Raw genomic sequence first — 57,671 nt, 5'->3', positions numbered from 1 at the left:
TGGCTGCGCTGCGCGGCGGCTTGGCCCAGGGCGTGCTGGTCCCCAGCTTCCACCACATCAGCATGGACACAGTCCTCTACGCGAATGCGCTCAAAGAGATCGCCGAGCTCCGGTGCTTCACGTCACTCCTCGTTCCGGAGCCCTCGACTTGAGGGAGCCCGGTTCGCTGGCTCGACGATCACGGCGTGGGATGGCGGCAGCTCGCCAGCCAAGCCCTCCTCGTGATCTCCGTGGCCGCCTTCTTCGCATGGTTCCACCTCGACGACTTCCGGACTCCGTGAGGACACCCAAGACGTTCGAACAGCGCGACCGCGGCCAGGCCCTGGCCGCAGTCGTCCCCGCCCCCCAGCCGCCGGCCGAGGTGAACCTCTTCGGCGTGCCGCTCGGGGACACCTTCACACACCGCTTCGGCCCCGCCCGCCTTTACCCGCATCAACTCCAGTACCTCCCCCGCCAGCGACGACCAGGAGGCCACGTCGTGACCGCTCCCGCCCTCGCACACCGGACCGCCGCCTTCTGGGACGACATGTACGCCACCCCCCGAGCCACCATTCAACCGATCCTGCTGGATGAGCTCCGCCTCCTCCAGGATCGTGCCGGCGCCAAGCTTGGACAGCGCGCCATGGACATCGGCACCGGACTCGGCGAGTGGGCCTGCCAGATGGCGCAGGTGGGGCTCCTGGTCACAGGCTACGACCACTCCCCCGTCGCGATCGAGCGCGCCCGCGAGCTCCACGGAGCCCACGGCGGCACGCTCCGCTTCGAGCTGCACAACTTCGACAACGACCCGATCCCCCACGCCCTCGGCACCGGCAGCATCGATCTGATCTCCTGCCGTCACAGCCTCCACTTCCTGGACCAACAGCGCCTCATCGTCGACGCCAGACGGTGGCTGCACCCGGACGGCGTCCTGCACGTCACCACAGCGGTTACCGAGAAGATCGGACGGGAGATCGGCATGCCCGAAGAGCGCGTCCGCGCCCTCGCGCAGGGATGGCGCGGGTACGACCGCTACGACCTCGCCCCCGACGGCTCGATCACGGCCGTGGTCCTCCGAGGCCCCTGGGGCTGACCCGAAACTCACGCAGGCCCTGGAACTCAACGCCTCCCGCGAGGGAGCCAGAACCGGACGCGGTAGCACCCCCTGGCACGGACTACTACGTCCGCTGCGGCTTTTCCTTGGGTATGCCCGGCGCACACGGGGTGCCGAAGTTCGTGCCGGGGCCCGTCGACCCCATGAAGGGAACCATGAAGCCCTCGACCGCCATCCTCGTCGCCGCCGCCGTGGTGGCATCCGTCACCACCCTGAGCGCAGAGCGCCGACACCGGGAGACGATCCGGCTGGCCAAGCAGCAGCACCGGCAGCGCCTCGAACTCGGCATCTCCGAGCTTCACCAGCAGCTGCTCGCCGACGCCGCGGCCGATTCCGAGCAGTGGGAGATCTGGGGCAAGGGCGAGCGGCCCCCCGAGGACACCCGCCGGACCATCAAGGTCAACCGGCAGATCTGCCTCACCCAGCTCACCCACACGCTGAACCTGGTGAGCCTCGACGAGCTGCGGGTGCGGGCCCGAGCCCTCATGGAACGACCGGCCGTCCGGAAGTACTGGACGGAGACCCGGGACTTCCGGTCCCAGGAGACCCAGACCACGATGAGCGACGTGTTCACGTCGATCCTCGTCCGCGAGCTCGTCACCGCGACCCGCAGGACGGACACGGCGGACGAGGCGGCCACCGGGGTCGCTGCCTGAGCAGAGGCTCCGGCCCCGCCGCGCACCTCCTGTGCCTTCCGCAGACGTTCTGCGAAGCCGAACCCCTCCTGCGTCGGCCCTACCGTCCCCCGTGGCCGGCGCAGGAGGCCCAGCCTGCCGAGGAAGACCATGTGCCAGCACCAGCCTGCCTGTCCCACCGCCGACTCCGCCGACCGGGAGGCGGCCCGACTGATGGCGCACCACCCGGAGCAGGGGTGGAGCCTGCTGTGCAACGGCGTCCTGCTCTTCGAAGACACCGGTGAACTGCTGCCGGACGGGCAGATCATCGCCCCGCACCGCCCCACGGAGAGGGCCGCCGCATGAAGACCACGGAGAAGCCCTCGACCATCCCGGCCGAGGACAGCGACGGCCCCGACCAGTTCGAGTGGCCCCTCCCCAGGAAGAAGCGGCTGCACCCGGGGCCTTTGCGCAACCACGCCGCAGCCGACCTGCGCAGACGCTACGACGCCGACGCCTCCATCCGAGACCTCATGAACCTGACCGGCAGGTCGTGCGGCTTCGTGCACCGCCTCCTGATCGAGGCCGGGACGCCCCTCCGGCCCAGGGGCGGCAACCGGTGGTCGAAGCGGTAGCACGCTCAACCCCAGACCACCGCCCCGCCCCGTGCCGCAACACCGGGGAAGGGGCGGGCCCAGACCCCGCCCGGCGCGGAAGCACTCCGACTCCACGCGCTTCGGCACCGGGCGGTCCGTCCCCACCAGCGTCCTCCGCATCAGCCCACGGGGCAGCGCACACGCCACAGAGCACCAAGCCGTGTCCGTACCGGCCGCACCACGGCCGCACCTAGACCTGGAGACCCATGATCACCCCACCCACCTACCAGTCGGTCGAAGGCGCCTACCTCGACCTCTTGAGGCTGGCCTCGCAGTCCCCCGAGCACCGCATCGACGCCCGCGGGAACTCGGCCCGCGAAGTCCTCGGGGTCTCCTTCCGGCTCCCGGACCCCCGCCAGCGACTCCCCTACCTCGCCGAGCGCAAGGCCAACCCGATCTTCCAGTTCGCCGAAGCCCTCTGGTACCTCGCCGGCCGCCGCGACGTGGAGATGATCGGCTACTACGCCCCCTCCATGCGGTCCAGCTCCGCCGACGGCGTCAACCTCGGCGGCTCCGCGTACGGCCACACCCTCTTCACCCCGGCCGCTGGAGACACCCTGTCCCCCTTCGACCGGGTCCTCGACCTGCTGCGCACCGAGAACGACAGCAAGCGCGGGTACCTCCCCGTGTTCTCGCCCGACGAGCACGCCATCCCCGACAACGTCGACATGGCGTGCCTGGCCGGCCTGCACCTCCTCGTCCGTGACGGCCGCTTGCACATGGTCTGCCACATGCGGGCCAACGACCTCGACTGCGGCCTGCTCTCCGACGTCTTCTCCTTCACGATGATCCAGGAGTACGCGGCCATCCAGCTCAGCCTGGAGCTGGGCAGCTACACCCACACCATCGGCTCCGCACACGTCAACGAGGCGAACATGGAGCGGGTCAAGCGGGTCCTGAACGAGGCGCAGCAGCGTCCCGCCGCGCCCCACTTCACCTTCCCGGTCATGCCGCACAGCACGGGCCCAGGCACCATCGACGAGCTACTGGTGCACGAAGAGCTCCTGCGCACCAACAAGCGGGACTACAACGCCAGCGAGATCGCCCACCTCGGCCTTCCCATCTACTGGCAGCAGTTCCTTCTCCTCTTCGAGGCATACCGGCAGATCCAGCACGGCGAGTCGGAGACCGTCACCAGCGACGTGCTCGAAGCTCTGCACCCGGGGCTGCGCTGGCTCCTCGCCCGCCGCTGGGCCGCCTGTCGGAAGGCGGTGACCGCGCTGTGAGCTCGAAGCCCCGAAGCGGTGCCGTGGTCAGCGAGGACATCGACTTCTCGCAGCTGGCCGTCATCCTGTGCAAGCCCGACGCGGTCGAGCGTGACCTCGTCGACGCTGTCCTGGAACGCGTCGAGGCCGCAGGGATCTCCGTAAGCGCCCGGACCAACGTGATTGCCCGGCCCTGGCAGGTCCACGTGGCCTACCGGGACATGCTCGCCGACCCCGGGCGCTCCCCGGCGAACCGTCCCTCGTACATCGAGGCGGCGTTCGTCGGTCGGCCGGTCGTGGTCGCGCTCGCCCACGGCGCCCCGGGCATCCACGCGAAGCTGCGACGCCTCATCGGTCACACCGACCCGACTCAGGCGATCGAGGGCACCGTCCGCGGCGACCTCGGCGAGGACAGCTTCGAGGCCGCGGCTGCGGAGAGACGCCTGGTGCGCAACTTGGTGCATGCCTCCGACGACTCGGAAGCCGCCCGGCGCGATCTCGCCACCTGGATCGGCGTCGGAAGGCCGGCGCCCGTCTCCAACTTCGAGACCATCTCCGTCGTCCTGTGCAAGCCCGACGCGGTCGAGCGCGGTCTCGTAGACGACGTCCTGGAGCGCATCGCGGCCACGGGCGCGGAGGTCACCAACCAGCAACTGGTCACAGTTCAACGGTGGCAGATCAACGTGCACTACTGGGATCTGCTCGTAGACGCGGACTGGTTCCCGGACCGGGACATCCCCTCGTGCCTGGAGGCGGAGTACGCCGACCGCGAGGTCGTCGTCGCCCTCGCTCACGGCGGCCTCGGCATTCACTCCCGGCTTCGCGATCTCCTCGGCTACTTCGACCCGTCGCACGCGGCCCCGGGCACCATCCGCGGCGATCTCGGCACCGACAGTCTCACAGCCGCCTCCGCCGAGAAGCGGCTCGTGCGCAACCTCGTGCACACCTCCGACGACCCGGAAGCCGCGCGCCGCGACTTCGGCACCTGGTACGGCGCCCGCCGCAGCGGACTCCTCGCCCCCCTCCTGCCCGCCCAGTTAGCGCCCGCTGACGCCTGAACCCTGGAGACGCTGATGAGCACATCCGCCCTCGCCCGCCGCGCGCTGCCGATCCTGCCCGCCGAGGCGATCAGCACCATGAAGCCCGAGCTCGCGGACATCATCGAGTACCGCAAGTCCGGCCTGTCGCTGAACTGGATCGTCGGCTGCCCGCTGGAGTGCGGGTACTGCGTCCGGCACCTCTTCGACAACTTCGACATGAAGGCGCCGCGCCGCCTGATGAGCGACGAGGACGCGGTCACCCGCCTGGTGAGCCACCCCTATTTCCGCGAGCACCGGACCCCGATCCAACTCCTCAACCGGGCCACCGACCCGATGCTGCCCGTCGTGAAGCCGCACCTGTTCAACGTGCTGCGGCAGCTCGACGAGCGCGGCCTGACCAACCACGTCCTGATCATCACCCGCTGGCGCGTCACGCCCGAGGACTGCGCCGTCCTCAACAACTTCACCAACCTGCGGCTGACCGTCCTGGTGACGCACTCGAACATCTCCAACCCGAAGATCGAGCCGGTCGATTCCGCCATCGCCGCGCAGAGCCTGCGGACCCTCTTCGAGCACGCCGTGCGGTACCGCACCGTCCTGTACTGGCGGCCCATCGTGCCCGGCCTGAACGACTCCGACGCCGACATCGCTCGGGCCCGGGAGCTGTCCCGGCACGCGCATGCGACCGTCTTCACCGGTCTGTTCTTTCGCGACGAGATCGCCGCCTACTACGAGGCACACGGCCTGCCGATGCCCTACGACGAGACGGCCCGGCGCAAGATCATGCCGGAGGAGGCAGAGCAGCGGCTCCTCACTGCCTTCGAGGGCGACGGCTCGTGGGACGCCCTGTTCCGCAAGACATCCTGCGGCGTCGCCTACGCCCACGGGGAGGCCGACTACAACGGCCACTACGGGATCCGGGAGCTGTGCGACATCTGCCCGCCCGAGCAGATCGCCCGCTGCGCCGGTGCCTGGGTCAAGCCGGACCTGACGGCGGTGACGCAGGAGGCCCGCGGGCTCGGCGCGGTCGGTGAGATCGAGGTCAACGAGCGTGCCATCGTCGTGGAGGGACTGGACGAGCCGCCGCGCTACTACCTCCAGCACGGCTTCGGCTACCAGTGCCACGACCGCACGAAGCCCCACCACCACCGCCAGCACGGCCGGGCCCCCATCGGCTGGAAGGCGGAGAACGGAACGACACCGGCATGAACTTCTCCTCCTGGCCCGCGATCCTCGTCGTCGACGTCGAGGGCAACGGCACCAACCCGCCCGACCTGGTCGAGGTCGCCGCCCTGCCTGTACGCGGCGGCAGCCCGGACAAGACCACCGCCGGCGCGTGGCTCAGCAAGCCGCGCCGCCCGGTGACGCCGTTCGCGGCCCGGGTGCACGGCCTGACGAACCAGGTCCTCGAAGGGAAGCCGGGCTGGGAGGAGATCGCCGACGAGATCCACGTGTTCCTCGGCACCGCGTGGATCGCCGCCCACAACGCGCACGTCGACTACCGCGCGCTCGCCGCGCACCTGCCGACGTGGCAGCCGGCCGGAGTCATCGACACGCTCCGGCTGGCCAGGGCCACCTACCCGGGCCTGCGCAAGTACTCGCTCGACGCCTTGATCGAGCACGCCAAGCCCGACCTGAGCGAGGCCCCCGCGCAGCGCCACCGGGCCACGTTCGACGCCTTCGCCACGGCGCAGCTCCTCCTCGCCATGGCGACCCGCTACGACACCTGGGACCAGCTGGTCGCCGCGGCCGTACCGCCCGGCCTTCCTGGCGCCCCCGAACCCGAACAGGAGCCCACCCTGTGGTGACCACCAAGCCCTTCCGTATCGGCGTCCTCGGCACGCACTCCACCGGCAAGACCACCCTCGTCCAGCGCATCGAGATGGAGCTGCGGGGCCAGGGCGTCACCGTCGGGCGCACTCGGAGCTTCGGCCGACGGGCCGCCGAGGTCGGGCTGCCGAAGCTGCAGCGGCACACCGAGATGTCCACCGAGTGGATCATCGCCACGGCCATCGCAAACGAGATCGAGCTCGGCGTCGGCGTTGAGGTCGTCCTGGCCGACCGCGCGGTCAACGACGCCCTCGCGTACTACATGGCCGCCCTGGAGTACCGCGGCGAGCCGATCGACTCCGAAGCCGTCGAACGGCTCCGGATCCTCGTCTCCACCCAGTACCCGAAGTACGACCTGTGCATCGCCACCCGCCTCGACCCCGAGGTGCCCGTCGACACCGAGCACTCCTACGACCCCCGCTACCGGGCGCTCGTGGACGAGCACGTCCACCGCCTGCTGGCGGAGGACCACGTGGACCACCTGGTGGTAGGCAGCGGCGCCGACGAGCAGCACCTCGTCGTCCAGACCGCCGTCGAGACGGCCCTCAAGGCGATCGGAGCATGACCATGACCCCGCCCGCGGGCTCCATCGACATCGCCGGCAAGACCGTCTCCCGACTCGGCTTCGGCACCATGCGCCTCACCGGCCCCGGCACCTGGGGCGACCCGGCCGACCGCGACCGCGCCCTCTGCGTGCTCCGCGAGGCCGTGCACACCCACGGCATCAGCCACATCGACACCGCGGACGCCTACGGCCCCCACACCGTCGAGCACCTGATCAAGGACGCCCTCCACCCCTACCCCGACCACCTGCTCGTGGCGACCAAGGTCGGCATGGTCCGGCCGGCCCCCAACGAGTGGGTGCCGCTCGGACACCCGGCCTACCTGCGCGCCGGCGTCGAAGCAAGCCTGCGCAGGTTGAACGTCGAGCAGCTGGACCTGTGCTACCTGCACCGCATCGACCGTCACGTCCCCCTCGCCGACCAGATCGGCACGCTCGCCGTGCTCCAGAGCGAGGGAAAGATCGGGCACATCGGCCTGTCCAAGGTCACCGTTGACGACTTCCAGCTAGCCAAGAAGTGCGCTCCGATCGCCGCTGTGCAGAACGTGCTCAACTCCACCGAGCCGGACGACCCGATGGTCGACGTGTGCCGGGACGAGGACATCCCCTACGTCCCCTACCGGCCGCTCAACGCCGGGAAGCGCACGGCGGGGGTAGGCGTGAGGGCCGCTCTGGCCTGGCTCCTCGCGCTCGGTCCGCATGTCGCCCCCATCCCGGGCACCAGCAACCCGAAGCACCTGGCCGAGCTCGTAGCCCTCACCAAGAGCCGGTGACCGCCATGCCACTCGCGCACGCCCCGGCCCCCATCCGCCCACAGGACCCCTACGAGAACTGGAGGCCGCCCATCGTCGGCGTCGGGGTCCTGGCCCCCGTCGGTACGGATCATCTCGTCCTCGTACGGACCTGCGGCATCTGGTCCATCCCTACCGGTGCGGTCGAGAGCGCCCAGGACGTCGAGGACGCGGCCCGTTCAGTCCTCACCGGCTTATCCGAGGGTCTTCCGATCCATCGTCACGTCGCTGTGCAGAACGTCCAGATGCGCCGCCGACAAGTCATCACGCACACGGTGGTCACCCGCCCTCTCCTGCCTGAGGAGGTGACCCACCTCGTCTACCGCGACCCGCGGGCCGAGATCCGCACCCTGTCGACTGCCGCCGCAGCCGCAGCACTGACCGACCAGGGACGCGCCCGCCTCGGCCTCGGTCTGCTGGCCCTAGCGATCGGCGCCACGGCCTACATCCATGACGACCGGATCCAGTTCGACTGCATCTCTCCGGCGAAGGCACTGCCGCGTCCCGCAGACGAAAGGACGGCAGGAGCGTGACCCCTCGCCAAGGAAAACGGTGGTACAGCCTCGGCATGCTGATCGGCGGCCATACACAGGTCAGTGACGACACCCACTACTACCGGCCGGCCAGATGGGTCGCACCCGAGCGGGAGGAAGAGGCGACGGAGGTGATGGACCACGCCGGCCGCTCCCCGACCTCGCGCCATCCGGGGACCTGAGATGCCCCCTGGGGCAGCGAGTGCGATGCGTGCAGGTGCCCTCTGGCTTTGTCGAGCGGTTTGGGAGGCACCGGGGTTCTTGCCAGGGCAGCATCGAGATGCTCATGGTGAAAGATGGTGGTCATGCCGCAGATGCCGAAGGTCGAGCTGTCCGCGGCAATCCGCGTGACCACCGTGGCCGCATGTCGATGCGGGAGCTTGAACACAAGCACGGCGTGACGTGGCGGACGGCGCGGAAGGCGTTGGACTAGCCCTGGCCAGAGCCGGTGATCGACGAGATCCTGCGGACGAACTGGGTACAGCCTCACGCGTCACCCATCGCGCTGACCAGCACGCTGATGAGCTACACGAAGGCAAGGATGACGAGTGGGGCGCACTCACAGCCGCCCACGGCGGCGGGTGCCGACGGCATGGCCACCTCCTACGTTTCGGCGACGCACTGTGAGACCGCTCGGCAAGGGAGAGCCGCACGCTCGACGGCGCGGTCCGGGAGACCGCGCCGGATGGGCCGCCAGCTCGACGGTCTCCTCGACGATGCCGCCAACCAGCAGGTCACCTTCCGGGTTGTCGACTTCGAAGCCTCGGCCACACTGGCTTACGTCTTCCACCAGTTCGAGTTCGGCGAGAAGAGTGAGGACGCCATCGCGGCATTCGACGCCGTGACGGGGATGACGTTCAAGAAGAGCCTCAAGGAGGTGCGCGAGGTCCGCGACTTCATCGAATCGCTCCGAGCCATCGCACTGACGCCTGAGGACTCATTGGAATTGATCGAGAAGATCAGGAAAGAGATCTCCCATGACAACTGAGAGTGCCCGCACCGACAAGATGAACACCCTGGCCGCCATCGCGGCGTACGACATGTCGGGCGTCCAGTGGACCAAGTCGCTGTTCTCCCATGGCAGCGGCTCGGGTGACTGCCTTGAGGTCGCCGAGATCCCCGGCCTCGGATACGCCCTGCGCCACTCGATCCTGACCGACCGCATCATTCCCCTCACCCAGGCCGAATACGTCGCCTACGTGAACGGCGTCCAGGCCGGTCAGCCCGGTCTCGTCCCCGGCGCCTGACCTCGCCCGCCGGCACAGAGGCCCCCGCGCCGATTGTTGGGAGCGCAGGCCTTCGCCGGGTGCCAGGCACCGAGGACGGCGAGGCATGCCGAGATTGCAGCGAAATCCCGTGGACCAACGATGCTCCGTCGATCGGGTTATCGGACGGGCCTCCACTCCTTCCGATGAATTTCCAGCAGGACACGGGCGGTTCGCCCGTCCCGGAACTCCCCTGCCGCATCCGCGCCCGCCCACACCAACCGGACCTCGACGCGCCCCGAATGCTCGCCCTCCTGGCGTGCGACGGCAGCCTGTACGCGTACGTCGCGGTAGGGCGCGCGAAGGCTGGTGCCTGCGAAGTAGGAGGGCCAGGTGGCACGACCGACTCCGGTGACCTCGGCGATCCACACCTGCTCGGCGAGGCGGGTGAGGCGCCGGGCTGTGGCGGTCGGCAAGTCGGAGGGGTTGGCATGGTCGAGGATTCGTTGGACCGCGTAGTCGCCGTCCGGTCCGTCTCCGGAGACGGGCTGGTCGTGTGGGGCGGCTGCGGTGTTGGTGTCCGGTCGGTCGGCAGCGGCCTCGGCGGTGAGGGTCGGTTCGGGTGAGTTGTCTTCGGGTTTCGGTGCGGGCGGAGGGCCTGTCGGACGGACCGGTCGAGGCGCCGTGCGGGCCGAAGCGGTGGCTGCCGGACGGGCGGCAGCGGGTGTGTGGGTGACCGCGGGTTGTGCGGCGGTTCGCTCGGGGTGAGATGCGGGGTCGGGGGCGCGGAGTAGGACGGCGGCGCCTGCGAGGAGGAGCGCCAGGCCTAGGAGGAGGGGCCGGGTGGAGGATGTGGGGTGGACGGTCACAGCAGGCGTGCTCCTCCGGCGTAGCCGTCGTCCCAGACGGCTTCGGTGCGGACGTTGGAGCCGGGGCGGGGGGCGTTGATCATCTGTCCGTTACCGAGGTAGATGCCGACGTGGTGGATGGTGGCGTCGATGGTGGGGCTGTAGGCGAAGAAGACGAGGTCTCCGGGGCGCAGGGCTTTGAGGCCTGCGGAGGCGGGGATGCGCTGGCCTTTGCCGGCCTGGGCCGCGGCGGTGCGGGGGAGGTTGATGCCGGCTTGGGCGTAGGCGTAGAGGGTGAGACCGGAGCAGTCGAAGCCCTTGATATGGACGCCGCTCTTGCCGCTGGGTGAGCAGCAGATGCCGGTGCTGGGGCCGTGGGCGTTGCCGCCGCCCCAGGAGTATGGGGTGCCGGTGTAGGCGACGGCGGCGTCGATGACGGTGCGGGCTGAGCCGGTGGGGCGCTCGCCGATGGGGATGGCTCCGGTGCCGAGCTGGCTGTATCGGTCGATCCAGCCCAGGACGTCGCTCACGTAGGCCTGGGAGTGGTTGTACTGCAAGATCGCGGCCTTGAGCTGGTCCCGGTTGTCGAGGTTGCGGCCGTTGCCGCAGAGATAGACGGCCGCGCCGAGTGCTGCGTCGTCGGCGTTGTGGGGGTCGGCGGCCTGGTCGTCGTTGGCGTCGCGGCCGGATCCGGTCCAGGTGGAGGGCAGGAACTGGAAGGGGCCGACGGCCCGCTCGTAGACGCGGTCTCCGTCGTACCGGCCGTTGTCGGTGTCGGGAAATGAGCTCAGGTTGCCTCCGGCGCCTGAGCCGTCGAGGCGGGGGCCGAGGATCTGCGGGGTGATGTCACCGGCCGGGCTGATGGTGCGCCCGGCAGCGTGGTGGGACTCGATGCGGGCGATTCCCGCGAGGATCGCCCAGCGCATGCCTCGGCACTTGGGGACTTCCTTCGGGAGGCGGATGGCGGCGTTCTGGTAAGCGGCGAGCATCCGCGGAGAGATCTCCGATGCCCGGCCGACCGCTTCGATCGACTGAGGTGCGGGAGCTGCCTTGGACTGGGCGACGATGACGAGAAGGAGGATGACGAGGGGGCCGGCGAGGATCGCGAGGAGGAGTGACGCGCACCCCAGGCGGCCTCTCACGGGCGTCCCTCGGCGGACGTGGGCGGCGCGGGCGGTGCCGGGGGTGCGGGCGGCGCGGGCGGTGTGCGGGGTGGCTTGGGATCACTCGGCGAGGAGCCGGTGGCAGGTCGGCTCGGGCTCGGGAGGCCGTCGAGGTCCGAGTCGTCGGTGTTGGTGGCCGGGTAGTCGCGTCCGCTGCGGTCGGGCGTGGCGGTCGGGGTTTCCCGTGGGGTGCGGCCGAGTCCGAGACCTGCGCGGCTGTCGGCCATCCAGCGCTGGTGCACGCCGCGGTAGTGGTCCGCCTGCTGGCCGAGCTCGGTGCCGAGGGCTGCGGCCCGGGTGCTGGTCGCGCGAGCGGTCCGGTTCCAGGTGGCCGGCAGACCGAGGGTGGCGTGATAGGCGATCTTCGTCGTGGTGACGAGAGCGCGGCCTCCGCGCGTGGTGCGTAGGGCGGCCTCTAGTCGGGCTCCGGCGGGCACCACACCGGCGGGTGCGTCGTCGGGAACGGGTGCGGGATTGTCCGTCGGTTCGGGAGCGGCCGGGCTGTCAGTGGGCTGGGAACCGGCGGGCGTGGTCTTGGGATGTGGCGTTGCGGGCTTCGGCTTCGGCTTGGGCTTGGTGGGCGGAAGGGGCTTTCCGTCGGGGCCGACGGCGGCGGGTTTGGTGGCGGGGCGTTTCGGGCCGATCAGGGCCGTACGTGCGGCGCTGAGTCCGAGCTGGACGGGCATGAGGGCGAGGCGGGCGACGCCGGCCGCTTCGGCGGCGATGCCGCTTCGGCCGAGCAGATGCGCATGGGCGGAGGATCCGGTGCCGACGCCGATCCCCAGGCCGGAGAAGGCGGCGGCGGTTTCGGCGGCGGAGCCGCCCATGAGGTGCCCGCCGCCGATCCTCGCGTAGCTCATCCGCTGCGCGAACCGGGTGCCGAGAACGCGGCTACCGCGGGCGATCCGCTTGTACATCACGATCGCAGTCAGCGCGAGGCCGTCGAGGATGACGAGGCGTTCGAGGAGAGAGCCGTGCGCGTCGCCGATGACGGTCTTCGCGGCGATGCCGAAGAGCGGGATGAAGACGGCGGTGGCGATGAGGACGAGCATGCAGCCGGCGAAGTACCCCAGCCACTTCCACAGCGCGCCCCGACCGGGGCCGGGCAGGATCGCAAGGGGGAAGACGGCGACGGCACCGATGGCGGCGATGACACATCCGAACTGAGCGGCGATCAGCGCCAGCGCCATCAGGACGACGATCACGGCGACGATGATCGCGGCGATCATGACGAGTAGGGCGCCGAGTACCTTCTCCCAGTCAGCCGTCTCCATCCGTTTGACGATCGCTTTGCCCTCGGGGCCGGCTTCCTTCATCGCGCCCATGCCGGGGTTGATCTGCATGCTCTGGCACAGCTTCTTCCCCGTGCCTGTCAGCAGATTGCATCCCTCTCCGGGCTTGTCGACCGGCGGGTCGATCAGCTTCATGTGTGCCTGGTAGAGGGGGTCGTCTTTCTCCAGGACGCGTCCGTACTGGAGAAGCATGTAGGGCTGGACAACGAGCGTGTCGGTCAGGGTGCGGGTGATCGGTCCAGACACCGCGGAGGGGTCGACCGCGGTGTCTCCGCTCAGGCACGCCTGGCGTGCGGGCCCGATCAGCGCCTTGCACCGCCCGACCTCGCTCTTCTTCGCTGCCGCCGCCGCTGCCGCGCGCTCTTGCTCCTGCTCCTGGCGCAGGCAGAGCTCCAGGGCGGCGCCGTGCATGACGGCGCACGGGCCCGTCACGACCCTGGGGCCCGTGTGCCCGGCCTCGGTGGTGATGGTGGCGGCTTCCAGGGCGGCGCGCTGGGTCTGCTGGACGGGGCCGTCGTATCCGAGGAGGGTGGCGGGCTGAACGATGGTCGTGGCGGTGATCGCCGAGATGAGCAGGGACAGCAGCAGTTCGCCGGCGCCTCGGGCCGCTCTGCCACGCATGATCATGGCGAGGCCGAAGACGAAGGCCCAGGCGAGGGTGATCCCGGCGAATCCCAGCGGGCCGATGATGCCGTGTTCGTAGGCGTCGGAGATGCGCTGTGCCGGCCCGGTGAGCTTCTCGATGATCGGGAAGTGGTAGACCCGGTCGATCAGCCAGCACGCGAACCCCGTGGCCATACGCGCGAAAGCGAACAGGCCGGAGGCGAGGAAGTTGCGGACCACGACGCCGATGTCATCGACGCTCGTGATCACCGTTGTTCCGGGAAGCGGTTCCCCGGTGGCCCTCTCGGCCTGCTCTGTCATGTCGATCTCGTAGCGGTCCAGAGGGACCCCCTCGGACGACTCCACGTTCAGCGGACCGAGCACGCCGTTCTCGCTGCCAGGGTCGGCGGCCGCGGCGATCCCCGCTCTCAGCGCGCACAGCAGCACGGTGGTAGCGGCAACGACGGCGCTTCGACGGTAGGTCATCGCAGGTCTCCGGTGGCTGCGGGCTCGTAGCGGGAGATGTCGGGGGCGCTGTGGGCCGTGGGGCTGGCGGGGGTCGTGTAGATGCCGTCGGTGATGCGTGGGAGGACGGGGATGAGGACCTTGAAGCGGCCGATCTTCATGCGGGGGTCGCGGGCCAGGAACTCTCCGGCGCGGTCGGGCTTGCCGTACGGGGAGAGATCGGTGGTGACCATGCGCAGAAGGTCTTCGTCGGTGGCGGGAAGGCCGAGCCAGGTCAGGCCGCGGGCGGCGAGGACAGGGTCGGCGGTACGGCCCAGAAAGCGGTAGGCGAGCAGCCCTTGGGTAGTGGAGGTGCCGAGTTCGAGGACGTCGTGGCAGCCCAGTCCGACGCCTGCGCCGTGCTTGCGGCCGTCCTTGACGATCTCGTCGATCAGCGCCTGCCCCTCGGCGGAGGAGGTCAGCCAGTACGTCTCGTCCAGAGGCAGGAGAGTGAAGCGGGGGTCGGTGAACGCGGTCTCGCGGGCGATGGCGGTGATCAGGTAGAGCACGGCGCGGCCGATGAGCGCTTCCAGTGGCTGGGAGCGCAGGAGTTCGGGGTTGGTCGCGGCCTCGCGTGGCGGGAGTGTCAGGCCGGTGGTGGTGATGACGACGAAGTCGGAGGTGAGGTCGCCGGACAGGTCCAGTGGCGGCAGGTCGGGGTCGAAGACGGCCGCGGCGAGGGGTTCGTCGGCCGCGACCCGCAGCCACTCGACGAGCGACGCGGCGCGCAGGCCTCGTGCGCTGTCCTCCGTGGCCGTCTCCTCCAGGGCGTCGAGGACGCGTGCCATCGACGGGTCGGGGGCGGCAGCGGCCTGCTTGACGGCGGTCTTCAGCAGCGCTCCGTGCTCGGTCATCGCGCCGACGCCGAGTTGCACGGTCAGGTAGGACAGTGCGTAGCGGGCTCCTACGGCGGGGTCGGTGAAGACGCGCAGGGGGTCGATGGACATGTCGGCGGTGGCGGCGTCGACGATCTGACAGCGGCCCGGGGCGGCGGCGCGGGCGAAGCGGGCCCATTCTCTGGACTTCGTGCGGTCGATGGCGATGGCGCGGCCTCCGCGGTCGACGACCGAGGAGGTGATTAGTTTCAGGAGTGTCGACTTTCCGCCGCCGAGGTCGCCGGCGAGCGCGAAGCTCGCGCTGGCGTTGCGGACGGGGGCGTCGGCGATGTTCAGCAGTACGGGGGAGATCGTGCCGAGGTCCTGCGAGTAGCCGACCATCGCCCCCGTCGGGTCGCCGAACGACTGCCCGTACAGGGCGCCGTGCATCGCCCAGTCCTCCCCCAGCTCGTGCTGGACGTACTGCCGTACAGGCGCCGGGGTCGGCGCCCCGGGCAGGCCGAGGGTGAAGAGTTCTTCCTGCCCGCCGACCGGTCGCACCAGGCGGTAGTGCGCGCCCTTCAGCCGGGCCTGCACCGTGGCGGCGCGCTGGTCGCATTCGGCGGGGGTGGGACCTGCGACGGTCAGGACGGTCACCGACTGGACTTCGACCTCGACACCCGAGCGGGAAGCGCGGGCACCGAGGTCGCCGAGGTCATCGGCGGCGTCATGCAGCGCGTCGGGCAGGCCGGTCGCGCGACGCGCGGCGTACTGGTCGGCCTGGTCGGCCAGCTCCCGCTTCTTCTTCGTGACCGCGGCGACGACCTTCTCCGAGGAGACCACGGTCAGGTCGATGACCCAGTCGACGGAAAACGGCATCCGCTCCAGCTCGCCGAGGAACTCGGCCCCGGCCGCGGTGAACCGGCGGGGAATCTCCGCGAGCGCGAGGTGGGCCTGGTAGGAGATCCCAACCTCGGAGTCGACCTGGAGCCAGCGCCGGCCCGCCACGCTCCTACGTGTTGTGCCGCCACTCCCCCGCCTCTGGCGCTGCCGGGCGCTGCCCCGGCCGGGTTCCTGGTCGTCGGGGAGGCCTCCCTCCAGGAGGCGTACGTGGCCGAGGTCGACGTGGGACGGCGATCGCAGGACTCCCCCGGTCAGGAGGCTGCCCCGCAGCGGCGACTCTTCTGCCTCGCCCAGGAGTTCCGCATCGCCCAGGCCCCGGCTGACGGCGTGCTGGTGCATCCAGACGATCTCCGCCGGTGTCGCCCGTCGCAGCGTGATCCCCCCGGTGAGCTCCGCCTCGACCTTCGCGGCCTGCTCCTGGTACTCGGCGACTTCCCGAGCGCCGACCGGTGCCGGCGGCAGCCCCAGCAAGCCGCCGAGCTCCGCCCAGGCGGCCCCCGTCAGCGCCTGTCGCTGCCCGCGCGCGCCGCTCGCGGGCAGCGGAACGGCCAGCCACAGAGTGCGCCGGTACATGTCCACCGGGTCGTCGAGGTGGTCTCCCGCCAGGAGCCGCAGCTGCGCCTCGGCGACCTGCGCCCACGCCTCGTGCCGGCGGTAGTCGACGCCGTCCAGGGTCCTGGCGACGACCTCACCCGCGTCGGTACGGGCACACAGGCCGAACAGCCGGGCCCGGCCAGGCAGAGACCGTACGAGGGCGGTGACTTGCGCGGTGATCTGCTCGCGGTCACGGTCCGGCATGTAGCGGGAGCCTGCCGGGGTGAGCGACCACACCGCCCACACCGTGCCGCTGGTCGACCAGATGAGATGGTCGACGATGTGCCGCAGGGGAAGCTTCATCTCGGCGTCGCCTTCGCTGTCGATCGGTCACTGAGCATCTGTTGCAGGGGAGTCGGAGCGGGGCCCGCGCCCGCCCGGGCTGGCACCGGGACGGAAACCCGCTCCGGTGCCGGGGCGCGGGTGGGGCTGCCGTGCGTGGCGGAGCTGTGCTCGATCAGGACCGTCCCGGCCAGGCGCCGCGTTCGGGGGGCGCGGGCGGTTCTGCCGCCAATTCGCCCCGTCTTCGGCTGGGACACCCGCCGGGCCAGGCCGTACAGCACCCACAGGGGCGCGCGCCCGCCGATCCGCTGGGCCCGGGCCGCCCACACCAGGACTCCCAGGGCGAGGACGGGAAGGGGGCCGAGTCCCGACCACCAGGAGAACGTCTTGATCAGCACCAGGACGCCGACGGCCGCGATGATCAGCTGGCCGGCGTTGTAGGGGCCGAACCAGAGGACGAAGTCGCCCAGCTTGCCCAGGACCCACGGCAGAGTGCGAGCCTGGGTGTAGTTGCGGCCTACCCGGGGGGTGGGACCGGCGGGAGTCGCGCTCATGTCGGCTGGACCGCCGTCACTTACTCGAGGACGGGTCCGGCGTCTGCGAGGAGTTGCTGACGCTCACGATCTCGTCCTTGAACGCTTTCGACAGCTCGGCACGGGACTCGTAGAGGCCGTAGCAGATGACCAGCCCGATCAGGGCGCCGATCCCGGCCTTGACGCTCATCTTGCTCGCCACGGCCATGACGACGGCGAGAAGGATGACCAGCAGCAGCGCCTTCTCGCCCCAGTCGGTGAACATGGTGAACAGGTGGTCGCCGATCTCCTTGATCGGGGCGGCGAGGACGACAGAGGTAGTGGTGGTGTCCATGTCGGACTCCTTCGCAAGCAGAAGGGACGGGGGTGGGGTGCGGGTCAGGGTCATGGACGTCGGGCAGTCGCTGCTACCTGGCCGGTGTCGAGGGCTGCAATCTCCCAGCGGCCGTCTCGCGCGGTGAGCGTGAGTTCGTAGGCCATCGGCCACGAACGGCCCGCTGCGTCGGTCGCGGTCACCTCGGCGCGGACCCGCGCGGCCACGCCCTTCCGCCCAGAGTCGGCGGTGCGCCCCTGGGACAGGACCTGGAGGGGCTCGACCACGGCGAACCTGGTGTCGGGGCGGGCCAGGACGGTGCCCGGCGCGAGGTAGCGCTCGACCGTGCCGCCGGATCCGAGGAACGCGCCGAGGAACCCCTCGACGGTGTCGGTGAGCGCGGGATCCTCGACACGGGCCGTGAACGGCGAGTCGGGGGCCTGCCCTGGCCGCGGTCCCGCGGCTTCTCCCGGTGCCCCGGCTACGTAGGCCCTGTGGCGGCCATCACCTGTCGCGGTGACGGGGACGGTGAAGTAACGCAGGCCTCGCACGGATTCCTCCGCCGTTACGCCGACGGTGCCGTCCACAAGGCGGACGGCCACCGTCACCACCCACGCGCCACTGCCTTGGCTCACGATACGGACGGCCGCCATCTGCCTGGCCACGACCGGCCTGCGGCCCCACCGCGGGGCCCGAACCCCGGGAGCCAGCACACGCAGCTGAGCCGCTTCCGGGGACGTCTCGGCGGCCGCGCCCGCCTCCAGCCACAGCCCCACAACCGTCTCGGCGAAGCCGGACGGCCCACCGTCCCCAGCAGCGTCGGAGACCGTCGGAACGACTGCAGGTCGGACAGTGGCGGGCTGCTCCACGAGAACGGGACGGTCGACGGCGACGGCGGCCATGAGGGCGAGGGGCCCGGCGGCGAGCGCCGCCCAGACACCTGCCCTGACGACGAACTCGCGCCCTCCCGGCAGGCGAGAAACACGAGAACGGCTCGTTCCCTGACGGGAATCACGGCGCCACAGAAGGAAAGGCGGAGACATCGAAGGGCTCCTCGAAGAGGTCGGCGGAACTGATGCCTCACTCTTCGACGCAGCCCTCACCGTCCCGCTGACCATCAGAGCCCCGCGCCATCACAACGCCGTAACTCCGCATGGTGAGTGCGGTGGTAAGTGGGCTGTGACCAGCCTGGTAAGTGCGGTGGTTAGCCACGGAGGCGTTCACCACGGTCGGGCCGAACCCTTACCAAGGAATCCGTCCAACGAAAGAGCAGGACCCGTGCGCCCAGCTATCAGGAACACCGCAGCCTCGTGCGCGAGGGCCCGTACAGGCCGCGGGAAGTCGAGACCGAGCTCGGCGTGCGGGTCCTCGTGGCTCCGCCGTAACGGCCCGAGAAGGCAGCCCTGCTGTCGGACGTGAGCGCCCGAAGAGCACGGACAATCCTTCCTCCAGATAGGCAGCTGCTACGGCCCACTCCGTGTTCGCGGAGAGCACACCCTCGCCCACGAACGCCTCGTGCGCTCCATCGACCCACCTCCGCCTGCGCGGAGAGCACGTGGGTGTTACGCGGGACTGGGGCTGGCGCCTCGGACCACCTCCGCCTGCGCGGAGAGCACCGCGGTACCGTCGCCCGCATGGCCCAGGACCCCGGACCACCTCCGCCTGCGCGGAGAGCACAATCGGGCTCGCCCCGGGGAGGTGGGTCAAATCGGACCACCTCCGCCTGCGCGGAGAGCACTCCATGAGGTCGGCGGCGCGGTACGCCGGGACCGGACCACCTCCGCCTGCGCGGAGAGCACGCGGTGGCTCCAGTCCGCGAGAGGCCGGCCTACGGACCACCTCCGCCTGCGCGGAGAGCACAGCGTGCGGGCGTTCGGCCCGACGCTGCCGGCCGGACCACCTCCGCCTGCGCGGAGAGCACGTTCGCCTCGGAGACGGATCGGCCCTGTAGGGCGGACCACCTCCGCCTGCGCGGAGAGCACACGACCCGGGGCGCCCTGAGCGACGGCCGCGGCGGACCACCTCCGCCTGCGCGGAGAGCACCACTGGAACGGCGCCGTCGCGGACGTGACCCGCGGACCACCTCCGCCTGCGCGGAGAGCACGCGTAATCGTGGCAGAAAGCACAGGCCCGATTCGGACCACCTCCGCCTGCGCGGAGAGCACGCGCAGGTAGGCGGGGCGCCCGGATGCGAGGGCGGACCACCTCCGCCTTCGCGGAGAGCACAATGTCCTTCGCTAGGCCCGTCCCTCGGCGCACGGACCACCTCCGCCTGCGCGGAGAGCACCTCAGGCCCCCGTCCGGTCCCTCCGGTGGGGGCGGACCACCTCCGCCTGTGCGGAGAGCACACGGGGTCTCGGCGGCCGTAGCCCTGGTTGTGCGGACCACCTCCGCCTGCGCGGAGAGCACGCGTAGTCGGTCCGGGTGATGGAGGACATCGTCGGACCACCTCCGCCTGCGCGGAGAGCACTCCTGCACGCCGGGTCCGCGGCGGGTCTGTTCCGGACCACCTCCGCCTGCGCGGACAGCACCCCGACCCCGGGATCGAAGTCCTGATCGACGCCGGACCACCTCCGCCTGCGCGGAGAGCACGTCGCCCGGGAGGCCTGAAATTGTGGCGGCTGCGGACCACCTCCGCCTGCGCGGAGAGCACGCCGCGCATGGCGTGAGCCCGCAGGGCCGGGGTGGACCACCTCCGCCTGCGCGGAGAGCACGTATGGCAGTGTGACTGCCCCCCTGTGCATTTCGGACCACCTCCGCCTGCGCGGAGAGCACCGCGCGAACGCAACGCCTACGGCCTCCCACAGCGGACCACCTCCGCCTGCGCGGAGAGCACCCCCGCCCCAGGTACAGCGACCCGAGGCGGGGCGGACCACCTCCGCCTGCGCGGAGAGCACTTGGTCTTCGTGTCGGTGAGCGCCTGGCACTGCGGACCACCTCCGCCTGCGCGGAGAGCACTCGGCCTCGGTCTTCTCCGCGTCCGCGTACACCGGACCACCTCCGCCTGCGCGGAGAGCACTACGCATTCCAGTGCGGGCAGAGCCGAAGCGGCGGACCACCTCCGCCTGCGCGGAGAGCACGATACACCGTCGTCACCGTCCTCGCGGCCGTCCGGACCACCTCCGCCTGCGCGGAGAGCACGGCGACCTCGACGTCTACGTCCCCACCAAGACCGGACCACCTCCGCCTGCGCGGAGAGCACGTGCTCGCCGACCAGGACGAGCGGCGCCGCGCCGGACCACCTCCGCCTGCGCGGAGAGCACCCCGCTCGGTACTCGCGCACGGCCCGCCGGATCGGACCACCTCCGCCTGCGCGGAGAGCACACGGGAGTTCCGCGGCCCCTTCGAGTGGTGAGCGGACCACCTCCGCCTGCGCGGAGAGCACGGCGTAACACGCCGAGTAGCCGGGCGGCCCTTAGGACCACCTCCGCCTGCGCGGAGAGCACGCTCGCGTTCTCGTACGTGACTGGCTACCTGGCGGACCACCTCCGCCTGCGCGGAGAGCACGCCCCTCCGCGCCAACCCCCTCGGACACCTCGGGGACCACCTCCGCCTGCGCGGAGAGCACGACGAAGGAGCGATCGGCGCGGCCTACAGAGGGCGGACCACCTCCGCCTGCGCGGAGAGCACCCTTCCTGAGCAGGCACTCTAGAAGGGCTTTACCGTTCCTTGACGGTACCGGTGTCCAAAGGGGACCTGCCTCACGTTCACCTTCACGCGCTTGCTCACAGCGACGAAGCTTACGGGACACCTGCCGTAACCGTGCGTTTCCATGCAGTGCTCCACGTGCCACGCCGATTCCCACGAACCTCGCCGAACGGCGCGATGATGATCCTCTTGATCGTCAAGCCGTCTCGGTCGGATGAGCGCCTATGGTGGCCGGGTGCGGTATTTGACACAGTCGTTCATTCTCGGGGCCGTACGGCGGGGGCGTTCGGTCGAGCAGTTCCTTGGGCCGTGCGGCTCGGCAGGACGCCCGGGCGTGCGCTATGTCGAGGTTCGTGCGGCGATGACGTCCTTCGACGTCTATCTCCACACGGTTGAGGACGTCGGCAGTGAGGACTTCTTCGACTTGGGCGAGTTCCCGCCGCTCGATCTCGATGACGAGGCCGCGGAGTTCGGGCGGCTCGTGGGCATGGCTGACGACCCGTTGGCCGCACTGATCGTTGCCGAGCAGCGTACTGGAGCCGCTCCGGGCCGGTGGGTCAACGAGGGGGGTCGTCCAAGATGAGTACGGCGACTTCGTGCGTGTTGACCGGCCGTTGGATGCTTCGCCCAGCGGCTGGCTGTGGCCCAAGGTCCCGGGGCATGGCAGGCCTTGCGCGTGACCAAGCGACGGTGAGCCAGTCCGCGTAGGCGTGGGGGAGATCGTCGGCTTGGCGGATACCTCACTCGCGGGCGGAGACTCTGGGGGCGCCGGCCAGAGGTCGAAGTTGCATGCGGCAGCAGTCCGGGGGCGTTCCTTGACTGCCGTAGCGGTAGCAGGTCGGCGATGCCGGGAACCGTGACCGTGGTGGTTAGACAAGGGAACACCTCCCGGGCAGTGGCCCGCTTCGGGAGCCGGATAACCCCTTCTTCGTGCGCCCTGCGCCGGTCTGACGTGCCACGCACACGCAGGTGCGGGGCCCGAGCCACGACCACCGAAACCTGAGTGTCAGCATCAATGTCAGTGCCGCCTGATATCTGTGACGGCATGACAGAACACGATGTCGTCCTTGCCTGCGCCGCCAACCCCGACTGCCGCCTGTGGGGCAAGGAACGTGGCCTGAGACGCCCATACCCGGTCATCTGTCATCTAGTGGATACGGCTGCTGTGTTCGGGGTGCTGTGGGATGTCGTGTTGAGTCCCCGGATCAGGGCGCGCATCGCGGATGCTTTACAACTGGCCGAGTCGGAGACACGTAAAGTTCTCTCGTTCTGGGCAGGACTGCACGACCTCGGGAAGATCACACCGCCGTTCCAGGCTCAGGTGCCCGCGGCTTTCGCAGCCATGCGGAGGGATCCGGCGTACGTCTTCGTTCCAGGTGCTGAGCGCGAGAGTGCCTTCCGCCATGAGGTGGCGACGCACTGGGCGGTGACTCTGCTTCTGGACGAGATCGGCTATCCGGGGGATCTCGGCCGGATGCGGCGCGCGGTGAGTCATCAGGTGGCCCAGATGCTCGGTGGTCATCACGGCATTTTCGGCCAGCCGCTGCTCAAGCGGAAGGTGAGTGCAGGGAGCCTCCATGCCCCGGGGCTTGGTGAACAGGGCTGGGCCGAGCAGCGCCGGCTGCACTTCGTTGAGTTGCGACGGGTCGTGGGCGCGACGGCGGTGCCGAGCGGTGAGTTGCCGGCTGAGCTCGCGGTTGTCGTTGCGGGTCTGGTCGTGGTGGCGGACTGGCTGGCGAGTCAGTCCGACTGGATCAATCCGCTTCTGCCCGCGGCTGGGTGGGAGGCGACGCCTCGGGCGCTGGACGCGCATTGGGTGAGGGCGTCTCACGCGGCGCCCGGCGTGGTCCGGGACGCTCAGCTGGGTCGGGCGGATTTCGCCCTCCAGCAGTTCGAGGGGATGTTTCCGTTCTCGCCCAATCCTCTGCAGCGGGACTTGGTGGAGCGTTTTCCCCGGCTGGCGGCGGAGCGCGGTTCCGGTCTGCTGTTGGTCACGGCTCCTACTGGGGATGGGAAGACTGAGGCCGCCTTGTACGCGGCTGCGGTGCTCGGGCGGGTTTCGGGGGCGCGCGGGCTGTATTTCGCGCTGCCGACGATGGCGACGGCGGACGGCATGTTTCCCCGGGTGGCCGCGTTTGCCGATCAGGCGTTGTACGGGGAGCGCGCGCTGACGCTTCTGCACTCGATGGCCTGGCTCAGCCCTGTGTACAACAGCCCTTCCGGTCCGGCTGCCGCTGCGGTCGGTGAGGGTGTGGTGGTCGCCGAGCGGTCGACGGCGACCGCAGCCGGGACCTGGTTGCGCGGCCCGAAGCGCGGTCTGCTCGCGCCGCTCGGGGCGGGGACGATTGATCAGGTGTTGGCCGGTGTGCTGCCGCTGCGGTACAACGTGCTCCGTCTGCTGGGCGTGTCGGACAAGGTGCTGGTGATCGACGAGGCACACGCTTACGGGCCTTGGATGCACAGTCTGATGACCCGATTGCTCGAGTGGCTCGGCGCGTTCGGCGCTCCGGTGGTGCTGCTTTCGGCGACCCTGACGGGTTCCACGGCGGGTTCGCTGGTGAACGCCTACCGGCGGGGTGCCGGTTTCCTGGACGCGGCGGAGGTGACGCCGTGCTACCCGGGCTGGCTGTTCACGGACGCGGCGACTGGCCAGGTGTCCACGCCTCGCGCGACAAGGACCGAGCGGGCGCGGACCGTGGACGTCGAGATCCACGGTGTGAGCTGGGACAGCCTGGACGCTCCGCAGTCGGCTGTCCGCAGGGGCGGGAGGCGTGAACGGCTTCGGTCGCGGTTGCAGCCGGTGGTGGACGGGGGCGGAGCCGCCCTCGTGTGCTGTACGACTGTCGCTGAGGCTCAGGCGACGTACAGGGACCTGTGTGAGGCGTTTCCCGTCCTTGCCCGGAGGGAGGGTGGGCTGCGGCTGCTGCACTCTCGCTACCAGGCTCGGGAGCGTCAGCGCATCAGCACGGAGTGCGAGCGGGCGTACGGCAAGCCCGGCGCGAGCGAGGAAAGCCGGGTCCGTCCGGGCTCCATCTTGGTGGCAACACAAGTAGTTGAACAGTCGCTCGATTTCGACTTCGACCTCGTCGTCAGTGATCTCGCCCCGCTTGCCCAGCTGTTGCAGCGGGTGGGGCGCTGCCGGCGGCACCGGCGAGGGCCGGAGGGGCGGCCTACGTGGGCGCAGTCGGAAGAGTGTCCCAAGCTGGTGGTTCTGGAGCCGGTGGACAGCGACGGCCGCACGAGGGTTCCGCCGACCTGGGGTGCGGTCTACGACCACGGGCTGCTCGTCCGCACCGCGGCGTTGCTGCGTCGGGAGCAGGTGGGTGGGATCGAGGTTCCCGGGGATGTGCAGCGGCTTGTCGACGCGGTGTACGCGGCGGACTTCGTCGAAGGCCTGGATGCGGCGGTGAAGCAGGAACTGGTGCGGATGGACCTGGACCGTACCGCCAACGAGGTGGCCGAGTCGCATCTGGCCCGGATGACGACGATCTGCGCGCCGCAGGACGTCCAGGGCGATCTCGGCAGACTCAGTGCACTTCAAGAGGGCGTTACGGAGGAGTTGTTGACGACCCGTTTGGGGGCGGATACCGGTCGCGTACTGCTGCTGTACGCCCAGCCCGGTGGCGAGCTGACGCTCGACGAGGACGGCGCGCTGAGTCTGTCCGCGCTGACGCGCAGAGCGACACCCACGCGCGAGGAGTTGGGTTTGATCATGTCTTGGGTCGCTCCCGTTCCCGGATCGTGGCTGCGTGGCGACGAAGGCGTGCCCCGTCCCGTCGGCTGGGAGAAGCAGCCGCTCCTTCGCGAGCTCGTGCTGGTGACCGTGCACCGTGAGCCGGACGGTTCGAGCTGGAGGGGCCGCCACGGCAACCGATCAATTTCCGTCTCAGCCGTAGGACTTGAGGTCAATTAAAGCCAGTTTCGCCAACGCTCTATCCCTGTAGCAGCACGCTTGGTGAGATGTCTTCAGCCCGGCCACCACGCACCGGGCCCGACTGGCGGGATCCGGTTCCCGCCAGCCGGTACGCCCGCTCGCGCGGGCACAGGGGTATGGACGCGGTCGTCCCGGTAGCGGCACGCGAGTCACCTCCGCCTGCGCGAAGACCCCATCACATTGTGACTCCTGAGAGGCTTTGATGCCCGCACGTTCGCACAGCACAGCGGAAGCGCCCCTCTTCCCGGTCATCTGGGCGCCCCACGCACGCGGAGGCGACTCCGCGCCCCTGCCGGGGAAGATCGGTTTTCGCGAGCTGCTGCTGCGCAGCCACGAGATCACGGGCCTCGCCGTCGCCGAGCCCCCCGCGCACTCCGCCCTGCTGCGGATGCTGTACGCGCTGACCGCGCGGGTCACCCGTCTCGACGAGAGCGGCCCGGGTGACTGGGGCGAGCGCCGCATGGACGTGGTCGAGGCGGGAGAGCTCCCCTCCGACGCGATCGAGGAGTACTTCGCTGCGTGGGGGCATCGCTTCTTCGTCTTCGACGGTGAAGGGGGGCGTCCATGGATGCAAGACCCGCGGTTGGCGGAGCAGTGCGACGCCGGCAACACCGCGGGGGTGAACAAGCTGATCGTGACCCGGCCGGCAGGCAATAACCACTCCTGGTTCACGCACGTCAGTCCTCAGTCCCCCGTCCTCCCCACAGTGTCCGAAGCCGTTCTCAATCTGCTGGTCTGGCACTTCTACGGGCCGTCCGGCAGGTGCTCGTCGCGCGAGGTGGGGGGCGTGAAGAGCGCCAGTGCCACGGCCGGCCCGCTGCGTACCGCGCTGTCCTACCATCCCGAGGGCGACACCCTGTTCCAGACCCTCCTGGCGGGGCTCACCCCGCCGGAGGCGACGGTCCGTCGTGATGTCGACTTGTGTCCGTGGGAGTGGGAGAAGCTGCCCGACCCCGAGCTGCCGCCCACTGATAGGACCGGGCCGATGGCGCTGCTCACCGCGTGTTCCTCGCACGCCCTGCTGCTCGTGGCGAACGAGGAACAGCAGGACACGGTGGCGGACGCGTTCATCACGTGGGCGTACCGCGGCGAGCGCATGCCCCGTGACGACGCCTATCTGATCTGGCAGATCAGTCAGCAGGGCAATCGCTACCCGCGGCCTGCCGACTCCCGGAGGGCGCTGTGGCGTGATGTGGACGCCCTGCTGCTGTACGAGGCGGGCGGGCCGGCGCGGCCACGACGACCGAGGGTGTTCGATACGGCATTCGAGGTCGCGGAGACGCTGCGGGTCAGGGCGCTGGGATTCGAGCAGGAAGGACAGGCCAAGGACCGGCAGTTCGTCGAGGGGTCGACGCCTCCGCTCCTGGGTGTCGTGGAGGAAGAAGCGCCGCGCACCGAAGCCGCCGTGGGCCGGCTGCGCCGGCTCGGCGAGATGTACGGCCACAGGCTGGACCGCGCCGTGCGCAGGGCCTGGTGCCTCTACGTCGGCGACCCCAAGGCGGAGCACTCCACCTGGTCCGCCGAGGCCGGCGCCCGCTACTGGCCGCAGGCCGAGACGGAGTTCTGGTCGCGCTATCGCCGACTCGACCGCTCTTTGGCGTCGGCATCACTCGACGCGGGCCTGGATCGCACGGAGGCGCGCAAGGCCTTCCTCGCCCTGGCGGAGCAGAGCTTCGCCACGGTCACCGCGCCCATCAGCTCCCGGCTGCGCGGTGCCAAGGCCGTCGCGGAAGCCCGCGCCGAGCTTTACGGGAAGCGGCCCACCGCCAAGGGCACCGGAAGCGGCAACGCAGATGGTTTCGGGCTCGAAGCCACCGGATCGGATCAGGGAGTTTCCGTATGACCACCGAGTCGTCAAAGTCGGCTGCAGACCTTCGTCGCGAGCACCTGAGCGCGTATGTCGCCTGGATCAGGAAGGAGTGCGGCGACCCCGGTACCCGCGCCGCGCTGCGCGCCGGTGTGGGACGGGATCTGAACCACGTACGCCCCATGCACCGGATCGTGGCTCCCTGGCTCCCCCGCCATCGCCATGTTCCCGAGGCGGAGGAACGCGCCTTCTACCTGGTCGCGTCGATGATCGCCGACCGCCCGCGGCATACGTTCGCAGCCGAGGACGAATCCGACAACACCGTCGACGAGGAAACCACTCCCGCAGGCATGGTGGAGGCAGACGGCCCGGCCTCGGCCCCGGCGAACGAGGGCGAGGACGCTCGGGCCGAGCGTTGGGGACGCAGCCTGGGCCATTGCCTCGCGCAGGCCGTCGTCGACAGCCCAGGGCGTGAGCGTGACATGCGGGCCTCCGCCGCCGAAGCACGACTGGATCTGCTGACGCGGCAGAGCACCGCCGGACTGCACCGGCACCTGCCGGCCACCGTGCGCCACCTGAGCCAGACCGGTGTCGACGTCGACTGGGTCCGGTTGATGCAGGACCTGATCGCCTGGCCGACCCTCTCAGGGCGCATCAGCCGCAGGTGGCTCCAGGACTACTACCGCGAGACCACCCGGAACCGTAACGAGAAGAGCGATCAGGAGGACCAGGCCGAACTCCTACTCCCCAGCGCCGACGACACCCCGTGATCGTCCCTCGCCGACCCGGGTCACCACCGGCTCTCCGCCGCACTCCACAAAGCATGACCACCACCACAGATTGCGACCAGCCATGACATCGCGCACCGCCGCCCGCTTCATCGACGTCCACATCCTTCACCCCGTCCCGTTCGCCAACCTGAACAGGGACGATGCGAACGCCGTCAAGACCGTGCAGTACGGAGGCACGCTGCGCACGCGGGTCAGCAGCCAGTGCTGGAAGCGCGCGGCACGCGAGGAATTTCAGGAACTCATCGGACAGGCCGCCCTTCGTACCCGGCGCATCGGCGAGCGAGTCGCCCGTGAGCTGGAGGAGCGGGGGTGGCCGGCCGACCTGGCGCTGCGGGCAGGCGGCCACCTCGCGGCGGGCAGCAGCATCAAGTTCGAACTGGCCAAGGACAAGGACAAGCAGGCCATCGCCAACAAGGTCCTGACCAACGCCATGGTGTACGTCCCCGAGACCGCTGTGGGCGAACTCGCAGATCTGGCCGAGGAGTTCCGTGCACAACTGGAGGCAGCCAAGGACATCAAGAAGCCGGCGGACAAGAGCGTGCTGCCCAAGGAACGCGTCGAGGCCGTCCTGCGCTCCCGCAACGGGGTGATCAACCTGTTCGGCCGGATGCTCGCCGAGGTCGACGAGGCCGGTGTCGACGGCGCCGTCCAGGTCGCCCACGCCATGACAACGCACCCCACGGACGTCGAGGTGGACTACTTCAGCGCGGTCGACGACATCACCGCGGTCTGGAAGGACAGCACCGGCAGCGGTCACATGGGCAACGCCGAGTTCAGTGCCGGTACCTTCTACCGGTACGCCACCGTAGACCTCCGTGACCTGGCGGCGAACATCGGCGACGAGCCGGACGCGCTGCGCGAACTCACGGCAGCCTTCCTGTCCGCGTTCATCGAATCCGTACCCCGGGCCAAGAAGAACTCCACCGCGCCGCACACTCTGCCGAGTCTGATCCACCTCTCCGTGCGGGCCGACCGTCCCCTCTCCTACGCCGGCGCCTTCGAGAAGCCGGTCCGCGCCACCGAGAGCAGCGGCTTCGCCGAGCCCTCCGCCGACCAGCTCAGCGCCTACGCCCAGGCAGCCAACGCCATGCTCGGCAACGGCCGGATCCTCACCTCCGGCTTCCTCAACCTCGCCTCCAAGGACCTGCCCGGTCTCGGTATCCGCTACGGCTCGCTCGACGAGCTCCTGGAGACCACTCTGGCCACCGCGCTCACCACCGCAGCGGACGGAACCCCCAGCGCATGAGCGGCCGCGACCTTCCCCCGCCCGAGTCTGGCCTTCTGCTGCGGCTGACGGCCCCTTTGCAGTCCTGGGGCGAACACAGCCACTTCACCGACCGTGACACCGCTGCCTTCCCCACCCGCTCCGGAGTCATCGGCCTGCTGGCCGCCGCCCTCGGCCGTCGCCGCGGCGAATCCATCGCCGACCTGACCCGCCTGTCGCTGACCGTACGGGTCGACCGACCCGGCGTCCGTCTGCGCGACCTGCACACCGTCGGCGGCGGTCTGCCCGCCAAGGCCACCGTCACCACCGCAGAGGGCAAGAAGCGCAGCGGCGAGACCACCACACTCCTCAGCCACCGCCACTACCTCGCCGACGCAGCCTTCACGATCGCCCTCACCACACCCCACACCCCGGACAGTACGGAAGCGGAGCGCGCCGAAGCCCACGACCTGCTCGCCTGCTGCGAGAGTGCCCTGCGCTTTCCGCAGTGGCCGCTCTACCTCGGCCGCCGCTCCTGCCCACCGGAGGGTCCGCTCCTTCTGACGCGTGCCGACGACGCCCTGCACCACCTGGTCCGCCTCCCCCTGGCCGCGATGTCGCCGACGCCCGCGGGCGTCGAGTTCATCTCCGACCGACCACTACACACCCTGCCCGTCCCCGAGGCCCTGCTCACTGCCGACGCCAGCGACGGCGCCCATGCCTCGGGGCAGGCCACGGACGAACCGCTCACCTTCCACACCACACGCCGCGACTACCGGGCCCGCCCCCTCTACCGGCGCTCCCTGCACCTGCCCGCCGAGCAGTACGCGGGCCTCGGCACACAGCAACTCGACGCCCTGACCACCTATCTGACCCGCCACCTGCCCAAGCCCCTGGAAGGGAGACGTCCGTGACCGTCTGGCTCACCCGCATCGCCCCCGACCCGCGCTCGGCCCAGGCCCGCAGCGACACCACCGGCACACGCCTGGGCCTCGCGCTCCACCAGCGCCTCATGGCCCTCTTCCCTCCGAATGCCGGACCCGACCCGCGGGCCCGGTTCAACGTGCTCTTCCGCACCGAGGACACCCCCCACGGACTGCACCTGCTGATGCAGAGCACCCACGAGCCCGACCTCTCGCGACTCCCCGAGAACTACGGAGCCAGCCTCACCCGCCCCCTCGACGCGCTCCTCGACGCGCTGCGCCCCGGCCTCACCGTCCGCTATCGCTGCGTCGCCAACGCCGTCCGCCGTCCCGGACACACCACCCGTGCCCACTACAACCTCCCCGCCGTCGTTCCCCTCCATGGCGCGGCGGCGGACACCTGGTGGGAAGGCCAGGCCCAAGCCGCCGGCCTCACCCCCCACACCATCGAATCCGCTTCCCTCGATGCCGCCGGCGGACGCCACGGGCAACGCGGCACAACCACCACCGGCGCCCTCGTCCGCCACGCCCGCACCCGCTTCGAGGGGACCGCGACCATCCAGGACCCCGAACTGCTCCGTACGAAGATCACCGAGGGAATCGGCCGCGGCAAGGCCTACGGATGCGGCCTCCTCACCATCGCCCCCGCCAGGAACCCTGGATGACCGCCTCCACCCCGGAGTCGAACGCCGCCCGTTCCCACGGGCGGCGTCGTCTCGCCGCGCCCACCGTCGCCATGCTGCCCCGCGTCGCGGACTCCCTGTCCTTCCTCTACCTGGACATCGTCCGAATACACCAGGACGACACCGGCGTCTGCGCCGAAGTCACCAGCGAACGGCGCGGCACGGAAACCGTCTACCTCCCCACCGCCGCGCTCTCCTGCGTCCTCCTCGGCCCCGGAACCTCCATCACCGCCCGCGCGCTCGCCACCTTCGCCCGCCACGGAACCACCGTCCTGATCACCGGCGCCGGCGGCGTCCGCTGCTACTCCGCCACCGTGCCCGACTCCCTCACCACCACCTGGCTGGAACACCAGACACGAGCCTGGGCCGACGACACCCGACGGCTCGCCGTCGCCACCACCATGTACGAGAAACGCTTCGGTGTCGGCACCGTGCCCGCCGGCAGCAGCCTCAACCAACTACGCGGCTCGAAGGTCAGCGCGTCAAAGCCCTGTACCAACTCCTCGCCCGCCAGTACAAGATCGGCCGCTTCCGCCGCGCCTACGACCCGGCCTCCTGGGACACCCAGGACCCCGTCAACCTCGCCCTCTCCTCCGCCAACACCTGCCTGTACGGGATCGTCCACGCCGCAATCCTCGCCCTCGGCTGCTCCCCCGCCCTCGGCTTCGTCCACAGCGGCAACCAGCAGGCCTTCGTCTACGACGTCGCCGACCTCTACAAAGCAGACCTCACCATCCCGCTCGCCTTCTCCCTCCACAACGCACCCGACCCGGAAGCCGCGGCCCGCCGCTCCTTCCGCGACGGCCTACGACTGTTCAAACTCCTCCCCCGCATCGTCACCGACATCCAAACCCTCCTCGCCCCCGACCAGACCCACGACCTCCCCGACCCCGAGGAACAACTCGTGGACCTCTGGGACCCGATCACAGGCACCGTCCCCGGCGGCACCAACCACACCCCCGCCCCCTGACCGCGTCCCCCGGAGAACCCCACCCCCATGCCCTCGATGATCGTCATCGCCGCCACAGCCGTACCCGACCACCTCCGCGGCGCCCTCACCCGCTGGCTCCTCGAAGTCACCCCCGAGCTGTACATCGGCACCGTCTCAGCCCGCGTCCGCGACGAACTCTGGACCTCCGTCACCGCGTCCACCGCCGACGGGACTGCCGTCCTCGCCTACCCCGCCGCCAACGAACAAGGCTTCAGTCTCCGAACCGTCGGCAACCATCGCCGCGTACCCCTCGACTTCGACGGCCTCACCCTGATGGCTTTCAGGAGACAGAACCAAGAAATGGCAAAGACCCTTTAGGATTGCAGGTCAGGAAGGGTGCTCTCCGCGCGAGCGGAGGTGGGTCGCTTCCGCAGGAGCTTGGACAGGTAGCCGCCCGGTGCTCTCCGCGCGAGCGGAGGTGGGTCAGACCGTGTCGCGCGCGCTCGCCGTGCTGAAGGGGTGCTCTCCGCGCGAGCGGAGGTGGGTCGGCGGCCGAGGGGGCCGGGCGGCTGCCGTCCGGGTGCTCTCCGCGCGAGCGGAGGTGGGTCGATGGAGCTGCAGCCGGAGAGCGACAGCCAGCCGTGCTCTCCGCGCGAGCGGAGGTGGGTCGGTCATGCGCGACATCTGGGACTACGCCCAGTCGTGCTCTCCGCGCGAGCGGAGGTGGGTCGCAGGGCGGCGTTTCCCTGAATCGGAGGGTCTGGTGCTCTCCGCGCGAGCGGAGGTGGGTCGCAGCGCGCGCAGCGGCCCAGGAGTCCGGGAGGGTGCTCTCCGCGCGAGCGGAGGTGGGTCGTACCGGCGGCCTCTTCGGGGTAGACCAGGCGAGTGCTCTCCGCGCGAGCGGAGGTGGGTCGCTCGGGGTCGTGTGCGGCCTCGGAGTTGATGAGTGCTCTCCGCGCGAGCGGAGGTGGGTCGGAGCATGCGGGCGATGTCCTGGTCGGTAATCAGTGCTCTCCGCGCGAGCGGAGGTGGGTCGCATTTGCGCTCCGTGCGTTCCACGGCGTCGGCGTGCTCTCCGCGCGAGCGGAGGTGGGTCGGCGCCACCGCGACCTCCAGCCCAAGAGCCCGGGTGCTCTCCGCGCGAGCGGAGGTGGGTCGCAGCGTTCGGCTGCCTCCTCGGCCGCAATGACGTGCTCTCCGCGCGAGCGGAGGTGGGTCAGACGCTGGCCGCAATCGAGTCGATGTACGACCTGTGCTCTCCGCGCGAGCGGAGGTGGGTCGATGCCGGATGTGCCAAGGGAGGCCCGCTCGTTGTGCTCTCCGCGCGAGCGGAGGTGGGTCGGCCGCCCAGACCGCAGAGGGGTCGGGGGACAGGTGCTCTCCGCGCGAGCGGAGGTGGGTCGGGAGGGTCGGTCGACGACTACGGCTTCCGTGGGTGCTCTCCGCGCGAGCGGAGGTGGGTCGACGGCGTCCGGGTCCGGGCGGCCGGAGGTGTTGTGCTCTCCGCGCGAGCGGAGGTGGGTCGCGTGAGCCGCTCGGCCCGCTCCCGAACACCAAGTGCTCTCCGCGCGAGCGGAGGTGGGTCGCGGGGCGCCTCGACCTTGAAGACGTCGCCGCCGTGCTCTCCGCGCGAGCGGAGGTGGGTCGCAACTCCCGGGCCTGACGCTGTGCGTCGACTAGTGCTCTCCGCGCGAGCGGAGGTGGGTCGTACTTCGGTCCCCCGCGCTTCTCGGCTTGTTCGTGCTCTCCGCGCGAGCGGAGGTGGGTCTACGGCCGCCGCAGGGGTTCGTCGTCGCGGAGCGTGCTCTCCGCGCGAGCGGAGGTGGGTCACGACGACGACCTGTCCTGCCAGCGCACGTTCTGTGCTCTCCGCGCGAGCGGAGGTGGGTCGGTCCGGCAGATCATCCGCGACCATCGCGTCGAGTGCTCTCCGCGCGAGCGGAGGTGGGTCGCCACTGGTACGGGGTGCTGGATCCGGCCCAGAGTGCTCTCCGCGCGAGCGGAGGTGGGTCGCCGCCGCGATCCTCGCCCGCGACCGGGCAACGGTGCTCTCCGCGCGAGCGGAGGTGGGTCGGTGACCCAGTGGCTCACGGGCGGCGCCGCATGGTGCTCTCCGCGCGAGCGGAGGTGGGTCGCCAGCCGTCGATCAGGTCGCCGCCGGTCAGGTGTGCTCTCCGCGCGAGCGGAGGTGGGTCGTCCTGGCCGGCCTTCGCGGCGTCCGCGAGCCAGTGCTCTCCGCGCGAGCGGAGGTGGGTCGTACAAGGGCGTCCCGTACGTCTCCGGCGGCGAGTGCTCTCGGCGCGAGCGGAGGTGGGTCGGAGTGGGCCACAGGCGGCGGCGAGGTCCAGCGGTGCTCTCCGCGCGAGCGGAGGTGGGTCGGGAACCGGCTGTGATGCGTCCTCTGCTGCCTCGTGCTCTCCGCGCGAGCGGAGGTGGGTCTTCCACCGCCCAGTCCCACCTCAACGTCGTCCTGTGTCCTCCGCCTGAGCGGAAGTGTGTCGGCTCTGGGCGTCCCCGACGAAGCCCTGTGGAAGGGTTCTCCGCGCGAGCGGAAGTGGGTCGCACACTGGCGAACTCGCCATGGACGAGCAGCATTGCTCTCCGCGCGAGCAGAGGTGGGTTGCTGAACCACGACAAGACGGGCGGTGTTGGCATGTGTTCTCCGCGTGAGCGGAGGTGGGTCGACGTGCGCCATGCCGGCCTTGACCTCGGCGCGGTGCTCTCCGCGCGAGCGGAGGTGGGTCGTCGCAGGCGGGATCCGCGAACACGGGGCCGGCGTGTTCTCCGCGCGAACGGAGGCGGGTCGGTGGCGACCAGGATCGTCAGCCCGATCGGCAAGTGCTCTCCGCGCGAGCGCAGGTGGGTGTTGGGGTACGGGCTCGTCTACAGAGCGAAGTACTCTCAAGATCCAGTACCGCCCCCCACCCCATCGACGACTGCCTCACCGGCACCGTCCTGACCACGGACAACGTGGGCCGCGAAGGTGGTCGAAACTGCCCCGGCAGGGCGCCTCCGTCTCAATTCCCTTGTCTGCGAGGTCCGAATTGCGAGCCGCCCGGTCAGCGGTCCGGGACCAATCCGACGGCCTACTGGTACCAGGCGTCGCCGCCCTCGGAAAGCGAACGGCCAAGGTAGTCTCTCAGGTCTCCTGCCACCCACCTGCGGCTGTCGGTCTCGTGCTCCCAGACGAAGATGTCCGGCCGCTGCGGTGTCTGTACGAACGCGAACTGGTCCCCACCTCCGTTGTCCCCGAAGAAGAGAAGAGCGTCGAAGGGCATATACAGCTGGGCGAAGGACCTATCAGACCGGAAGAAGAGATTCCGCTCGGCAATCCGCTCGACGGCCCACACGGTATCCACTGCGGTATGCCCGATGATCCCATCACTTTCCAGGAGCAGCTGCCTCAGCTCGGCAGGCAGCCCGCGCCCGAGAAGGCGCTCTGCGTCAGCGAGGGCCGTCACCTTCGCAGGACTCCGGAACCCTGCCCCAGGAAAGACCTCATGGGCCGCTTCTCTCCACATGATCCGAAGACTACTCGGCGGCCCGCTGGCTCCTGCATGAAGGTACTCAGCCCCGCAGCAAGCCGGGACCTGTGATGGATTCGATTCTGATCGCGCGAGAGTCGCTGGGCGCCGGCCCTCGCTCCCTGCGTGAGGCCGAGAGCATCGTGCTCTGCAGTCCGTGACGAAATGTGGAACGGTGGCAACATCAGGAACGGGTGATCGTTCTAGTCCAGGCTTTCGACGAGCTGGTCGAGGAGAGCTGACACCGTTGCCACGGTCGGGCGAGGGCTTCAGCCCTCGCCCGACCGTGCGGGATGAAGCCGCAGATTCAGGCGGTGGCCGTCCCGACATCGATGCCGAAGAGCTTGTTGTCGACGTACACCCGAACGTGGCCAATGGAATACAGCGATGCATCCCCACACTGAAGGTGGCCGTGCGCAGGTCGGGAAGCCAGGGCCACCCGGGTTCTCAGGCCTTCATCGGTGCCAACCACCGTTCGGCGCGGCCCTGTTTGTCGGAGTCTCCAGAGCGGCGGGCGTGCGCCAGCAGTCGGGCGCGCAGTGGTTCGGGCAGGCCGGCGAGGTCCCGCTTCTGGTGCGGGCGTGTCTTCCAGCCCACCAGATGCCGCACGGCCCCGGCGTCGTGCCGTTCCTCGGCCCGCGGGTCGGCCAGGGCGGTGAGCAGGTCGGCGATCGGTATTCTGCCGAGCAGTTCGCCAGGCACGCTCTCGTGGAGGGGGTAGCCGGAGCAGCGCCCGCTTCCGGAGCCGTACCAGTCGAGCAGGGCCAGCACCCGCTCCACCGGGTCGGGGAGCGTCAGCTGCAGTCGGTGCGTGAGTTCCGCGAGCAGTTCGGGGGAGGGCATGGCGCCGGTGCGGGAGAGGGCGAGGATCCGGTCGGCGGTCCCCTCCAGTCCGGCGGGCACCGCGGCCAGCCAGTTGCGCTCCTCTTTGGCGCCTTCCTCCACCCGTAGCCGGTCGGCCTCGGACTGCTGCAGGGGGCCGGGCATGCCGTGCCCGGCCAGCCAGGCCAGGAGCAAGCGGCCGTCGGCCAGGACGGCGTCACTCTCCCACTGCCCCCACCTCAGTGTCGCCCCGTGATGCAGGACTGCGACTGCGAGCCGCTCACCGTCCTGGTCGAACACCTCGAAGCGGACGTCCCCAAGACACATGCAGTGGAACCCGGGCAGCGATTCAACGGACATGGCCGTCCGGAGCTGAACCGACTCCGCCGGATCAGAGAGGTCCACCCGGATCTCTCCGACCGCCCCGAACCCGCTCACTGAGCTGACCTGGACCACGTGCGCTTGCTGCAGCAAGCCATCCAGCGCTGTCGACCCGTCAATGAACCGATCCCTCCCCGCCCAGGCCACAGGTACACAGGCCGCCAGATTTCACCGCAGCTCCCGACCACCTCGCAACCCTGTTCCCCCACGCCCGCACTTCAGCGTGTGCACCGACGGGCGGACGTCGCTGCGCGATGGGCTATGGCCCCGCCCTGGACCGACCGCACTCTCACGAGGCCGGCTGACTGGGCAACGGCAACGGCAACGGCAACGGCAACGGCAAACCAGTAGCAGGGAACCGGTGGCCGTGCACCAGCGGGCCACCACCCCCGCGGCCCGCCGCCAACAGGCCGTCCACAGACGAAGTGCCCCGGGCAGGCTGTCCCGGCACGCGGCCGTGGACAGCCCCGCCCGGGGCAGGTCACCGCTGTTCCCGCTCGCCCGCGGGCAGTACCCAGCGGCGGCGGGCCGGCCTGTTTTAGGTGGCCGGGGGGATGTTGTGGTTGAGGCGGAAGAGGTTCTGCGGGTCGTAGACCGCCTTCAGCTCCGTCAGGCGCCGGTAGTCGTCAGGCTCGTAAGCGGAACGGACATGCTCGGTGTCGCGGCGGCCGTTGAGGAACGTCAGCGCCCGCCCGCCGGTGCTCCACGGCTCCAAAGCCTGAAGGATCCGGTCGTGCGCGGGCTGGATGTCGGCGAGCTCGGCCCGCTCCAGACGGGACACCACGTTCAACAGGTACTGCGCGCCACGGTTGCCGACCGCGTTCGGGACAGCGGCGGGGCGTGCGAGGGCGCCGCCGAGGTGGCGGAGTTCGACGACGTGGGGGACGGGGACGTGGGGTCCGACGAGTTCGAGCAGTGCGCGGACCGCGTCCGTGTCGAGTTCGCGGAGCATGGTGGTGACGGATTCCGCGGCGCCGGGGATGGGCGGGTCGTTGTGGATGGTGCCGATCTCGGCGTAGGGGAGTTCGCGGACGGTGTCGTTGAACGGGCCCAGTGCCCGCAGGGGTGCGATCAGGTCCTTGCCGGGGCCGAGGTCGTCGGCGGAGTAGGCGATGCGGACGTGGACGACGTGCCGGCCTCGCAGCGGCGGCGGGAGGACCGGTGCGTCGGGGAAGAAGATGACGGCGAGCGAGGAGGTCATCTCCTCCGGTACGCCCGCGGACCAGGCGGCGTAGGTGTCGAAGACTTCCTGGGCTTGGGAGAAGTCGAAGAACAACCCGCCGCCGTAGAGGGTGGGGACGGGAAACAGGTCGACTTCGATACCGGTGACGACACCGAAATTGTCCCGGCCGCCCCGCAAAGCCCAGAACAGGTCCGCGTCCGACTCCGCGGTCACCGTACGGAGCTGTCCGTCCGCGGTCACCACCTCGATCCGGCGGACATGGTCGGCCGCGTAGCCGTAACGGCGGGACAGGACACCGAGGCCGCCGCCCAGGGTGTAGGAGATGACACCGACACCCGGGGCCGAACCCGCCAGCGGCGCGAGGCCGACTTCCGCGGCTTCCTGGATGACCTGGTTCCACGACACACCCGCCGCCGCCCACGCCGTCCGCGCGCCGGCGTCGACCCGTACTTCCGTCATGCGAGAGGTGTTGATCAGCACCCCGCCCTCCGCCGCGACCGCCGCGAGAGCGTGCCCGGTGCCCTGGACCGCGACGGCAAGGCCCTGGGCGGCGGCGAACTCCACCGCCGCCTGCACATCCCCCGGCCCCGCGGCGCCGATGAGGACCTGGGGACGGTGCGAACGCGCGGTCTGATTCCCCGCACGCTCCTCGTCATACCCCTCATCCCCCGCGACCAGCACCGGGCCCGTCACCCGCCCACGTAACGCGGCCAACGCCGCAGCATCCACAACAACCCTACCCTCGGCCCGGCCGCTGTTCTCCGTCACACTCATGACCTCTCCCCAATCCTCATCGCATCTGCTGTCACACGGTCTCTCGCGGCCGGGAACCCCACACCGCTAGAATTAGTCAAGCAACCAGACCACTTTATAGTCAAGCCCCCTGACGAAACCACTCGGCGGAAAGGCCCCCCACCCCATGACCACCAAACCCACCACCCCCGGCCCCGCAGACACCACCAGCCCGCCCAACACGGCCGACTCCCCCGACACAACCGGCGCCACCGACACGACACCCCGGGTCCCGCTGCCTACCCTTCTCGCCCAGGCCAGAGACCTCACCATCGAACAACTCCACCAACAACTCCACGCCGAAGGCTTCACCCACATCCGCTACCGCCACGGCTCCGTCTTCCGCTTCATCGACCCCGACGGAACCCGCCTCACCACCCTCGCCGAACGCTCCGGCCTCACCAAACAAGCCATCGCCGAAATCGTCGACGAACTCACCCACCACGGCTACACCGAGAAAACCCCCGACCCCACCGACCGCCGCGCCAAACTCATCCGCCTCACCCCCCAAGGCCAAGCCGGCCAACAAGCCGCCAACCGCATCCTCACCACCATGGAACACACCTGGGCCCACCACTACGGCACCCACACCATCACCACCCTCCGCACCACCCTCGAACACATCACCACCCACACCCACCACCAGCCATAACACCCCAACCCCCGACACACAGAACCCAACCCCCACCCAAACACACCCCACTCGAGGTCCACTGGAGCTAGGATCGAGGCCGACCGAAGACGGAACCGACCGACCGCACAAACCCCACCGGCACCGCGAAGACACCCAAGCAGCGCCGGAACAGACCAGAACAACACACAGGCCCGGCCACACACCCACCCCAGATCAAGCCTGCGCCGCAACAGGGTCAGACAATGCAGGCCGGAACAGGCCGAGCGATCGTCAATCCTGGGCTTGGACCAGCTTGAGGCGCCGGCCCCGAAGCGGTACGCGGACGGGGCCGCCAGCGCCATGATCCGCCATGCCCAACCAGCCTCTGATGACCGCTCGGTGAGGGCTTCGACGATCCCGTGCTGTCGCAGCCGAACGGGAAACATCGGCCCCAGACGGGCAGACAAGCATGCATAGCCTCTGGCGGAAGCAGATCTCCTGGCCGAAGACCCGTCTATCAAGGCTTCCATGCGCTGTCAGGCCAATTGGCCTGCAGCCAGCCCAGCTTGGAAAGGGGGCTCGCTGGTCCCAGTCACGCTTGGCCGGGCGTCGCCACCAGCCCGGCGCCTTCGACAAGCACAGCCGAGAGCGAGGCACCGCGGCCGTTCGGGCTCCTTCGCGTACCCGTACGCGCGTGCGGCGTTCTGCGATGATGCCAGCGCTGCCGGTGTAGCCGGGATCAAGAAGTGAGCCGTCGGGGGGCCTAGATGGACGACTTCCGCGTGAGTCGAGAAATGCCGTTCGCAGAGTGGAGGAACCCTGCGATCACTGCCGGTGTCCATGCCAGGTGCACCACTCCTCGCGGAGAGGTGACCCTGATCCGGCAACGCGGCCCACGGACCCGCCCGGAGGACCATGCCGATGCGGTGGAGAGCTGGACGGTGTCCCTACGAGACGGAGAGGCCGCACTCCAGGTCCACCGGCTCGTGCCACAGCGGCCGCCGATGCGGAGGCGGATGCGGAAGGGCTGCGAGGGCGAAGTGGACGGGGAACCGTTTCGTTTCACCGGCACGTCCGCGCTACGGCGCTCTCGCCGATCGGTCACGTACGAAGGACCCACGATCGATGTCCGGATCGTGCCGCGCGCGTTCAGCCTCCGACTTATCGAGCAGGGGGAGGAGGTCGGATTCCGCTCGTTCAGCAATCAGTGGGAGCTGGCGAACCCCACGGATCACGCCGTACTGGCCGTCTGTCTCTTCGAGTGGGCCGGGTTGGAGGACCTGCTCAGGACACCCATACTCCGGGACCTGTGACGGACCAGCGCATGCTTCGTCATTCAACACCACCGGGAAACCTCAAAACAGCCAGCTCGTCGGCAGGTTGGAAAGGACTCCCTGGCTGCCACGGTCTTCATCGTTACGCGTGCGTGTCCAGCTCACGATCAACACCACCAGCGCGGAAAAGGTTCAGAAGTGACCTCCAGTCATGGGTGGCCGCCTCCGAGAAAGAGCCCGCAGCGATCTACAGCTGAACGTCGGGATCGATCGCCCTCACCACGTGGCCATCCGCGGTTCCCCCCGTGCATGTCCAGACCGGGGTCTCATGGACGTAACCGACATGCAGGCCGCGGCGGTGCTCGCCGCAGACGGGCCAGGCCACGAAGTAGTGGCTCATGACGAACTCCTGCACCCCTTCTGCCATGGCGCACAGAACGTCTGCCGAATCGGGTGTGGAGACCTCTGCCGACTTGATGTGGACCACGCCGACCGGTCCCATCTCCGGGTCGCGCACGTAGGTGAGGTAAGTGAAGTCGTCGCCGGTGGTGGCTCTCCCGATGTCCTGCTCCACCGATTTACTGACCGTCTCGAACGCTGATCTCGCCATGGAGAAGGTTCGCGCGGTCCAGGAATCACAGAACTCCGATTCCGGTACTTCTCCACGCTCGTCGTACAGCTCGGTCATCCACGTCAGCACCTCCTCGGGGAGTTCCTCCCCGTGCCGCCAGACCGCTCGCAGCATCCGGTCCTGCCAGTCCAAGAAGCTCGACATTATCGTTGCCCTCCAACGGCAATGAAAGCCAGAGGAGAAACAGCTACCCGCTACTCCCCCGGCGGTGATCAACCCGAAGGGTCTCAGATGAAGAGACCTCAGACGTTCGGAGTCGGGTTCTCATGGAGACGTTCACGACGGTGAGCATCCCGCTGAACTCAGCGTTGCCCACCCCGTCGAACCACAAGACCACCCATAGACTTGCGCCTCCTCCGGTCCGCCTCCGATCGCCCCTTCTTGTTCGAGACAACCAGGAGCCACGAAACACACAGGCCGCCCCTGGACTTCCCGGTGCAGATCCCGCGGATGCCGAGGGTGTAGTCCTTCACCGCATTCATCTGATCGCGGTAGTTCAGCTCACCGCTGGTGTCCGACTGACCGATCAGGAGCATGACCAGTCACCCAGCCGGAAACCATCCGTCGACCGAATTCGTCCTGTTCAGGTGGACGACCGGGGAAAACCGAGGGTACGGAGGCAGGGGCGGATGGGCGCGGCAGGGCTCGCAGGGGAACCGGGCGCAGGGCGCCGGCGGTGGATACGGCGGGCGCCGAGCGGGCGAGCGCGTCGAGGGTGGGTGCTCGTGGGCCTCGGCGTGGCGGCCGCGGTGCTGCTCGCGCTGCACCCCATCGTCCCGAACACGCCGGGGCGGGTGGGCAGTCTGCTGGAGACCTTCCTGTTCTGGTTCGGCCCTTTCAGTGTGGTGCTGATCCTCTGCGCGGCCGTGCGGGCGACCCGTACGGCCCGCACGTCCCGTGCCGTTCCCGCCGCCGTCCTCGCCCCCGCCGTGGTCTGGGCCGTCGCCTTCGGTCCGCTGCTGCTCCCCGCGCCCCCTCCCGGCGCGCGCGAGCTCACCGTCGCGCAGCACAACGTCGCCGACGACAACGCCGATCCGCTCGGCACAGCCCGAGTCCTCGCCGACAGCGGCGCCGACCTGATCGCCCTCCAGGAGCTGGTCGATCCGGCCCTGGCTGTCTATCGCAGCGAGCTCGCGTCCCGGTACCCGTACCACTCCGTGCAGGGCACCGTCGGCCTCTGGTCCCGCCATCCGCTCGCCACCACCCAGGCCCTGGACATCAGGCCGGCGAGTGTCCCCGAGCCGTGGCAGCGGGCGCTGCGGGCCGAGGTGCGCACACCCTTCGGGGCGGTCGCGGTGTACGTCGTCCACCTGCCGTCCGTCCGGCTCGGTCCGGGTGGGTTCGCCTCCGCCCGGCGTGATGAGAGCGCCGAACGACTCGGGAGGATCCTGGCGGAGGAGAGGTCCGGCCGGGTCGTCCTGGCGGGCGACCTCAACGGGACCGTCGACGACCGCGGCCTCGCTCCGCTGACCTCGCGCCTGAACTCCCCCGCCCGCGGCCTCGCCCTGAGCTACCCGGCCGCCGTCCCGGTGGCTCGCATCGACCAGGTCCTCGCGCGCGGCTGTCGTCTGCCCGAGATCAGCACGCTCCCCGTCACCGGGAGCGACCACCTTCCCGTCCTGGCCCGGATCGCGCTGGACACGCCAGGGCCGGTGGCCCGCTAAGGGGTCCCGCGCGGCGCCACCGTCTTCGGAACTTGTACGCAGGAGAGGTTGACGGGTGCCCGGCATCTTCATAAGTTCACCACTTGATAAAAGTCTTGTCGTTCGGTGAGGGACGTGACGGCCCGGGCGAGCCCTGGCCTCGACGAAAGGATTGTCAGGTGCACCTCAAGCACGCGAAGTGTGAGAAGCGCGAGAAGCACGCAGTCGGTTTACGGCTCCGCGGGCGCTCGCGCCCTCGGTCCGCCGCCGCCCTCCTCGCCCGGGTCATCGCCGGCCCCCTCGCCGGCGTCCTCGTGGCGGCGGGTCTGGTCCTCGCCGCGCCCGGCACCGCCCGGGCCGCCGGTGAACGAGTGGACGTCTGGCTCACCACCACCTCCGACAGCGGGGGCCGGGTCGTCACCCGCGGACTCGCCCCGCAGGCCCCGCTCGCCTTCGGCCCCTCGGGCGGGAGCGCGACGCACACGATCACGGTCGACGAGTCCACCACGTATCAACGGTTCGAGGGCGGCGGCGCCTCGATCACCGACACCACCGCCCATCTCCTGCGCGGCGGGGCGATCAGCGCGACCACCCGCGACGAGGTGATGCGCAAGCTCTTCTCGCCGTCCGACGGGATCGGGCTGTCCTTCGTCCGCAACCCCATCGGCGCCTCGGACCTCTCCCGTCCGGGCCACGTCTCCCTCGACGACACCTGCTGCGACCTGAGCGACTTCGGCGCCAACGGCTACGACACGAACGTACGACTGCTGACGTCGCAGGCCAAGCAGCTCAACCCGGCGCTGCGGGTCAAGGGCGTGCCGTGGAGCGCCCCCGGCTGGATGAAGGACAACGGCCGGATGGACCAGATGGGCTATCTGAAGTGGGAGTACTACCCGGCCTACGCCCAGTACCTGGTCAAGTACGTCCAGAGCTACCAGGCGGCCGGCGTCACGGTCGACTACCTCTCCGTGCAGAACGAACCGAACTGCTGCCAGGCCGGCAACCCCACCGCCATGAACTACCCCGGCATGAGCTGGAACCCCTCCGGACTCGTCGAGTTCACCAAGAACCACGTCTACCCGGCCTTCCGGGCCGCCGGAATCACCACCAAGGTCCTGGTCCACGACTGGAACTACGGCGACTACGCCAACTTCGGGGCGGCGATCCTCGGTGACGCGGGCGTCCGCAACGACCCCCTCTTCGGGGGCATCGCCTGGCACGGCTACTTCGGCGACCCCGCCGTCGGCAGCCAGGTCCACGACCAGTACCCGTCGGTACGGCAGTTCAGCACCGAGCACTCCGGCGGCACCTGGATCGCGAACCAGCACAACGAGGACCTCAAGGACATCGTCTCCTACGCCCGCAACTGGAGCAGCAGCCTGGTCAAGTGGAGCCTGGCGCTCAACCAGGACATGGGCCCGCACAACGGGGGCTGTGGCACGTGCACCGGGCTGATCACCGTGCAGGACGGCGGTGCCCGGGCCGGGCAGGTCGACTACACGATCGAGTACTACACCACGGGGCACCTCACCAAGTTCGTACGGCCGGGGGCGTACCGCATCGCCTCGACGGACAACGCGACCGTGCAGAACGTGGCCTGGCGCAACCCCGACGGCTCCAAGGCGCTGATCGCGCACAACGGCGGCGGCTCGGCGCAGTCGGTACGCGTTGACTGGGGCGGCCAGTCCTTCACGTACGCCCTGCCGGCCCGCACCACCGCCACCTTCACCTGGTCCGGGGCGCCGGGCGGCGGCGCGCCGGCCGGGGCGCTGACCGGGCTCGCGGGCAAGTGCCTTGACGTGGCGGGCGCGTCGAACGCCGACGGCACCGCCGTCCAGCTCTACACCTGCAACGGCTCGGCCGCCCAGCGGTGGACGCTGGCCGCCGACGGCACGATCCGGGCCCTCGGCAAGTGCCTCGACGTCACCGGCGGCGCGGTCGCCGACGGGACGAAGGTGCAGCTCTACGCCTGCAACGGAACCGGGGCCCAGCGGTGGACTTACAACGCCGCCACCCATGACGTCGTCAACACGGCCGCCGACAAGTGCCTGGACGTCACCGGCAACAGCTCGGCGGACGGGACGCGGGCACAGATCTGGTCCTGCACCGGCGGCGCCAACCAGAAGTGGACCCACCAGCCGTCCTGAGCCCCTCCAACCCGGACCCGACAGCAGGGAGGTGACCGTCGGCTCGGCGGTCCCTCCCTCGTCCGTCTCCTCCTCTACGAGCTCACCTCGGCGTCCTGCGTCTCGCTCAGGCCCGATAGTGCTCTCGGAGGCGGGCCGCCGCCGTGGCGGGTGCCGCCGTCTCGTCCAGGGCGAGGAGTCCCGCCCCCAGGACCGGTGGGGCCGTGACGAAGCGGATCGTGGCCTTCGGGGCGCGGGCCGTGAGGAGTTCGGTGATCCGGTCCTCCAGCTGTGGGTGCCGGGCCGCGAGCACGCTGCCGCCGAGCATCACCGGGGCCTCCTCGTCGAGCAGGTCAAGTCGGCCGAGTGCCACCGCGGCCAGCGCGACGACCTCTTCGGCCAGTCGGTGGACGAGGGCCAGGGCGACCTGGTCGCCGGCCGCCGCGACGCGGAACAGGATCGGCGTCAGCTCGTAGCGCCGCTCGTGCGGGATGTGGCCGAGGTGCAGTGCCTCGATGAGTTCGGCCATGGTCAGCAGATCGAAGTGCGCGGGAAGGGCGCGTGCGAGGTCGGTCGGTTCGCCGCGTCCGTCCTCGGCCCGTGCCGCGTGCCAGAGCGCCTCCAAGGAGAGTCCGGCACCTCCGCCCCAGTCGCCGGAGATCTTTCCGACGGCGGCGAAGCGGGCGGTCCGTCCGTCGGGGGTCATCCCGACGCAGTTGATCCCCGCTCCGCAGACCACCGCGACCCCGCGCGGCTCGTCGAGCCCGGCCCGCAGTATGGCGAAGGTGTCGTTGTGCACCCGTACCGAGCCGCTCCACCCCCGGGTCAACAGCTCGGACTGGAGCTCGGCCTCCTCCTGGGGCAGGTCGGCGTTGGCGAGGCAGGCGGTGACGTGGGCGAACTCCACCGCCGCACCGGCCGCCGCGCACGCACGCCCGACGATCTCGGCGAGTCCGTCGACGGCCGTTGCCACGCCCACGGTCTGTGGTTGGAAGCCGCCGCCGCGCGCCGTTCCGAGGACGGTTCCGTCCGGGGTGAGGACGGCGGCGTCGGTCTTGCTGTTTCCGGCGTCGATCGCGAGGAGTGCTCGGGCGGGGGCGGTGGTCAGGCCCATGCGAGGTGCTCCCGGTTGTGTGCGATCAGCCGGTCGGTGAGGCCTTCGGCAAGGGTGTACTGGCCGACGAGGGGGTGGGCCAGGAGAGCGGCGAAGACGCGGTCGCGGCCGCCGCGCAGGGCCGCGTCGAGGGCGAGGTCCTCGTAGGCGGTGACGTTCGCGATCAGCCCCGCGTACAGCGGGTCGACCTGTGCCACCGGCAGGGGGGCCGCGCCGTACGGGCCGACCGCCGCCTGCGTCTCGATGACGGCGTCGTCCGGCAGGAACGGCAGCGTGCCGTTGTTGTACGTGTTCACCACCTGGTACGGCGATCCGCCCCCGCCCAGCAGGGCGGCCGCCAGGTCCACCGCCGCCTCCGAGTAGAACGCCCCGCCCCGCTTGCCGAGCAGCGCCGGCTTCTCGTCGAGCGCCGGGTCCCCGTACATCTCCAGGAGCTCCCGCTCCATCGCCGCGACCTCGGCCGCCCGTGAAGGCTTGGTGGCGAGTTCCTCGACGACCTCGTCGTGGGCGTAGAAGTAGCGCAGGTAGTAGGAGGGGACGACGCCGAGGCGGTCCATGACCAGGCGCGGAAGGCGGAGGTCGGCGGCGATGGCACCGCCGTGTTCGGCGAGCAGCCGCGGCAGCACGTTCTCGCCCTCGGGGCCGCCGAGCCGTACGCCCGTCTCCCAGGTCAGGTGGTTGAGGCCTACGTGGTCGAGGTGGATCTCGGCTGGGGCGACGTCGAGGAGCTTCGCGAACTTGCGCTGGAAGCCGATGGCCACGTTGCACAGGCCCACCGCCTTGTGCCCGGCCCCCAGCAGGGCGCGCGTGACGATGCCGACGGGGTTGGTGAAGTCGATGATCCAGGCGTCCGGGTTGGTACGGCGGACCCGCTCGGCGATGTCCAGGACGACGGGGACCGTGCGCAGCGCCTTGGCCAGGCCTCCGGCGCCGGTGGTCTCCTGACCGACGCAGCCGCCCTCAAGCGGCCAGGTCTCGTCCTGGTTCCGGGCCGCCTGCCCGCCCACCCGCAGCTGCAACAGCACCGCATCGGCGCCCTCGACCCCGGCGTCCAGATCGCTCGTGGTGACGATCCGGCCGTCATGGCCCTGCTTGGCGAAGATCCGCCGAGCCAGCCCGCCCACCAACTCCAGGCGCTCCGCGTCCGGATCCACGAGCACCAGCTCCGTGACGGGCAGGGTGTCACGCAGCCGCGCGAACCCGTCGATCAGCTCGGGGGTATAGGTGGAACCGCCCCCCACAACAGCGAGCTTCATGTCTTTCAGCCCTTCACTCCGGTCAGGGTGACTCCCTCGACGAACGCCTTCTGCGCGAAGAAGAACACGAGGATCACGGGGGCCATGACCAGTACGGTCGCGGCCATGGTCAGGTTCCAGTCGGTATGGTGCGCGCCCTTGAAGGACTCCAGGCCGTAGCTGAGCGTCCAGGCGGCGGGGTTCTCTGAGGCGTAGATCTGCGGTCCGAAGTAGTCGTTCCAGCAGTAGAAGAACTGGAAGAGGGCTACGGCGGCGATGCCCGGCTTGGCCATCGGCAGGACGACGCGCAGGAGGGTGCGGAACTCGCCGCAGCCGTCGATCCGCGCGGCCTCGACGTACTCGTCGGGGATGGTCAGCAGGAACTGGCGCAGCAGGAAGACGGCGAAGGCGTCCCCGAAGGCCATGGGGATGATCAGCGGCCAGAGGGACCCGGAGAGGTCCATCTGCTTGGCCCAGAACAGGTACATCGGGATGATCACGACCTGGGGCGGCAGCATCATCATCGAGATCACGAGCAGCAGCGACAGGTGCCTGCCGCGGAAGCGGAACTTGGCGAGCGCGTACGCCACCGGGATGGACGACACGACGACGAGGGCGGTGCCGAGTCCCGCGTACAGGAGCGAGTTCTTCCACCAGGTGAGGAATCCCGGCGTTTCGAAGACCCGGACGTAGTTGTCCCAGTGCCAGGAGTTCGGGGTCAGGTCCCGGGTGAGCGCCTGGTGGTCGCTCATGAGGGAGGTGAGGAAGACGAAGACGAACGGGAGCACGAAGAACAGGGCTGTGGCGACGCCGAGGGCGTGTACGGCGATCCAGTGCAGGAGTGCCTTGCGGCGGGCCCTCTTCTCGGCGGGGGCCGCGGCTGTGGTGGTGATGGCGGCGGTGGGGGTGGTGGTGGCGGTCATGGTCAGTCACCCGAGCCGATCAGGCCGCCGCGCCGACGCATGAGCAGCGCGGTGAAGGCCATGGAGAGGACGAAGAGCACGAGCGCCACCACGCACGCGGCGCCGTAGTTGAACTGGCTGAAGCCGAGGCTCTGGACGAGCTGCGGGAGGGTGAGCGTGGAGTCGTCCGGATAGCCGGGCTGGAAGGTCACGCCGGAGCCGCCCATCACGCCCGAGGCGACCTTGGAGGCCACGATCGGCTGCGTGTAGTACTGCATCGCGCCGATGATCCCGGTGACGACCGCGAAGAGCACGATCGGTGCGATGTTGGGCAGCGTGATGTAGCGGAATCGCTGCCACGCGGAGGCGCCGTCCAGCTCGGCGGCCTCGTACTGCTCCTTCGGTACGTCGAGGAGCGCGGCCATGAAGATGACCATGAGGTCGCCGACGCCCCACACGGCGAGGACGGTCAGGGCCGGCTTGGCCCAGTCCGCGTCGTTGAACCAGGCGGGGCCGGGGATGCCGATGGCTTCGAGGAGCGAGTTGACCGGGCCGGTGCCGGGGTTCAGGAGGAAGACGAACGCGAGGGTCGCCGCGACGGGCGGGGCCAGGTATGGCAGGTAGAAGAGGGTGCGGAAGACGCCGGCGCCTGTCTTGATCTTCGTGATGAGCAAGCCGACACCGAGGCCGAAGACGACGCGGCAGGAGACCATGACGACGCAGAGCCACAGGGTGTTCTGCATCGCGGGCCAGAACTTGGGGAGGTCGGAGAGGACGTACGTCCAGTTCTCCAGGCCCCGCCAGACGGGCGGGTTGAGTCCGTCGTACCGCATGAACGAGAAGTAGACGGTGGCGACGAGCGGATAGGCGAAGAAGAAGCCGAAGCCGATCAGCCAGGGCGACATGAACAGGGCGGTGCGCAGCGCGTCGCGCCGGCGCTTCGATCGGAGCGTGTTCCGTCGTGGGTCGTCGCGTCGCGGGTCGTCGCGTCGCGGGCTGTTCCGTCGCTTCGGGATGGCGGCGGCCGAGACCGCCGTGTCGTTCGTGGGCAGGGGGTGTGTGGTCATGGCCGCGTGGTCCCGGCCGTCACTTCGCCGCGGCGATGTCGCGGTCGATCTGCGCCGCCGTGTCGGCGAGACCCTTCTTGAGGTCGGTGACCTGCCCCTTCTCGTACTTGTGGGCGAGGTCGGACAGGGTCTCCTGGTACGCGGCGCCGTTCACGGCGCCGGCCATGGTGGTCGACTCGGGGTGCTGGGCGATCTCCAGGAAGGTCTTGAAGCGGTCGTCGAACTTCAGGTTCGGCGACTTGAGCGCCTCCAGGGTGGAGGGGACGTTGCCGATGCCGTTGGCGAAGGCGACGACGGCCTCGGTGTCCGTGGTCATGTACTTGACCAGCTCCCAGGCGGCGTTCTGCTTCTTCGACTGCGGCGCGATGCCCATGATCGTGCCGGAGAGGTAGCCCTTGCCGTACTCGGCCACCTCGTCGTCGGCGACCGGGAGCGGCGCGACGCCGACCTCGAAGCCGACCTTGGCCTCCTTGAGGAAGTTCAGCCGCCACTCCCCGTCCAGCTGCATCGCGACCTGGCCGGTGTGGAAGGGGTGCTTGGCACCCCACTCGTCGCCGAAGGTCGTGCGGTACTTGTCGAGCTTCTGGAAGCCGCCCAGGGCGTCCACCAGCGACTTCTGGTACGTCATCATCTCGGCGAAGCCGGGGTCCTTGGCGACGTTCGACTTGCCCTGCTCGTCGAAGTAGGTGTGGTCCCACTGGGACATGTAGTGCTCGACGACGGTCTCGTAGCCGAGGTAGTTCGGCATGAAGCCGAGCTGTTCGTAGGAGTCCCCCTTGGTCTTCGTCAGCTTCTTGGCGACCTCGGTGAACTCGGACCAGGTCTTCGGCGGGGCCGCGATGCCGGCCTTCTCGAAGGCGTCCTTGTTGTAGTAGAGGCCGTACGCGTCGGAGAGCAGCGGCAGCGAACAGCGCTTGCCCTCGAACTGGGTGTACTCCTGGAGGACCTTCGGGAAGAGCTTGTCGAGGTCCAGCTTGTCCTTCTCGATGAACGGCTTGAGGTCGGCCAGGGCGCCGGAGGAACAGAACTTGCCGACGTTGGAGGTCGTGAAGGAGGCGACGACGTCGGGTCCGTTGGAGCCGCCCGCGCGCAGCGCCTGGCCGAGCTTGTCGTCGTTGATGTTGCCGACGACGTTCACCTTGATGTTCGGGTGGGCCTTGGTGAAGCGGGCGACGTTGTCCTTGATCGCCTTGACCTCGGAGGGCGCCGACCAGCCGTGCCAGAAGGTGATCGTGGTCGGCGCGTTCGGGTCGTCACCGGCCTTGTTCTCGGAGGAACCGGTGCAGGCGGACGCGAAGAGGGCGAGCGAGGCGGTGGCGGCGAGCGCGACGGCCGTTCGGCGGGTGATCACGGACATGGCGATGTCTCCCTGTGACGGAGGGGCGGATGAGGGGGAAATGACGGGGAGGGTGACGGGGGATGACGAGGACGGAGGAATGACAGGGGGAGGACGGAGGTCGCAGGGTCAGCGCGCGGTGTCGAAGACCTCGTCGCGCGTGGCCGCGAGGGCGCTTTCCAGGGCTCCGCGCAGCACCGGCAGACGGGGGACGGCGGCGAGGACGAGTCGTGGTTGGGAGGCGGAGAGTTCCGCCAGTTGGGACTGGACGCGGGAGCGGAGGGGTTCGCCGCCGGCGACGAGGGCGGCGCCGGACAGGACGATGAGTTCGGGGTCGAGTACGGCCACGAGCGAGGCGAGTCCGGTGGCGACGCGCTCGGCGTACGTGTCGAGCAGCTCCGCGTACCGGAGGTCGTCCCCGTGCGTCTCGGCGGCCCGCGCCAGCAGACCGCTCGCGACCTGCACGTACGGATGGTCGGGCGTGTCGATCCCGGCGGCACGGGCCATCCTCGGCACGGCCTGCACGCCGGCGAGCTCCTGGAAACCGCCCGAGTTGGCCTTGGTGACCTGCCGGACGAGCGGGGTGCCGGGGACCGGCAGGAATCCGACTTCGCCGGCGCCGCCGGTGAAGCCGCGGTGCAGCCGTCCCCCGAGGACGAGGGCGGCGCCCAGCCCCGCTTCGTTCCACAGCAGGGCGAAGTCCTCGTGGCCGCGGGCGGCGCCCAGGCGTTGTTCGGCCATCGCGACGAGGTTGACGTCGTTCTCGTAGGCGAACGGCATGGGCAGGACGGCGGCGAGCTCCTCCAGGAGGGTGGGGGAATGCCAGCCGGGCAGGTGGGAGGCGTACCGGAGTCTGCCAGTGCTCGGGTCGAAGGCGCCGGGGGTGCCGATGACCAGGCGCCGTACGTCGCTCCGGGTGAGCCCGGCCGCCTCGGCGGCTCCGTCGAGGGCGTCGGTGACCTGCCGGACCACGCCGTCCTCGGTACGGCCTGCGGTGCGCAGCTCGTACTCGCCGACGATCTCGCCGGTGACGGCGGCGATCGCGGCGTGGATGCGGTGCTCGTTGACGTCGAGCCCGCCGGCGTACGCGGCCCGCGCGTTCACCGCGTAGAGCTGCGCGTTGGGGCCCGGCCGGCCTTCCGTGGTGCCGGTGGCGACGACGAGCCCGTCTGCCTCCAGCCGTGCGAGTAGCTGCGAAGCGGTCGGCTTCGAGAGGCCGGTGAGTTTGCCGATCCGGGTCCGCGAGAGCGGTCCGTGTTCCAGGAGCAGGTCCAGGGCCGCGCGGTCGTTCATGGCCCGCAGCACGCGCGGGGTGCCGGGGGCTCCCGGGGTTGTGGTGGCCATGAGGAATGCACCTGCCCTTCCGAGCGGTTCGGTTCCGGCCGTTCCGCTCTCTGCCGGGGGCCGCAGCACACTGTTAGGAAAGTTTCCTATCGGGTGAGAGGAAACTAGGGGTCTCGTTGCGGGGGCGTCAATACCCGCGAGCACAAGAAGACTTCGGGGCGACCAAAGCGTTACGCGACGGCGGGTCCACCCTTGCCCAGCACGACCGCCCTGTCTCGTAAAGGTTCTTTACTAACACCCTCGGCCTCCCTATGCTCGGCGCCCGGGTCCTCCCCGAGGCGGTTCCGTACGGTTCCGTCGGCGGACCCGTACGCCACCCGCGCCTCCGGCCGGCATGGAGAGCGGCACCATCGCGGCCTGACCCCGATGCCCCCTCCCCCTCCACCACCCCCGCTCGCCGCTCCCCCGCTCCCCCGCACTGTCAAAAACCTTCCGCACCCGAGAGGAATCCCATGTCCCCGCGCAAAACTCGGCATCGCTCCACCGCCACAGCCGCAGCCACCGCCGTCACCGCGAGCGCCCTCCTGGCCGCGCTCGGCACCCTCACCCCGGCCACCGCCGCGACCGGGAACCTCGCGCTCAACAGGCCGGTCACCGTCTCCTCGACCGAGGCGAGCACCTTCGGCGGCTCCAAGGCCGTCGACGGTTCGGCATCCACCCGTTGGGCCAGCGCCGAGGGCGTCGACAACCAGTGGATACGGATCGACCTCGGCAGCAGTACGACGCTGAACCGCGTGGTCCTCAAGTGGGAGGCCGCCTACGCCAAGGCGTACCGGGTCGAGGTGTCGAACGACGGCAGCACCTGGAGCCAGCTCTACTCGACGACCTCGGGCAACGGCGCCACCGACGACCTGACCGTCAACGGCACCGGCCGCTACCTGCGCGTCTTCGGCACGCAGCGCGCCACCTCGTACGGCTACTCGCTCTGGGAGGTCGAGGCGTACGGCGGCGGGGCGACGACCCCGCCGCCTTCCACCGGCACCAACCTCGACGACCCGGCGAAGAAGGAGGTCGCCATGAAGCTGGTGTCGTCCTTCGAGAACTCCTCCCTCGACTGGCGCGCCCAGTTCTCCTACATCGAGGACATCGGCGACGGCCGCGGGTACACCGCCGGCATCATCGGCTTCTGCTCCGGCACCGGCGACATGCTCGACCTCGTCGAGCGCTACACCGCCGCGAAGCCCGGCAACCCGCTCGCCCCCTACCTGCCCGCCCTGCGCGCGGTCAACGGAACCGACTCGCACCAGGGCCTGGACCCCGGCTTCCCGAACGCCTGGCGTCAGGCCGCCGCGGACCCGGTCTTCCAGGCCACGCAGGAGGCCGAGCGGGACCGCGTCTACTTCAACCCGGCCGTCGGCCAGGCGAAGACGGACGGACTGAAGGCCCTCGGCCAGTTCGCCTACTACGACGCGGCCGTGATGCACGGCGAGGAGGGCTTCCGCAGCATCCGGCGAGTGGCGCTCTCCCGTGCCACCCCGCCGTCCCAGGGCGGTAACGAGACCACGTACCTGCACGCCTTCCTCGACGCCCGCGAGGAGGAGATGCGCAAGGAGGAGGCGCACAGCGACACGACCCGGGTCAGCACCGCTCAGCGCAAGTTCCTCAACGAGGGCAACCTCCACCTCACCACCCCGCTGTCGTGGAGCGTCTACGGGGAGTCGTTCTCGATCTCGCAGTAGCGCGATCCCGCAGTAGCTCGATCCCCCGTAACCGGCCACACGAAGGGCCGCCGGACACCATGCCCGGCGGCCCTTCTTCCGCCATAAGGAACGTTTCCTAACGAGCGCGGGTACGAGGACGCTCAAGGCTCTCGGACCGACCGCACCACAGCCCTTTCCGGCCAATTCGGTACCTGTAGGCTGATCGTTCGAAGTGACGACCACCTGTGCCCGGAGGGCAAGTGACCGATCTCGTCCGCGGGACGCCGCGACTCGTGCGCGCCATCAACGACCGCGCCGCACTGCACCTGCTGCTGCAGCGGGGGGCGCTCACCCGCCCGGAGATCAGCAAGCTGACCGGCCTCTCCAAGCCCACGGCCTCCCAGCTGCTCGCACGCCTGGAGGAAGCGGGCCTGGTGATCGGCAACGGCCTCAGGACCGGGCTGCCGGGCCGAGGCCCGGAGACGTACCGGATCAATCCGGCGGCGGCGTACGTCGCCGCCGTCGACGTCACTCCGGAGTGGATCGCGGCCCGTGCGGCGGACATCACGGGGAAGATCGTCGGAGACGCGGAGACGCGCGTCGCCCGCACCTCGTCGGCGAGCGGGAAGCCCGGGAAGTCAGGGCAGCCGGCGAAGTCCGGTGCTTCCGAGGGGACTTCGCCGGTGGAGTTGCTCCGCGCGGCGCTGGCGCGGGTACCCACGCCCGAGCCGCCGAGGAGTGTCGTCATCGGCATCCAGGGTGCCGTCGACCCGACGACCGGACGGCTCGAATACGCCAGCGAGGAGGACATGGCCGCCTGGCTCGTCCCCGACCTGGACCGGGTGCTCAGCGAAGGGCTCGGCCTGCCCGTCCGCGTCGAGAACGACGTGAACCTCGCCGCGGTGGCGGAGCAGACGCACGCGGCGACCGACTGCCCCGACTTCGTCCTGCTCTGGGCGGACGAAGGGCTGGGGGCGGCCCTCGTCATCGGCGGGCGCCTGCACCGCGGTTTCTTCGGCGGCGCGGGCGAGGTCGGTTATCTCCCGCTCCCCGGTGCGACCACGGCTCGCGACGCGGGCCATTACGGGTGCCATGGCTACCAGGAGCTGGCCGGCGGCGAGAGTGTGCTCAACCTGCTGCGTACGTACGGCGTTCCGGGCGACGACTTCCCTGACGCGGTGACGGAGGCGGTGCGCCTGGCCACCGAGACCTCGGGCAGCCGCGCGGAGGAGGCCCGGGCGGGGCTCCGGGTGGTGGCGGCCCGGCTCGCCGTCGGACTGGCGTCCATCGTGACGGTCGTCGACCCGGGGCTGGTGGTGCTCGCGGGCCGGCTGAGCGCGGCGGGCGGCGAGTACCTGCGCGACCTCGTGGAGCAGGAGGTCCGGGTGCTCGCCCATTCCCGTGCCCGGATCCGGTTGTCGACGATCGTGGGCAACCCCGTGCTGAGCGGGGCTCTGGACCTGGCGCTCGCGGACGCCCGCGAGGAGGTCTTCGGTGCGGCGGTGCAGGGCACCGAGGCGAGGTGATCTCGCGGTCCTGTGAGGCCGGAGGGCCCTGACCGCCGAGTCGAGACGACCGGCGGCCAGGGCCCGGCTACAGCCCGGGGTCGCACCAGAGGGTTACGGCCGAGGGTTACGGCCGAGGGCTACGGCAGAGGGCTACGGCACCCAGTGGTTGCCCGAGGCGGTGATCATGACCTGGAGCTGGATGCTCGCGGAGAAGTAGCTGCCGGTGTCGATCGGCGTCGCCACCATCTTGTTCCAGAGCTTGTCGAGCCAGGCCTGGCTGCCCGCGTCGGTCATCGCGGCGAGCGTGAAGGGGGCGAAGAAGGCCGCCTCGCTGCCCGCCGAGATCTGCGTGCCGTCGAGCTTGTACCCGATGCCGATCTTGTTCGGGTCGCTGCCGGTCTTCGTCTTGATCCAGCTGTTCATCTTGCGCGCCGCCGCGAGGGACTTGGCGTCCCCGCTGGTCACGGCGTCATCGGCGATGCGCCACGGGGTGCGGCAGGCGTTCCACCAGTAGGCCCCGTCGTTGGGGTCTTCCAGGACCTGGCCCGGCGCCGGCTTCGGCGTGGTGTTGGTGTTCACGACGAAGTCGGGCAGCAGACCCGTGCTCGGGGCGTAGGTGTTCTGCAGGTTGGTGATCTGGTTCTGGTGCGCGGTGCGGATGGTGTCCCAGGCGGTGTCGCCGGTCGCCGTGCGGAAGGCGCGGAAGTGGTCGACCATCCAGTCCGACGTACGGGTGATGTAGTAGTACTGGTCTCCCGAGCTGGTCCAGTCGCCGAGCTTCAGCAGGTTCGTCGACGCGTTGATCTCGTCCTTCTTGATCGCGTTGATGTGCTTGATCGCGAGGTCGCGGTAGTTGTACGTGCCGGCGCTGCCCCACTGCTTGTCGGCGAGCAGCAGCCCGTAGGCGACGTCCATGTCGCCGTCGGTGGCTCCGTCGCCGCCGTTGACGCTCCGACAGTTCACGTCCTGCTCGGCGGCGAGGAGGTTCGGGTTGATGGAGGACGGGTGGTCGATCTTCCACTTCACCAGGCCGTCGAAGATCTTCTTGGCGTCCGGGTCGGCGCCCGCCATGGTGGCGGCGATGACCATGCCGTAGCCCTGGGCCTCGGCGACGTACGGGTGGTCGGCGTCGGGCGAGATGACCTGGTACCAGCCGTTGCCGCAGTTCTGCCGGACGAAGGCGGACTTCCAGCGGTTGTAGTAGTCGACGACCTGCTGGTCGAGGGCGGCCGTCGTACCGGAGGGCTTGAGCGTGCCCGCCGCGTACGGCCTGAGGTGGCTGCCGAAGGGGACGGCGGGGCCCGAGCCGGCGGCCGGGGTGGTGACGCCGAGGGTGGTGCTCGCGGCGGACAGGTTGCCGGCGGCGTCCTTCGCCTTGACGGTGTAGGAGTACGCGGTGGACGCGGTCAGACCGGTGTCGGTGTACGAGGTGCCGCTCGCCGTTCCCACGAGGGTCCCGCCGCGGTAGACGTTGTACCCGGTGACGCCCACGTTGTCGGTGGCCGCGTCCCAGGCGAGGGAGACGCTGGTGGGGGCGGTCGCGGTGGTGCGGAGGCCGCCGGGGGCGCTCGGTGCCGTGGTGTCGCCGCCGGTCGCGGGGGAACCGTAGACCTCGAACTCCCAGAGGGAGTAGCCGTACGAGGTGCCTCGGCCGGTTCCGTACATCCGCACGTACCGGCCGGTTCCGGAGACGGTCAGGTCGTCGATCGCCCCGTCGCCGGTGGAGGTCGAGTAGACGTCGGTCCATGTCGAGCCGTCGGCCGAGGTCTGGATCTTGTACGTCTTGCCGTACGCGGCCTCCCAGTTCAGCCTCACCCGGGAGATCGTGTGGCTGGAACCGAGGTCGATCCGCATCCACTGCGGGTCGACGCCCTCGAGGCTCGCCCAGCGGGTGGAGGTGTTGTTGTCGTTGCCCAGTCCGGCCCCGAAACCGGTCGCCTCCACGGAGGAGGCGGTCGCGGGCTTTCCGACGGAGACGAGACCGTCGGCCGCGTGGGCCTGGGGAATCGAGGTGAGGGGCAGGCTCAGCAGGCCGGCCGTGACGATCAGAGGGACGCCTTTTCGGCGCATGACGACTCCTGTTCTTCGGCGGAGCGTTCGACGGGTTGCCGGGAAGGACACCGGCCTCGCCACCATTGTTAGGAATATTTCCTAACGTCGATCGAGTCGGAAGGTTAGGGGCGCCCCGGAGGTCCCGCAAGACCCACCACGCATCCGGAGCCTTCGTTCGTTAGGAAGCTTTACTTACTGCTCGGACTCGTGCAACATGCTCTGCACCTGACAACTACTGCTGAGGGGTGGAAACATGACGCACCGTCGGACGGTGCCGGCCCTGCTGGCCGCGCTGCTCTTGGCTCTCCTGGGACCTCTGCTCTCTTCCACGCCCGTCGGGGCCGCACCCGTCTGGACACTGCGCTGGTCCCCGGATCCGACCGTTCAAGGACTGGGCGGCTTCGAGACCATCGAGGACGACCGTGCCGACTCCCACCCGGCGGGCGGTCCGCACATCAAGGTGGCCGGCGACGCCTACCGGTTCGACATGCACACGGTCGACCGGGACACCTCCACCGACCGGCAGCGCCACGAGGTCACCGGCAACCGGACCTCGTCCTCCTCGTACCTCTCATGGCAGCTCGGCGAGACCTGGCGCGTCACGTACTCGATGTACATCCCCAGCTCGCTCATGGCCACGACGAGCTTCACCCACATCATGCAGACCAAGCAGCCCGGCTCCGGCACCTCCCCGATCACCGTCACCTCGCTGCGCAGAGTCGACGGAGTGCAGACCATCGAGCACAAGGTCTTCGACGGGGACGTCCTCGTCGGCCGCACGAACCTGGAACCCCTCCAGAACAAGTGGATCGACATCGAGTACGAGATCAAGATCGGCGACGGAACGGCCGGTTCGGTGCGCTGGGTGGTCAAGAACGGCGGCACCACGGTCGTCGACGCGACCAAGACCGGCGTCGACACCTTCCTCGCCGACCGGGTCCGGCCCAAGTGGGGCATCTACCGCTCGCTCGGCGACACCTCCGGCTCCCTGCGCGACACCTACCTCCTGCTCCGCAACATGCGCGCCTACCAGCAGACCGGCACCACGAGCGGTGACACCCAGGCGCCGACCGTCCCTGGCGGGCTGAGGGCGACCGGGACCACGACCGGCAGCGTGTCGCTCGCCTGGAACGCGTCCACCGACAACGTCGGGGTCACCGGGTACGAGGTGTACCGCGGCGCCA

At 69.8% G+C, this 57,671-nt stretch carries 46 protein-coding genes, 2 pseudogenes and 2 CRISPR repeat arrays (2 of these 50 cut by a window edge); of the genes and pseudogenes, 31 read left to right on the top strand and 17 right to left on the bottom strand.

The window, feature by feature from the left end; genetic code table 11:
• From ACFC0Z_RS06390 to ACFC0Z_RS06320, 15 genes are all read left to right on the top strand, one after another.
• A protein-coding gene (locus ACFC0Z_RS06390; RefSeq protein WP_376433285.1) for a hypothetical protein crosses the window boundary here: on the top strand, positions 1-152 show its 3' end. 292 nt of this gene lie to the left of the window's left edge; the window shows 152 of its 444 coding nt (coding positions 293-444); its start codon lies beyond the left edge, outside the window; its stop codon occupies positions 150-152.
• Between the two features lie 125 nt (positions 153-277).
• Positions 278-1,072, top strand: coding sequence for a class I SAM-dependent methyltransferase (locus ACFC0Z_RS06385; RefSeq protein ID WP_376433283.1), 795 nt, complete (start codon positions 278-280; stop codon positions 1,070-1,072).
• Positions 1,073-1,248: 176 nt separating this feature from the next.
• Positions 1,249-1,749 carry a DUF6082 family protein gene (locus ACFC0Z_RS06380; RefSeq protein ID WP_376433281.1) on the top strand — a complete coding sequence of 167 codons (501 nt, stop codon included), beginning with the start codon at positions 1,249-1,251 and terminating at the stop codon, positions 1,747-1,749.
• Between the two features lie 129 nt (positions 1,750-1,878).
• Positions 1,879-2,073 carry a DUF5999 family protein gene (locus ACFC0Z_RS06375; RefSeq protein ID WP_376433280.1) on the top strand — a complete coding sequence of 65 codons (195 nt, stop codon included), beginning with the start codon at positions 1,879-1,881 and terminating at the stop codon, positions 2,071-2,073.
• 86 nt (positions 2,074-2,159) lie between these two features.
• Positions 2,160-2,342, top strand: a complete 183-nt coding sequence (locus ACFC0Z_RS06370) for a helix-turn-helix domain-containing protein (protein WP_376433499.1) — start codon at positions 2,160-2,162, stop codon at positions 2,340-2,342.
• A gap of 227 nt (positions 2,343-2,569) precedes the next feature.
• Positions 2,570-3,589, top strand: coding sequence for a thymidylate synthase (locus tag ACFC0Z_RS06365; protein WP_376433278.1), 1,020 nt, complete (start codon positions 2,570-2,572; stop codon positions 3,587-3,589).
• On the top strand, positions 3,586-4,626 hold the full coding sequence (locus ACFC0Z_RS06360; RefSeq protein WP_376433276.1) for a nucleoside-diphosphate kinase: 1,041 nt from the start codon (positions 3,586-3,588) through the stop codon (positions 4,624-4,626). The genes ACFC0Z_RS06365 and ACFC0Z_RS06360 overlap by 4 nt, the downstream gene beginning before the upstream one ends.
• 15 nt (positions 4,627-4,641) lie before the next feature.
• Positions 4,642-5,817: a radical SAM protein gene (locus tag ACFC0Z_RS06355; RefSeq protein WP_376433274.1), complete on the top strand. Its 1,176-nt coding sequence runs from the start codon at positions 4,642-4,644 to the stop codon at positions 5,815-5,817.
• Positions 5,814-6,416: an exonuclease domain-containing protein gene (locus ACFC0Z_RS06350; RefSeq protein WP_376433273.1), complete on the top strand. Its 603-nt coding sequence runs from the start codon at positions 5,814-5,816 to the stop codon at positions 6,414-6,416. Before ACFC0Z_RS06355 ends, ACFC0Z_RS06350 begins: the two co-directional genes overlap by 4 nt.
• Entirely contained in the window at positions 6,413-7,003 is a 591-nt protein-coding gene (locus tag ACFC0Z_RS06345; protein ID WP_376433271.1) for an AAA family ATPase, read from the top strand. Before ACFC0Z_RS06350 ends, ACFC0Z_RS06345 begins: the two co-directional genes overlap by 4 nt.
• The gene (locus ACFC0Z_RS06340) at positions 7,000-7,773 is read left to right on the top strand and encodes an aldo/keto reductase (protein ID WP_376433269.1); all 774 of its coding nucleotides are present in this window, start codon (positions 7,000-7,002) and stop codon (positions 7,771-7,773) included. The genes ACFC0Z_RS06345 and ACFC0Z_RS06340 overlap by 4 nt, the downstream gene beginning before the upstream one ends.
• Complete coding sequence (locus ACFC0Z_RS06335; protein WP_376433267.1) at positions 7,770-8,324, top strand: hypothetical protein; 555 nt, start codon at positions 7,770-7,772, stop codon at positions 8,322-8,324. Before ACFC0Z_RS06340 ends, ACFC0Z_RS06335 begins: the two co-directional genes overlap by 4 nt.
• The gene (locus tag ACFC0Z_RS06330; protein WP_376433265.1) at positions 8,321-8,506 is read left to right on the top strand and encodes a hypothetical protein; all 186 of its coding nucleotides are present in this window, start codon (positions 8,321-8,323) and stop codon (positions 8,504-8,506) included. The genes ACFC0Z_RS06335 and ACFC0Z_RS06330 overlap by 4 nt, the downstream gene beginning before the upstream one ends.
• A gap of 266 nt (positions 8,507-8,772) precedes the next feature.
• Complete coding sequence (locus tag ACFC0Z_RS06325) at positions 8,773-9,312, top strand: Scr1 family TA system antitoxin-like transcriptional regulator (protein WP_376433263.1); 540 nt, start codon at positions 8,773-8,775, stop codon at positions 9,310-9,312.
• The gene (locus tag ACFC0Z_RS06320) at positions 9,302-9,571 is read left to right on the top strand and encodes a DUF397 domain-containing protein (RefSeq protein WP_376433261.1); all 270 of its coding nucleotides are present in this window, start codon (positions 9,302-9,304) and stop codon (positions 9,569-9,571) included. The genes ACFC0Z_RS06325 and ACFC0Z_RS06320 overlap by 11 nt, the downstream gene beginning before the upstream one ends.
• Positions 9,572-10,394: 823 nt before the next feature.
• Here the strand turns inward: ACFC0Z_RS06320 and ACFC0Z_RS06315 are convergent.
• Genes ACFC0Z_RS06315 through ACFC0Z_RS06290 form a run of 6 tightly spaced genes read right to left on the bottom strand, consistent with a single transcriptional unit; the run spans position 10,395 to position 18,281 of the window.
• On the bottom strand, positions 10,395-11,519 hold the full coding sequence (locus ACFC0Z_RS06315; RefSeq protein ID WP_376433259.1) for an NlpC/P60 family protein: 1,125 nt from the start codon (positions 11,517-11,519) through the stop codon (positions 10,395-10,397).
• The gene (locus tag ACFC0Z_RS06310; protein WP_376433257.1) at positions 11,516-13,921 is read right to left on the bottom strand and encodes a hypothetical protein; all 2,406 of its coding nucleotides are present in this window, start codon (positions 13,919-13,921) and stop codon (positions 11,516-11,518) included. The genes ACFC0Z_RS06315 and ACFC0Z_RS06310 overlap by 4 nt, the downstream gene beginning before the upstream one ends.
• Positions 13,918-16,554, bottom strand: coding sequence for an ATP-binding protein (locus ACFC0Z_RS06305; RefSeq protein WP_376433255.1), 2,637 nt, complete (start codon positions 16,552-16,554; stop codon positions 13,918-13,920). Before ACFC0Z_RS06305 ends, ACFC0Z_RS06310 begins: the two co-directional genes overlap by 4 nt.
• Positions 16,551-17,087: a hypothetical protein gene (locus ACFC0Z_RS06300; protein WP_376433253.1), complete on the bottom strand. Its 537-nt coding sequence runs from the start codon at positions 17,085-17,087 to the stop codon at positions 16,551-16,553. Before ACFC0Z_RS06300 ends, ACFC0Z_RS06305 begins: the two co-directional genes overlap by 4 nt.
• A 16-nt stretch (positions 17,088-17,103) precedes the next feature.
• On the bottom strand, positions 17,104-17,400 hold the full coding sequence (locus ACFC0Z_RS06295; protein WP_376433251.1) for a hypothetical protein: 297 nt from the start codon (positions 17,398-17,400) through the stop codon (positions 17,104-17,106).
• Positions 17,401-17,450: 50 nt separating this feature from the next.
• Positions 17,451-18,281 carry a hypothetical protein gene (locus ACFC0Z_RS06290; RefSeq protein ID WP_376433249.1) on the bottom strand — a complete coding sequence of 277 codons (831 nt, stop codon included), beginning with the start codon at positions 18,279-18,281 and terminating at the stop codon, positions 17,451-17,453.
• 563 nt (positions 18,282-18,844) lie between these two features.
• A CRISPR array of direct repeats spans positions 18,845-21,009; the repeat unit is 28 nt; unit sequence GGACCACCTCCGCCTGCGCGGAGAGCAC.
• 352 nt (positions 21,010-21,361) lie between these two features.
• On the opposite strand from ACFC0Z_RS06290, the gene ACFC0Z_RS06285 reads away from it, so the two are divergent.
• The 9 genes and pseudogenes from ACFC0Z_RS06285 to cas2e all read left to right on the top strand — a co-directional run bounded on the left by ACFC0Z_RS06285 (position 21,362) and on the right by cas2e (position 31,678).
• Complete coding sequence (locus ACFC0Z_RS06285; RefSeq protein ID WP_376433247.1) at positions 21,362-21,610, top strand: hypothetical protein; 249 nt, start codon at positions 21,362-21,364, stop codon at positions 21,608-21,610.
• Between the two features lie 462 nt (positions 21,611-22,072).
• A complete protein-coding gene (locus tag ACFC0Z_RS06280; RefSeq protein WP_376433245.1) occupies positions 22,073-24,940 on the top strand; it encodes a CRISPR-associated endonuclease Cas3'' in 2,868 nt (955 codons plus the stop codon).
• 223 nt (positions 24,941-25,163) lie between these two features.
• Positions 25,164-26,804 carry a type I-E CRISPR-associated protein Cse1/CasA gene (gene casA / locus ACFC0Z_RS06275; protein ID WP_376433243.1) on the top strand — a complete coding sequence of 547 codons (1,641 nt, stop codon included), beginning with the start codon at positions 25,164-25,166 and terminating at the stop codon, positions 26,802-26,804.
• A complete protein-coding gene (casB, locus tag ACFC0Z_RS06270) occupies positions 26,801-27,538 on the top strand; it encodes a type I-E CRISPR-associated protein Cse2/CasB (RefSeq protein WP_376433241.1) in 738 nt (245 codons plus the stop codon). Before casA ends, casB begins: the two co-directional genes overlap by 4 nt.
• Before the next feature lie 82 nt (positions 27,539-27,620).
• Positions 27,621-28,805, top strand: a complete 1,185-nt coding sequence (gene cas7e, locus ACFC0Z_RS06265; RefSeq protein ID WP_376433239.1) for a type I-E CRISPR-associated protein Cas7/Cse4/CasC — start codon at positions 27,621-27,623, stop codon at positions 28,803-28,805.
• A complete protein-coding gene (gene cas5e, locus ACFC0Z_RS06260) occupies positions 28,802-29,677 on the top strand; it encodes a type I-E CRISPR-associated protein Cas5/CasD (RefSeq protein WP_376433237.1) in 876 nt (291 codons plus the stop codon). Before cas7e ends, cas5e begins: the two co-directional genes overlap by 4 nt.
• On the top strand, positions 29,674-30,351 hold the full coding sequence (gene cas6e, locus ACFC0Z_RS06255) for a type I-E CRISPR-associated protein Cas6/Cse3/CasE (protein ID WP_376433235.1): 678 nt from the start codon (positions 29,674-29,676) through the stop codon (positions 30,349-30,351). Before cas5e ends, cas6e begins: the two co-directional genes overlap by 4 nt.
• A 71-nt stretch (positions 30,352-30,422) precedes the next feature.
• Positions 30,423-31,339, top strand: a pseudogene (gene cas1e / locus ACFC0Z_RS06250) (type I-E CRISPR-associated endonuclease Cas1e).
• Between the two features lie 27 nt (positions 31,340-31,366).
• A complete protein-coding gene (gene cas2e / locus ACFC0Z_RS06245; protein ID WP_376433233.1) occupies positions 31,367-31,678 on the top strand; it encodes a type I-E CRISPR-associated endoribonuclease Cas2e in 312 nt (103 codons plus the stop codon).
• Positions 31,679-31,696: 18 nt separating this feature from the next.
• Positions 31,697-34,167: direct repeats of the CRISPR family, unit length 25 nt; unit sequence TCTCCGCGCGAGCGGAGGTGGGTCG.
• 219 nt (positions 34,168-34,386) lie between these two features.
• Here cas2e and ACFC0Z_RS06240 read toward each other — a convergent pair.
• The 3 genes from ACFC0Z_RS06240 to ACFC0Z_RS06230 all read right to left on the bottom strand — a co-directional run bounded on the left by ACFC0Z_RS06240 (position 34,387) and on the right by ACFC0Z_RS06230 (position 37,924).
• A complete protein-coding gene (locus ACFC0Z_RS06240) occupies positions 34,387-34,821 on the bottom strand; it encodes an SMI1/KNR4 family protein (RefSeq protein WP_376433231.1) in 435 nt (144 codons plus the stop codon).
• 450 nt (positions 34,822-35,271) lie between these two features.
• Positions 35,272-35,973 carry a hypothetical protein gene (locus ACFC0Z_RS06235; protein WP_376433229.1) on the bottom strand — a complete coding sequence of 234 codons (702 nt, stop codon included), beginning with the start codon at positions 35,971-35,973 and terminating at the stop codon, positions 35,272-35,274.
• Positions 35,974-36,565: 592 nt separating this feature from the next.
• Positions 36,566-37,924, bottom strand: coding sequence for an FAD-binding oxidoreductase (locus ACFC0Z_RS06230; protein ID WP_376433227.1), 1,359 nt, complete (start codon positions 37,922-37,924; stop codon positions 36,566-36,568).
• Between the two features lie 205 nt (positions 37,925-38,129).
• Between ACFC0Z_RS06230 and ACFC0Z_RS06225 the strand changes: the two genes are divergently transcribed.
• Positions 38,130-38,654, top strand: a complete 525-nt coding sequence (locus tag ACFC0Z_RS06225) for a MarR family winged helix-turn-helix transcriptional regulator (protein WP_376433225.1) — start codon at positions 38,130-38,132, stop codon at positions 38,652-38,654.
• Positions 38,655-40,136: 1,482 nt separating this feature from the next.
• On the opposite strand, the gene ACFC0Z_RS06220 is transcribed toward ACFC0Z_RS06225, so the two are convergent.
• On the bottom strand, positions 40,137-40,652 hold the full coding sequence (locus ACFC0Z_RS06220; RefSeq protein WP_376433223.1) for a hypothetical protein: 516 nt from the start codon (positions 40,650-40,652) through the stop codon (positions 40,137-40,139).
• Positions 40,653-41,239: 587 nt separating this feature from the next.
• On the opposite strand from ACFC0Z_RS06220, the gene ACFC0Z_RS06215 reads away from it, so the two are divergent.
• Entirely contained in the window at positions 41,240-42,184 is a 945-nt protein-coding gene (locus ACFC0Z_RS06215; protein WP_376433221.1) for an endonuclease/exonuclease/phosphatase family protein, read from the top strand.
• Positions 42,185-42,450: 266 nt separating this feature from the next.
• The gene (locus tag ACFC0Z_RS06210; RefSeq protein WP_376433497.1) at positions 42,451-44,310 is read left to right on the top strand and encodes a ricin-type beta-trefoil lectin domain protein; all 1,860 of its coding nucleotides are present in this window, start codon (positions 42,451-42,453) and stop codon (positions 44,308-44,310) included.
• Positions 44,311-44,416: 106 nt separating this feature from the next.
• On the opposite strand, the gene ACFC0Z_RS06205 is transcribed toward ACFC0Z_RS06210, so the two are convergent.
• From ACFC0Z_RS06205 to ACFC0Z_RS06180, 6 genes are all read right to left on the bottom strand, one after another.
• Positions 44,417-45,403, bottom strand: coding sequence for an N-acetylglucosamine kinase (locus ACFC0Z_RS06205; RefSeq protein WP_376433219.1), 987 nt, complete (start codon positions 45,401-45,403; stop codon positions 44,417-44,419).
• Complete coding sequence (locus tag ACFC0Z_RS06200) at positions 45,394-46,659, bottom strand: 6-phospho-beta-glucosidase (protein ID WP_376433217.1); 1,266 nt, start codon at positions 46,657-46,659, stop codon at positions 45,394-45,396. The genes ACFC0Z_RS06205 and ACFC0Z_RS06200 overlap by 10 nt, the downstream gene beginning before the upstream one ends.
• Positions 46,660-46,664: 5 nt before the next feature.
• Entirely contained in the window at positions 46,665-47,561 is an 897-nt protein-coding gene (locus ACFC0Z_RS06195; protein WP_376433215.1) for a carbohydrate ABC transporter permease, read from the bottom strand.
• Positions 47,562-47,563: 2 nt separating this feature from the next.
• Positions 47,564-48,445: a carbohydrate ABC transporter permease gene (locus tag ACFC0Z_RS06190; RefSeq protein WP_376433495.1), complete on the bottom strand. Its 882-nt coding sequence runs from the start codon at positions 48,443-48,445 to the stop codon at positions 47,564-47,566.
• Positions 48,446-48,626: 181 nt separating this feature from the next.
• The gene (locus ACFC0Z_RS06185) at positions 48,627-49,964 is read right to left on the bottom strand and encodes an ABC transporter substrate-binding protein (RefSeq protein ID WP_376433213.1); all 1,338 of its coding nucleotides are present in this window, start codon (positions 49,962-49,964) and stop codon (positions 48,627-48,629) included.
• 108 nt (positions 49,965-50,072) lie between these two features.
• Positions 50,073-51,287, bottom strand: a complete 1,215-nt coding sequence (locus ACFC0Z_RS06180) for an ROK family protein (RefSeq protein ID WP_376433211.1) — start codon at positions 51,285-51,287, stop codon at positions 50,073-50,075.
• Between the two features lie 251 nt (positions 51,288-51,538).
• Here ACFC0Z_RS06180 and ACFC0Z_RS06175 point away from each other — a divergent pair, with 251 nt between their 5' ends.
• Both ACFC0Z_RS06175 and ACFC0Z_RS06170 read left to right on the top strand, forming a co-directional pair.
• Positions 51,539-52,966, top strand: coding sequence for a chitosanase (locus ACFC0Z_RS06175; RefSeq protein WP_376433209.1), 1,428 nt, complete (start codon positions 51,539-51,541; stop codon positions 52,964-52,966).
• Between the two features lie 221 nt (positions 52,967-53,187).
• Positions 53,188-54,453: an ROK family protein gene (locus ACFC0Z_RS06170; protein ID WP_376433207.1), complete on the top strand. Its 1,266-nt coding sequence runs from the start codon at positions 53,188-53,190 to the stop codon at positions 54,451-54,453.
• Between the two features lie 132 nt (positions 54,454-54,585).
• On the opposite strand, the gene ACFC0Z_RS06165 is transcribed toward ACFC0Z_RS06170, so the two are convergent.
• Positions 54,586-56,505 carry a glycosyl hydrolase family 8 gene (locus ACFC0Z_RS06165; RefSeq protein ID WP_376433206.1) on the bottom strand — a complete coding sequence of 640 codons (1,920 nt, stop codon included), beginning with the start codon at positions 56,503-56,505 and terminating at the stop codon, positions 54,586-54,588.
• Between the two features lie 235 nt (positions 56,506-56,740).
• Here ACFC0Z_RS06165 and ACFC0Z_RS06160 point away from each other — a divergent pair.
• Together ACFC0Z_RS06160 and ACFC0Z_RS06155 are read left to right on the top strand one after the other, a co-directional pair.
• Positions 56,741-57,520 (top strand): annotated as a pseudogene (locus ACFC0Z_RS06160) (Tat pathway signal sequence domain protein); the annotation flags it as partial.
• On the top strand, positions 57,506-57,671 hold the start of the coding sequence (locus ACFC0Z_RS06155; protein ID WP_376433493.1) for a discoidin domain-containing protein. 779 nt of this gene lie beyond the right edge of the window; the window shows 166 of its 945 coding nt (coding positions 1-166); its start codon is at positions 57,506-57,508; the stop codon falls past the right edge of the window. The pseudogene ACFC0Z_RS06160 and the gene ACFC0Z_RS06155, both read left to right, overlap by 15 nt.

Origin of the sequence: Streptomyces sp. NPDC056144 (genome assembly GCF_042264145.1) — a bacterium.
Classification (GTDB): Bacteria; Actinomycetota; Actinomycetes; order Streptomycetales; family Streptomycetaceae; genus Streptomyces.
This window is presented reverse-complemented; position numbering and strand designations above follow the sequence as displayed.

What these genes read in the sequence shown, in the direction of transcription:
- casA (WP_376433243.1), top strand. Translation starts at nt 25,164, where the DNA reads ATGCCCGCACGTTCGCACAGCACAGCGGAAGCGCCCCTCTTCCCGGTC.
- ACFC0Z_RS06305 (WP_376433255.1), bottom strand. Translation starts at nt 16,554, where the DNA reads ATGAAGCTTCCCCTGCGGCACATCGTCGACCATCTCATCTGGTCGACC.
- cas5e (WP_376433237.1), top strand. Translation starts at nt 28,802, where the DNA reads ATGAGCGGCCGCGACCTTCCCCCGCCCGAGTCTGGCCTTCTGCTGCGG.
- ACFC0Z_RS06175 (WP_376433209.1), top strand. Translation starts at nt 51,539, where the DNA reads ATGCTCGGCGCCCGGGTCCTCCCCGAGGCGGTTCCGTACGGTTCCGTC.
- ACFC0Z_RS06350 (WP_376433273.1), top strand. Translation starts at nt 5,814, where the DNA reads ATGAACTTCTCCTCCTGGCCCGCGATCCTCGTCGTCGACGTCGAGGGC.
- ACFC0Z_RS06365 (WP_376433278.1), top strand. Translation starts at nt 2,570, where the DNA reads ATGATCACCCCACCCACCTACCAGTCGGTCGAAGGCGCCTACCTCGAC.
- ACFC0Z_RS06190 (WP_376433495.1), bottom strand. Translation starts at nt 48,445, where the DNA reads ATGTCGCCCTGGCTGATCGGCTTCGGCTTCTTCTTCGCCTATCCGCTC.
- ACFC0Z_RS06225 (WP_376433225.1), top strand. Translation starts at nt 38,130, where the DNA reads ATGACCACCAAACCCACCACCCCCGGCCCCGCAGACACCACCAGCCCG.
- ACFC0Z_RS06180 (WP_376433211.1), bottom strand. Translation starts at nt 51,287, where the DNA reads ATGGCCACCACAACCCCGGGAGCCCCCGGCACCCCGCGCGTGCTGCGG.
- ACFC0Z_RS06195 (WP_376433215.1), bottom strand. Translation starts at nt 47,561, where the DNA reads ATGACCGCCACCACCACCCCCACCGCCGCCATCACCACCACAGCCGCG.
- ACFC0Z_RS06185 (WP_376433213.1), bottom strand. Translation starts at nt 49,964, where the DNA reads ATGTCCGTGATCACCCGCCGAACGGCCGTCGCGCTCGCCGCCACCGCC.
- ACFC0Z_RS06320 (WP_376433261.1), top strand. Translation starts at nt 9,302, where the DNA reads ATGACAACTGAGAGTGCCCGCACCGACAAGATGAACACCCTGGCCGCC.
- ACFC0Z_RS06240 (WP_376433231.1), bottom strand. Translation starts at nt 34,821, where the DNA reads ATGTGGAGAGAAGCGGCCCATGAGGTCTTTCCTGGGGCAGGGTTCCGG.
- ACFC0Z_RS06380 (WP_376433281.1), top strand. Translation starts at nt 1,249, where the DNA reads ATGAAGCCCTCGACCGCCATCCTCGTCGCCGCCGCCGTGGTGGCATCC.
- casB (WP_376433241.1), top strand. Translation starts at nt 26,801, where the DNA reads ATGACCACCGAGTCGTCAAAGTCGGCTGCAGACCTTCGTCGCGAGCAC.
- ACFC0Z_RS06290 (WP_376433249.1), bottom strand. Translation starts at nt 18,281, where the DNA reads ATGGCCGCCGTCGCCGTCGACCGTCCCGTTCTCGTGGAGCAGCCCGCC.
- ACFC0Z_RS06235 (WP_376433229.1), bottom strand. Translation starts at nt 35,973, where the DNA reads ATGTGTCTTGGGGACGTCCGCTTCGAGGTGTTCGACCAGGACGGTGAG.
- cas2e (WP_376433233.1), top strand. Translation starts at nt 31,367, where the DNA reads ATGCCCTCGATGATCGTCATCGCCGCCACAGCCGTACCCGACCACCTC.
- ACFC0Z_RS06295 (WP_376433251.1), bottom strand. Translation starts at nt 17,400, where the DNA reads ATGGACACCACCACTACCTCTGTCGTCCTCGCCGCCCCGATCAAGGAG.
- ACFC0Z_RS06375 (WP_376433280.1), top strand. Translation starts at nt 1,879, where the DNA reads ATGTGCCAGCACCAGCCTGCCTGTCCCACCGCCGACTCCGCCGACCGG.
- ACFC0Z_RS06205 (WP_376433219.1), bottom strand. Translation starts at nt 45,403, where the DNA reads ATGGGCCTGACCACCGCCCCCGCCCGAGCACTCCTCGCGATCGACGCC.
- ACFC0Z_RS06355 (WP_376433274.1), top strand. Translation starts at nt 4,642, where the DNA reads ATGAGCACATCCGCCCTCGCCCGCCGCGCGCTGCCGATCCTGCCCGCC.
- ACFC0Z_RS06200 (WP_376433217.1), bottom strand. Translation starts at nt 46,659, where the DNA reads ATGAAGCTCGCTGTTGTGGGGGGCGGTTCCACCTATACCCCCGAGCTG.
- ACFC0Z_RS06340 (WP_376433269.1), top strand. Translation starts at nt 7,000, where the DNA reads ATGACCATGACCCCGCCCGCGGGCTCCATCGACATCGCCGGCAAGACC.
- cas7e (WP_376433239.1), top strand. Translation starts at nt 27,621, where the DNA reads ATGACATCGCGCACCGCCGCCCGCTTCATCGACGTCCACATCCTTCAC.
- ACFC0Z_RS06280 (WP_376433245.1), top strand. Translation starts at nt 22,073, where the DNA reads ATGACAGAACACGATGTCGTCCTTGCCTGCGCCGCCAACCCCGACTGC.
- ACFC0Z_RS06165 (WP_376433206.1), bottom strand. Translation starts at nt 56,505, where the DNA reads ATGCGCCGAAAAGGCGTCCCTCTGATCGTCACGGCCGGCCTGCTGAGC.
- ACFC0Z_RS06300 (WP_376433253.1), bottom strand. Translation starts at nt 17,087, where the DNA reads ATGAGCGCGACTCCCGCCGGTCCCACCCCCCGGGTAGGCCGCAACTAC.
- ACFC0Z_RS06310 (WP_376433257.1), bottom strand. Translation starts at nt 13,921, where the DNA reads ATGACCTACCGTCGAAGCGCCGTCGTTGCCGCTACCACCGTGCTGCTG.